Here is a 56220-nt window from a genome sequence, read left to right on the forward strand (position 1 = left end):
ACTCGATCTTTAAGGTCGATGGATAGCGTCAGACAGCTCGGGCGGTCCGAGGTTTCGGGAGGGCTGGGGTGAGGGTGTGGAAATGATGCGATCCAACCGTGTCATGCCGAATCCATAATCGACTCGATCTTTAAGGTCGATGGATAGCGTCAGACAGCTCGGGCGGTCCGAGGTTTCGGGAGGGCTGGGGTGAGGGTGAGGAAATGATGCGATCCAACCGTGTCATGCCGAATCCATAATCGACTCGATCCTTCAGGTCGACGTATAGCGCCAGACATCTCGGTCGGCCCCCTCTCCCCTTGGGAGAGGGCCGGGGTGAGGGTAGCCGTTAGACACTCAACCGCAACCGCGCCAGATCGCGCAAAGGCGGTGCCCCGAACAACCGGCTGTACTCCCGGCTGAATTGCGACGGGCTTTCATACCCGACCCGATACCCCGCCGCCGAGGCCTCCAACCCCTCCGCCAGCATCAAGCGCCGCGCCTCCTGCAAGCGCAGTTGCTTCTGATACTGCAGCGGGCTCATCGCCGTCATCGCCTTGAAGCGGTGATGCAGGGTCGACACGCTCAGGTTCACTTCTTTCGCCAGATCATCGATGCGCAACGGCTGTTCGTAGTTGCCGTTGAGCCATTTGATCGCCTGGCTGATGCGGTGGCTCTGACTGTTGGCGATGGCGATTTCGTACAGCCGATGTCCCTGTTGGCTGCGCAACAGCCGATAGAGAATTTCCCGACGGATCAACGGCGAGAGCATGGCGATGTCTTTCGGTGTGTCCAGCAACCGCGCCAGGCGCAGCACCGCATCGAGCATGGCGGAGTCGAGCGGTTCGACATACAGCCCGCGGCCGGTGGGCCGGGTGGGAACGCCAATGGGGCCGGCGTCGGCGATCAGCGCGCTGATCTGCGCCGGGTCAATGTCCAGGCGCAGCGCCAGGATCGGCTCCTCGGTCGAGACGTCCACCACCCGCCCGCTCAGCGGCATGGAAACCGAGACCACCAGGTAATTCAGCGGGTCGTAATTGAAGTATTCGTTGGCCAGCTGAACTTCCTTGCGCCCCTGGGCCATGATGCACAGCGCCGGTTGCGCGAGCACCGGGGCGAACTCATGGGATTGGCTGTGGCGGGACATGAACAGCGAGTCGACAGCGGTGGCGTAGCTGCCATCTTCGGCGGTGTTGCGACGGATGATTGCCGCCAGTTCCGCACGCTGCTTTTCCCTGTCTGCGTCCAGCGGGGGGTTAAGGTGTTCGAGTGACGACATGCGCGGCATCCTCGGCAAGGCACAGGTGTTGGGACAAGAGCATAAGTTTGTGCAAGCGGCAGTGGTAGACACATCCTGCCAAATGATTGCCTGATTCTGCATGGGGGTGTTTTTTGCCCCGGACATGAGCGCATGCCCACAGGGAAACTTGCTTGAAACTCGTATGACAGAATCGTGACCGGGTGCTTCCCGTTGCGCAGGTGGCCGAAGCAGTTTCGCAGGATTGTGCAACGCACCGGCAGGAATCGACTAACGGCACCTGTGCGGCGGCCCTTAACCTTTGATCCTGTCGCAGCTCGTCCCCAGGCTGCCACGCGACTCCCCGGGAGGGTTGAACATGTCAAAGCAGATCCCCGTCAGTCATATGGCCTTCGTTCGTGCGCACGCCGGGCGCTCGGTGGAGCTCGGTGTGCGCCTCAGTGCCCTGATCGAACCCTCCCGGGCAGCCCCGGGATGCCTTGGCTTTGCCTTGCAGCACTCGCAGTGCGATGCGGACCTGTGGCTGGTGTCCGGCTTCTGGAGCAATCAGCACGCCATGACCGCCTATTTCAGTACGCCGGCGATGGAAGTTTTTACCGAATTGGTGCAGGACCTGGTGGTCAACAGCCTGGATTTTCATACCTTCAAGGATGTGTCGGCGGCGCAGGCCCTGCACCCGTGCGCGGGGTCGGTACACAAACTGGCCGGTTGAAGGTTTAATGGCAGCATTCTCAACCAGGCAGGATCCGCGATATGGCACGCAAAGCCTTTGAACACTTCGAAGCCGTTTCCGCTGTAGTACCGGGCGAGGGTGGTTACCACGCCGCTATCGCCGTCAAAGCGCTGGGTGGTTCCGGCGCCCCGCGTTTTCACAAGGTTCTGCAAAGCCAGACCTTCAGGACCGCCCATGAGGCCGACGAAGCAGCCGCCAAAGAGCTGACCCGCCTCAAGGACGTCAAGGAAAACACCGACCTGCTCTGGTAGTTCTTACCGCGTCGGGCGATGCATCTTGAACAACGCCTCAGGCCCCAGCTGGAAGTAGTCGGCCGGCCCACCGCCGCGCAGAATCGGCTCTGCCGCGGCGGTGTCGTACACCCCATCCTTGAGCAGCCACTTGGCGATATGCACGGCGACCACTTCGCCAAGAATCAGCCAGCTCGGCACTACGTTCCCGTCCGCGCGCTGCAACTGAATGATCTGCGTGACCTTGCACTCGAACGACACCGGGCTTTCGGCGATCCGTGGCACCGAAATGACTTTCGAGGCGACGGTGGTCAGGCCGGCCAGCTCGAACTCATTGACCTCAGGTCCGACCGGAGCACAGCTCTGGTTCATCTGCTCGGCCAGTGGCCGGGTTGCCAGATTCCAGGCGAACTCTCCGGTCTGCTCGATGTTATTCAGGCTGTCTTTGCGCCCGACACTGGAAAAACCAATGATCGGCGGGATGTAGTTGAAGGCGTTGAAGAAGCTGTAAGGCGCCAGGTTCAAGTGGCCCTGGGCATCCTGGGATGAAATCCAGCCAATGGGGCGCGGTCCGACGATGGCGTTGAACGGGTCGTGGGGCAGGCCATGGCCGTTGGCGGGTTCGTAGAAATGGATGTCGTCAGGCATGGAATTCTCTGGAACGTGCGTTAGGTGTCCATGGTGCAAGGACTCACGACATATTTCCAGCCCGGTAGCACCGGGATCAACGATTGAATCGGCACAATGGAGTGCGCGTATAAAATCGTGATTGATCCATTTTTTTATTCATGTGACAGATTTTTCATAAAGTCCTTACCCATTTTTCACTGTCTGGCTTGCAGTGTGCCCATGGCAAAAGTTCAAGAACCGCCGACAGACTAATGGAGCTCCACCCTCGATGAATAAACTTCCTCAAATCACCCTGGCGTTCTGGGTGATGAAAATTTGCGCGACGACCTTGGGGGAAACAGCGGGGGATCTGCTGTCGATGACCCTCAACGTCGGTTATGCCCTCAGTTCGCTGATTTTGATCAGTGTGTTCGTGCTGACGTTGATCACGCAACTGATGTCGAAAACCTATAAACCAGCGCTGTACTGGCTGGTCATTCTGTCGACCAGTACGGCAGGTACCACGATGTCAGACTTCATGGACCGTACCCTTGAGCTCGGTTATGCCACCGGATCAATGATCCTGATTGCGATACTGCTGGGGATCTTCGCGGCCTGGCGCCTGAGCGGCGACTCATTGAACGTGACCAAGGTGCAGACGTTCCGTGGCGAGATGTTCTACTGGATGGCGATTCTGTTTTCCAACACCCTGGGCACTGCACTTGGCGATTACCTGGCCGACGATTCTGGACTTGGGTTTGCCGGTGGTGCGTTGTTGATCGGATCGACGATAGCGGTAGTGGTGTTGCTGAAGTATTTGACGAAAATTTCGCCGGTGGTGCTGTTTTGGGTGGCGTTCGTGTTGACTCGACCTTTCGGGGCCACGCTGGGTGATTTCTTGACCAAGCCCTACGAAAAGGGTGGCCTGGACTTCGGAACCATTGGTTCGTCGCTCGTATTGGCGGTGATTCTGGTAGTGATGATTGCCGGGGCTTCGTATGCGCAGAATAAATTTGGCAAGCGAGAGGCGGCCCAGTTGTCCTGATTCCAGTTTGATTCGAAAAGATCGCAACCTGCGGCAGCTCCAGCACAGGTATGCCGAACCTATGTAAGAGCATCAGCCTGCGATCCTTTCAGGGCTATCTGACAACTCGCGCGCAAAGGTCTTGCACCATTGCGCGCTTTTTATATTTGTCAGTCAGTGGTAATCCGCGAATGCTTGCGAGTGTCTTTCATGGTGATGTACACCAGCAACGACACGGCAATACATGCGGTGACATACCAGTAGTAACCGGTTTCCATGCCGATGCTCTTGAACCACAGCGCGATGTATTCAGCGGTGCCGCCGAAGATCGATACGGTCAATGCATACGGCAGGCCGACGCCCAGGGCGCGGATTTCGGTGGGGAACAGTTCGGCCTTGACCACCGCGTTGATCGAGGTGTAGCCACTGACGATGATCAGCGCTGCCATGATCAGGAAGAACGCACCCCACCAGGTCGTGATGGTGTGCAGGGTGGTGAGGATCGGCACGGTGAACAGCGTCCCCAGAACACCGAAGGCAATCAGGATCGGCCGGCGACCGATTTTATCCGACAGCCCGCCAATGATCGGTTGCAGGCACATGAACAGGAACAGCGTGGCGGCGGAAATTGTGGTGGAGTCGGAAATGCTCATGCCGACGGTGTTCACCAGGTATTTCTGCATGTAGGTGGTGTAGGTGTAGAACGCCAGGGTACCACCCATGGTCAGGCCGACCACGGTCATCAGTTCTTTCGGATGGCGCATCAAGGTGCGCATCGCGCTTTCCTTGGCCTTTTCCTTCTTGGTGAACGACTCGGTTTCTTCCATGCCGCGACGCAGGTACAACGCTACCACGGCACAAAGTGCACCGATGGCGAACGGAATGCGCCAACCCCAGGCGTACAGCTCCTCGGTGGTCAGCAGGTTCTGCAGGACGATCAGTACGCCCAGTGCTATGAGCTGGCCGGAAATCAGGGTCACGTACTGGAAGCTGGAGAAGAAGCCACGGCGTTCCTTGGTCGCCATCTCGCTGAGGTAAGTGGCGGAGGTGCCGTACTCGCCACCGACCGACAGGCCTTGCAGCAAGCGGGCGAACACCAGCAGGATCGGTGCGCCGATGCCGATGACTTCGTAGCCTGGGCTCAGGGCGATCAGCAGCGAGCCGAAGCACATCAGGTACACCGAGGCCATCAGGGCCTTTTTACGCCCGACTTTGTCGGCGTACAGGCCCATCAGCCAGCCCCCGATCGGGCGCATCAGGAAGCCAACCGCGAAGATCGCGGCGGTGTTCAGCAGTTGTGCGGTGGTATCGCCTTTGGGGAAGAAGGTCTTGGCGAAGTAGAGGGAGAAAGCGGCGTAGACGTACCAGTCATACCACTCGACCATGTTGCCGACGGAACCGCTGAAAATCGACTTGATGCGGCTGGAGGTGGTTCGTTCTTTTGTCGGCGCGGCAGCCGACCCACGGGGCAGGGTATTGGAGTTATCCATTGAAGGATCCTTCGTTTAATTATTTTTTGTGGAGCGCGCGTAAACGCAGCCTGCAGGGGCTATAGCAGGAGCTGTGCCAACAGAGAGAAGGCCGGTTTACAGGGGGGTTGTCGTGTAGGTGAGCGGAAATCCGCTTATTGGCAGTTGAGTGCGAGCGGAATATTGCTCATACGACTTCCGGATCTTTATTGTTTGTACCGGCTTCATCGCGGGCAAGCCCGCTCCCACAGTGTCCCGTGTGTCCACAAATGATGTGATCGCCCGCAAAACCTGTGGGAGCGGGCTTGCCCGCGAAGAGGTCGGTCCTGACGCTACAAGAACATCTCTCTAGTGAGTCCATGCCGCTGCATCTTTTCATTGAAAGTACGGCGAGGCAGTTGCAACTCTTCCAGTACCGCCTTGACGTCACCCTTGTGCCGGGTCAACGCCGCGCGCAGGCATTGCGCTTCAAACGCTTCCTGCTGCGCTGCCAGTGACTGACCGGGGTCGATACCGAGCGGCTCCGGTTCACCCAGCCCCAATACCTGTCGCTCGGCGGCGTTCGCCAGTTCGCGCACATTGCCCGGCCAGTCGTGGCTCAGCAAGTGGCTCAGTTGCGGGCCGCCCAGTGGCACGAATGTGCGCCCCAGGCGCTCGGCGGCGCTGCGGGCGAAGGATTCGTACAACAACGGAATGTCTTCGCGACGGTCGCGTAACGGCGGCAAGCGCAACTCGGCAACATTCAACCGATAGGCCAGGTCTTCGCGAAAACGCCCGGCACGTGCTTCGTCGAGCAGATCTGGTTTGGTCGCGGCGATAATGCGCAAATCCACGCGGATACTCTGGTTCGAACCCAGTCGCTCAAGCTTTTGCTCCTGAAGCACACGCAGCAGTTTCACCTGCTGCGCCAGGGGCATGCTTTCGATTTCATCGAGAAACAGCGTGCCGCCGTCCGCGTATTCGAGCTTGCCGATGCGTTTGCCTTGGGCGCCGGTGAACGCGCCACTTTCGTGGCCGAACAACTCGGCTTCAAACAGTTGCTCGGGGATGGCCGCGCAATTCAATGCAACAAAGGGTTTGCCCGCCCGCGGGCCGAAGTCGTGCAGGCAACGGGCGACCAGTTCCTTGCCGCTGCCGGTTTCGCCTCGGATCAGCACGTTGACCGGCAGCGCCGCCAGGTCCAGCACTTGCCGGCGCAAGGTCTGCAAGCTGCGGGACACCCCAAGTAACGTGGCGTCGAGTTTGGCGCGGTTGTCTGCCTGTTCATGCAAGGCTCGGTTTTCCAGTACCAGTCGGCGCTTGTCCAGAGCGCGGCGCAGGCTGCCGAGCAGGGTCTCGGGGCTGAAAGGTTTTTCAAGAAAATCGTAGGCGCCATCGCGCATCGCATCGACGGCCATTGGCACATCGCCATGGCCCGTGAGCAGGATCACCGGCAAGTCGGCATCGCGGCGCTGCACCTCGGCCAGCAGTTCCAGGCCGGTCATGCCGGGCATGCGCACATCGCTGAGAATGACCCCGGCGTAATGCCTGGGCAGTTGCGCCAGACATTCATCAGCGCGGCTGAACAGCTGCACTTCGAAACCCGACAGGCTCAGCCATTGTTCGACGGCGCTGCGGATGCTGCTTTCGTCGTCGACCACCATTACTGAGTTGAGCATGAGCCATGGGCCTCCAGGTCGATGGGCAAGGTCAGCGAAAACACGGCGCCGTTGGTGTGATTTTCTGCGCTGAGGCGGCCACCTGATTCGTGAACGATAGCGAAGGAAACGGCCAGCCCGATGCCCAGGCCATCACCCACCGGTTTGGTGGTGAAGAACGGGTCGAATACCTTGGACAGGTTTTCCTGCGCAATGCCATCGCCATTGTCGATGACGCTCAGGCGCCACAATTTTTCCTCGGCTTCGAGACGGATTTCCAGACGCTTGCAGGGTTTATCCTGCATCGCATCCAGCGCGTTTCGCAGCAGGTTGATCAGTACCTGTTCGAGGCGAATCGCATCGCCACGCACCCAGGCCGGACGCGTCAGGTGCAGAACGGTGCTGACCTGTTCGTCGCGTAGCCGGGTGTCGAGCAGTTGCAACGATTGGTCCACCACCGAGGCCAGGTCCAGGCGCTCGCGCAAGCCACTGGGGCTTTTGCGGGCAAAGGTTTTCAAGTGGCCGGTGAGGGCGGCCATGCGTGTCAGCATCTCGTCCAGTGGCTTGAGTGCCTTGTACGCTTCGTCGACCCGGCCATGGTCGAGCAGCAGGCGCAAGGTCGCCAGTTGCATACGCTGAGTAGTCAGGGGCTGGTTGATCTCGTGGGCCAGGGCGGCGGACATCTGGCCAAGTGCGGCAAGTTTGGCTGATTGCACCAGACCTTCCTGAGCCGTGCGCAGGTCGCGAGTGCGCTCCTGCACCAGTCGTTCGAGTTCTTCGCGACTGCGCTGGCGCAGTTTGGCCAGACGCCAGCGCTGATTGAGAAACAGCAACAGAAACACCAAAGTCAGCCACAGACCTGCCGCTGCGAGCGCGGCGTTGCGACTGTCCTCGAAGGCTATCTGCGGCCGACGCAGCAGGTGCAGCGTCCAGCCTTCGGCGCTCAGCGGCAGGGACTCCCACAGATAGTCCGCCTTGCCGTCCGGCCCATCGACCCGCACCAGCGCACTGTTGTCGTCGAAGCGTCGCAACGATTGATAGTCCAGCGGCGACAGCGGTTGCTTGTCGTATTGGCGGGTAGCCTTGAGTTCAGCGTGATCGCTGTCGCTCAGTGGTTTCAACAGGCGGTAGCGCCAGCCCGGCTGATTAGCGATGAAGACGATGCCGCGGGCGTCGCTGACCAATAGCGTGTCGCTGCCCTGGCGCCATTCCCTTTCGAGCTCGGGAAATTCCAGTTTCACCACCATCGCCCCGAGGAACTGGCCGTCGTCGTTGCTGACGGCGCTGGACAGGAAGTAGCCCGGTATGCCGCTGGTAACGCCCACGGCGTAAAAGCGTCCTGTGCCCTGGGTGCGGGTCTGGTTGAAGTAGGGGCGAAATCCGTAATTGTGACCGACGTAACTGCTGGGCAGGCGCCAGTTGCTGGCTGCCACGGCCAGGCCTGTGCGGTCGAGCAGTTCCAGCGTGGACGATTCGGCCGCACCGTTGATGCTTTCCAGTTTGCGATTGAGCAGGACCTGTTGTTCGGCACTTACCGGGCCTTTGAGCGCCTGGCGCAATTGCGGGTCGAGTGCCAGCACCGCTGGCAGGGCTCGGTAGCGTTCGATCAGGGTATGCAGGGACGTTGCGTACAGCCCCAGTTGCTGATTGGCCCGGGCTGCGTCATCGACCAGTGACTGGCGCACGGTTTGACGAACGGCCAGGGTGGCTGCGAGGGCAGCGCCCGCGATAATCAACACGGTATAGAGCGCCATGCGCAAAGGGCGAGATGACTCAAACATGTTGGGCATCAAATATGTGTACGGAGGGGGCGCACCATACCATGGGCCCGCGCCGTCATCCCACAAAAGCGGCTCATGCAAAATGAGGCAATAAAAAAGGCGACAGGGTAATCCCCCTGTCGCCTTTTCGGGTTGCTGGAAGCGCTTACTGCACTTCTACCGCCAGGCTTTCACTGATCTTTTTCTGCCAGATGGCAGGACCGGTGATGTGTACCGACTCGCCATTGCTGTCGACAGCAACAGTGACCGGCATGTCCTTGACGTCGAACTCGTAGATCGCTTCCATGCCCAGTTCGGCGAAAGCTACAACGCGGGATTTCTTGATGGCTTGCGCCACCAGGTAAGCCGCACCGCCGACTGCCATCAGGTAAACGGCTTTGTGGTCCTTGATCGCTTCGATTGCGGTCGGGCCGCGCTCGGATTTGCCGATCATGCCCAGCAAACCAGTCTGCTCGAGGATCTGACGGGTGAACTTGTCCATCCGCGTGGCAGTAGTCGGGCCAGCCGGGCCAACCACTTCTTCGCGTACCGGATCAACCGGGCCGACGTAGTAGATGAAGCGACCTTTCAGGTCCACCGGCAGGGTTTCGCCCTTGTTCAGCATCTCGACCATGCGCTTGTGCGCAGCGTCGCGACCGGTGAGCATCTTGCCGTTGAGCAGGACGGTTTCGCCCGGCTTCCAGCTCTGTACTTCTTCTGGCGTCAGGGTGTCGAGGTTGACGCGACGGGCCGACGGGCCTGCTTCCCAGACGATTTCCGGGTAGGCGTCCAGCGGTGGCGCTTCCAGCGAGGCCGGGCCGGAACCGTCGAGCACGAAGTGCGCGTGACGGGTAGCGGCGCAGTTCGGGATCATGCACACCGGCAACGAAGCGGCGTGGGTCGGGTAATCCATGATCTTCACGTCGAGCACGGTGGTCAGGCCACCGAGGCCCTGGGCGCCGATGCCCAGCTGGTTGACCTTCTCGAACAGCTCCAGACGCATCTCTTCGAGGCGGTTCTGTGGGCCGCGAGCCTTCAACTCGTGAATGTCGATGGATTCCATCAACACTTCCTTGGCCATGACGGCGGCTTTCTCGGCGGTGCCGCCGATGCCGATGCCGAGCATGCCCGGTGGGCACCAGCCGGCGCCCATGGTCGGAACGGTCTTGAGCACCCAGTCGACGATCGAGTCGGACGGGTTGAGCATGGCCATTTTCGACTTGTTCTCGGAACCGCCGCCCTTGGCCGCCACGTCCACTTCCACGGTGTTACCCGGAACGATGGAGTAGTGGATAACGGCAGGGGTGTTGTCCTTGGTGTTTTTACGAGCGCCCGCCGGGTCGGCGAGGATCGAAGCACGCAGGACGTTTTCCGGCAGGTTGTAGGCGCGACGCACGCCTTCGTTGATCATGTCGTCCAGGCCCATGGTGGCGCCATCCCAGCGCACGTCCATGCCCACGCGGACAAACACGGTCACGATGCCGGTGTCCTGGCAGATCGGGCGGTGGCCGGTGGCACACATGCGCGAGTTGATCAGGATCTGCGCGATCGAGTCGCGGGCTGCCGGCGATTCTTCGCGCAGGTAGGCCTCGTGCATCGCCTGGATGAAATCAACGGGGTGGTAATAGGAAATGAACTGCAGGGCGTCGGCAACGCTCTGAATCAGGTCGTCTTGCTTGATCACGGTCATGAGTCGCGCTCCTCTAAAAGACGGGAACATTCAATAAGGTGCTTGCAGCTTGGGTGTATCGGTCGGTTGCAAGCACCTTTCAAGGCACGCCGGGGCTGCTGGCGCGACGCTAAAAAGGCGCGGCAGTATAGCGCGCCTCGCAGGCCTGCACACGCGCCACCAGTCAATCGTTGGTCGCATAAGGGCGCAAGATGTTGGCAGGTAACAAGCGGCAGCAAAGGAGCCGTGAATGTGTGCTGTTTTCTGGGTCATGGTTTTGACGTCAGATTATCGGCCCTTAAATGAATGGTCATTTATCCGGAGCGCCACTAAAGTAATACCCGGCCTGTAGAGTAGGACACTCAAAACAGCATTCCTTCGCACGGTGAGTCAACGATTGACCCATAACGCCATTCAACGAGTTTTACTCAAACGCTTTGCCCTCGCCGCCGGTACCTATGCCCTGGCTTTACTATTGCTGTGGCTGGCATTTTTCACCGGCCACTACGATGCGCCATTGGCCAGCGTCGCCATCGGCAGCGCATTGGTAGTCTTCAGCCAGCTTGTACTGTTCGCGGTGTTTTACAGCGGGCGTAATCTGCAGCTTTCCGACCCTAGCCTGACCGAACTGCAAGTATTGCTGGGCCTGGGCTGGCAAACCTGGTTGATTGCCCATCTGGATGAGGCGCGCGGCGCCTTCCTGGTGTTTTACCTGCTGATTCTGATGTTCGGCCTGTTCCACCTCTCCCGCAAGGCCTTCATTCGCTGTGCATTGCTGGTGTTTTCAAGCTTCAGTGCGATCACGCTGTGGGAGGGCTACCACTTTGAACTGGCCGACCCGGCGCTGGCCGTATTGCAGGTGTGTGTGCTGTTCATTGTGCTGGTGTGGCTGGTGCTCTATGCCAGTCATGTCCAGGCCTCGCGGCAACGTATGCGTCAGCGGCGTTTTGCCCTGCAGGCGCATCAGGACACATTGCGCGGCATGATGCGTCAGCTCGAAGATCTGGTAGCCACCGATGAACTGACCGGGTTATTCAATCGCCGGCACTTCCTGCGTCTGGCTTCCCGCGAGCTGAACGCCATGGACGCCGGTGTCGCCCATGGCCTGGCGCTGATCGACCTCGACCATTTCAAGCGTATCAACGATGTGCATGGCCACGCCGCGGGTGATCAGGTGCTGCAAGCCTTCGCTGGAGTGGCTTCCGCCTGCCTGCGTGAGGGCGATGTGCTGGCCCGTTACGGTGGCGAAGAGTTCGTGGTGTTGCTGCCCGATTGTGATACTGATCGCCTGACCGCTTGTTGTGAGCGCCTGCGTATCGCCTTCACCGATGTCGAGATGGTGGGGTTGAATGTACAAAGCCTCAGTCTTAGCGCGGGCATGACTTTGCTGGAACTGGGCGATGACCTGGACGAGGCCTTGCAGCGCGCCGATCAGGCGCTCTATCGCGCCAAGCGTGACGGTCGTAACCGCTGCGCGGCGGCGTGGGAGAACGCCGATGCCTGAGCTGCGGGTCGGTGAGCGGCAATGGTCGGTGGAGGAGGGCAGCAATTTGCTCGACGCGCTGAATCGTAACGGCGTGACGGTGCCATACAGCTGTCGCGCCGGTAGCTGCCATGCGTGTCTGGTGCAATGCGTGCAGGGTTTGCCAGGCGATAATCGCCCCGATGCCTTGAGCACCGAGCAGCGTCAGCAGGGCTGGCGCCTGGCCTGCCAGTGCCAGGTGATCGAAGACCTGCAAGTACACACCTTTGACCCGCAACAGGATGGCCGCCCGGCCGAGGTCGCTGCGGTCGATTGGTTGAGCTCCAGCGTATTGCGCCTGCGCCTGTCGCCTCAACGCCCGTTGCGCTATAGCGCCGGCCAGCATCTGGTGTTGTGGGCCGGTCACGTTGCGCGGCCGTATTCCCTGGCTAGCCTGCCGGAAGAGGACCGTTTCCTGGAGTTCCACCTCGACTGCCGCCAACCCGGGGAATTCAGTGACGCTGCGCGTCAGTTGAAAATCGGCGACCCACTGCGACTTGGCGAGTTGCGCGGCGGGGCATTGCATTACGATCCCGACTGGCACTTGCGGCCGTTGTGGTTACTGGCATCCGGGACAGGCCTGGGGCCGTTGTTCGGCGTCTTGCGTGAGGCCCTGCGACAGGAGCACCAGGGCGCTATCCGTGTCATTCATCTGGCCCATGATGCCAACGAGCATTATCTGGCCAAACCCCTGCAAGCCATGGCTGCCAGTCGGCCGAACCTCAACATCGAACTGTGGACCCCGGCCGGGTTGCCCGCGGCTTTGGCGCAACTGCGCCTTGTTTCCCGACAAACCCAAGCCTTACTCTGCGGGTCCCCCGACAGTGTCGACGCCTTTGCCCGGCGCTTGTATCTGGCGGGACTGCCGCGCAATCAACTGCTGGCCGACGTATTCCTGCCTCGCGGTTGAGCGCTGAATTTTCAGACGCGAGACCTTCCATGACCGATGCCATCCAGATTGAACGCGAACGCGGCCTGCTGACCCTGCGCCTGAATCGCCCCGACAAGAAAAACGCCCTGACCCGCGCCATGTACAGCCACCTGGCCGAGGCTCTCAAACATGCCGATAACGACCCCGATGTCAGGGCCGTACTGATCACCGGCTCCACCGAGTGTTTCACCGCCGGCAACGACATCGCCGACTTCATCCAGCAACCACCGGGTAATCTCGACAGCCCCGTGTTTCATTTCATGCTCAACCTGCTTGAATGCCGCAAGCCGGTGGTCGCTGCCGTGGCCGGCGCGGCGGTGGGCATTGGCACGACGATGTTGCTGCATTGCGATCTGGTCTACGTCAGCCGTGATGCACGGTTGCGCATGCCATTCGTGAATCTGGGCCTCTGCCCGGAATTCGGCTCCAGCCTGATTCTGCCGCGCCTGCTCGGCCAGGCCAAGGCGGCGCAGTTGTTGCTGCTGGGTGAGGGTTTTAATGGTGAGCAGGCGGCCGCGTGGGGCATTGCGTCAGAAGCGTTGGGCAGTGGCGAGGAGGTGCTGGCCAAGGCGCGGGAGATGGCATTGCGCTTCGAGTCGCTGCCACCCGAGGCGGTGCGCATCAGCAAGCAACTGATGAAAGCTCCAGATCGGGAGTTGCTGCGCAAGGTGATAGAGGAAGAGGGCGCGTTGTTCACCCAGCGGCTGAAGTCCCCGGAAGCGTTGGCGGCGTTGACCGGTTTTATCAAACGGCATTGAGGACTTGATGCGATCATTCCCACGCAGTGGGAACGATCAGCAAAAAGCCCCGCCATTCACATGGCGGGGCTTTGTTTTTTCAGCAACCGGTCACTCAGACCTGAGGATCGCCAACGTGCAGGATTTTCATCCCGTTGGTGCCGCCGGTGGTGTGGTAGCTGTCGCCCTTGGTCAGGATGACCCAGTCGCCTTTTTCCACGACGCCGCGCTTGACCAGCTCGTCGATCGCCTTCTGGCTGACTTCATTAGGCGCCAGCGAAGCCGGATCGAACGGAATGGTGTACACGCCACGGAACATCGCCGCGCGAGCCTGGGCTTCGCGGTGTGGGGTGAAGGCGTAGATTGGCACCGAAGAGCGGATGCGCGACATGATCAATGGCGTGTAGCCACTTTCGGTCAAGGCAATGATCGCCTTCACGCCCGGGAAGTGGTTGGCGGTGTACATGGCCGCCAGGGCGATGCTCTGGTCGCAGCTTTCGAAGACCTTGCCGATGCGGTGGCTGGAGGTCTTGCTGGTCGGGTGCTTTTCAGCGCCTACGCAGATACGCGCCATGGCCTGGACGGCTTCCAGGGGATACAGACCGGCAGCACTTTCGGCCGACAGCATCACGGCGTCGGTGTAGTCGAGCACGGCGTTGGCCACGTCGGAGACTTCGGCGCGGGTCGGCATCGGGTTCTGGATCATCGACTCCATCATCTGGGTCGCGACGATCACTGCCTTGTTGTGGCGGCGTGCGTGCAGAATGATTTTCTTCTGGATGCCCACCAGCTCGGCGTCGCCGATTTCCACACCCAGGTCGCCACGGGCAACCATCACCGCGTCGGAGGCTTTGATCAGGCCGTCGAGGGTTTCGTCGTCGGCCACGGCTTCAGCGCGTTCGATCTTCGCCACCAGCCAGGCAGTACCGCCAGCTTCGTCGCGCAGTTGACGGGCGTATTCCATGTCGGCGGCGTCACGTGGGAAGGACACCGCGAGGTAGTCGACTTCCATTTGCGCAGCGAGCTTGATGTCGGCCTTGTCTTTCTCGGTCAGGGCCGGTGCTGTCAGGCCGCCACCGCGACGGTTGATGCCTTTGTGGTCCGACAGCGGGCCGCCGATGGTCACGGTGCAGTGCAGTTCGGTGGCGGTAGCGGTATCGACGCGCATCACGACGCGACCGTCGTCGAGCAGCAGTTCGTCGCCCACGCCGCAGTCCTTGACCAGATCCGGGTAGTCGATGCCGACCACTTGCTGGTTGCCTTCGGTCAGCGGATGGCTGGTGGAGAAGGTGAATTGATCACCGATCTTCAGCTCGATCTTCTTGTTGGCGAATTTGGCGATACGGATTTTCGGGCCTTGCAGGTCACCCAGCAGGGCGACGAAACGACCGTGCTTGGCGGCGAGGTCACGGACCAGCTTCGCGCGAGCCTTATGCTCGTCGGGGGTGCCGTGGGAGAAGTTCAGGCGGGCGACGTCCAGGCCAGCCAGAATCAGCTGTTCGAGAACTTCCGGTGAGTTACTGGCCGGGCCAAGGGTGGCGACGATTTTGGTACGACGGACGGACATGCAAAGACTCCTGAGTTCAAGCGCTGAGTGAGGCTACTATGCTCTCGAGGTGTAGTCATTGTTCGTTTGCACTACTTTTTTTGAGGCACCTGGTTTTTTGGAAGAACCTGGTTTTTGAGTAGAACCTGATGATTGCCTTCTTTATTGAACCCGGCAACTTTGCTCGCCTCAGCCTGAAGATTTCCGTGCGCAGGTCGATACAGCGTTCAAGACAGGAGATCCCCCATGCGATTCATGCTCATTGCTGCCCTTGCCCTCAGTGTGACGGGCTGCACCCGTTGGTCGATGAACCATCATCTCAATAATGCCTACAGCGCCTATGACCGGGGCAATTGCGAGCAGGTGACGCGGGAGCTGTCCAAGGTCGAGCGGGCCAGCCGGGCGCGGCCTTATGTGTGGCCGGAGGTATCGATGTTGCGCGGCCTGTGCCTGGAGCGAACGATGATGTTCATCGATGCGGCACAGACCTATCAATTCATCATCGCTACTTATCCACAAAGCGAATACGCCTACCGCGCCCGTGCCCGCCTGGAAACCTTGCAGAGCCTGGGCCACTACCCGCTGCGCAGTGCCGCCGCGGTACGTCCGACGCAGTTCTGATGGTGGTGAGCAGCCAATGGCTGGCTCCCCGGCGCTGGTGAGCTATAGTCGAAGAAACCGGTTTGAGAGCCCAGGCTCCAGACCGGGCATCACCTGTGACCGGCACAAGTAATCCACAGCATCGTAATGACTGATGCACCGGGAACGGGGAGAGCGGGCATCGATAATCCAGACCCGTTCCGAAGCAGTAGTGCGGCTCTGCTTAAGAGCCTTGCATGGCGAATCTCACATGTTCACCCATCGCCGGATTGAGCGGCATCAGCTGCCGTATTATCTCAAAGTGTTCAACAGCGTCACTGGCAAACCCATAGGTTTCCTGGGCAACGTTTCCAAAGACGGGCTGATGCTGATCAGCCAATTGCCGATGATGATCGGCGCCGATTTCGATTTGCGCCTCAAGCTTCCTGCCAGCAAGGACTGCACGCCAGTCATCGATCTGCGGGCGCGCTGCCTGTGGTGTCATGAAGACGCAACCCCTCAGCACTACGACGCCGGATTCAGCGTTCAACAGGCGCCGCCGGAGTATGGGCAACTGGTCGAGGCGCTGAGGCAATACTTCAGCTTTCAACCGTTACCGGCGTCTGTCTGAAGGCACTGTGAGCGCAGCGCCTGCGTATTGGCACGCCATGACAGGACCTGGTCGGGATATCCCTGTTCGATGCTGGCAGCCTCGCCGGGGAACACGACATAACTATGTATTGCATAAGAGTGCGTACAAGGTGCTCCAATGACAAGATTGCTGGCCGGGGCGGGATGTGAACGCCTAGACTTTGCCGATCTTCAGTTCAGGAAGCGCCCGTGACCTCCATCTTCTGGTACGACTACGAAACCACTGGCATCAATCCCCGTTGCGACCGACCTTTGCAAATGGCCGGGTTGCGCACGGATTTTGATTTAAATGAGGTAGACGAACCGGTCAATCTTTACTGTCGACCCAGTGACGACATCCTGCCGCATCCAGCGGCCTGCGCGATTACCGGGATTACCCCGGCAATACTGGCCGAACACGGTTTGAGCGAAGCGGATTTCATGACCCGGGTACATGCCCAGCTGGCTGCACCGGGCACCTGTGGCGCAGGGTACAACACCTTGCGTTTCGACGACGAGATGACTCGCTATAGCTTGTACCGAAACTTTTTTGATCCCTATGCGCGCGAATGGCAGGGCGGCAATAGTCGCTGGGACCTGATCGATGTAGTGCGCGCAGCCTATGGCTTGCGCCCTGATGGCATCCATTGGCCGACGGATGAAGAAGGGCGGGTAACGCTCAAGCTCGAACGTTTGACTGCTGCCAACGGTATTGACCATGGCAATGCCCACGAAGCGCTGTCCGACGTTCGCGCCACAATCGCCCTGGCTCGGCTGATCCGGGAAAAACAGCCAAAACTATACGACTGGTTGTTCCAGCTGCGCAGTAAGCACAAGGTGATGGAGCAGATTCGCCTGCTGCAGCCGATGGTGCATATTTCCGGGCGCTTCTCTGCGGCACGTCATTACGTCGGCGTGGTGCTGCCGCTGGCCTGGCACCCGCGCAACAAGAATGCCTTGATAGTCTGTGACTTGCACCTGGACCCCCAGGGCCTGTTCGATCTTGATGCCGAAACCTTGCGCCAGCGCCTTTACACCCGCCGTGAAGATCTGGCGGAAGGCGAATTGCCGGTACCGCTGAAACTTATCCACATCAACAAATGCCCGGTGGTGGCGCCATTGGCGGTGCTTCGCCCTGAGGATCAACATCGTCTCGGGCTGGATATGGCTTTGTATCAACAGCGTGTGCTGCGGCTAAACGACGCGCAGAAAGTTTGGCAGGATAAAGTTTCGGCGATTTATGCGCGGGAGGATTTTTCTCAAAGCCAGGACCCCGAGCAACAGTTATATGACGGTTTTATTGGCGATCGGGATCGGCGTTTATGTGAACAAGTCAGAACCGTGGACCCGGCACAATTAGGTCAGGATCAGTGGCCGTTCGATGATGAACGTTTGCCTGAATTATTGTTTCGATATCGCGCACGTAACTTTCCAGACTTATTGAGTAGCGAAGAGCTGGAACGCTGGAGAATGTTCTGTCAGAAGCGTCTGTCGGATCCTGAATGGGGAGCGCCAAATACCCTGGAAAGTTTTCTCGCGGCCCAAAGCCAGTTGAACCTTACTGCTACTGCGCCTCAGCGAGAGGTACTGAGCGAGTGGCAGGGGTATGTCCAGCAATTGCGCCAACGTTTGAATCTTTGAGATCGAACAGCCGCAGGTTGGATTTCGCGCATAAAAAAACGCCAGCATTTGCTGGCGTTCTTTTATCGTCACGGATCCGTCTGCGACAAGCTTTGCGGCTTAGCCCAGCAGGGTAGCCCAGCCTTCAACCACATCACCGCCCCACTTGGCTTTCCACTCTTTCAGAGTTTTGTGGTTGCCACCTTTGGTCTCGATGACTTCGCCATTGTGCGGGTTTTTGTATTGTTTAACTTTGCGAGCACGCTTGGTGCCAGTAGTTTTTACTGCGCCGCCGCGTGGTGCTTTGGTTTTGGACTCTGGATCCAGCAGCGCGATGATGTCGCGCAGGGACTTGGAGTATTCACCCATCAGGGTGCGCAGTTTGCCTTCGAATTCCAGCTCGGTTTGCAGTTTGTCGTCTTGGGACAGGTTCTTCAAACGGGCTTGCAGCTCTTTGATAGCTTCTTCGGTGGCGCGATATTCGTTGATCAAGGACATGGTGACTACCTTATGTAGGACGCTGGATGGCAGGTGACAGTGCGGCAATAATAGTCAGGGTGTTTCATCAAGTAAACAATTAACCCCGGTTTTATTTATTTTAGTTGCACTGCAAGCGAGCGCATTGCCTGAGCATTTTAAAAGTGTGACCCGATCCTTTACGAATGTTTACAAACAACAACCGCAATGGACAATCAAGAGCATCCGCGCGGGCAGGCGCGATGCCGATCACCGGAGCTTGCGTGCGTTCTGCCCGGCCTGGGCATCATCAATACTGCAGTTTTGCTGCGTAATCGCTAGAATGGCGGCCTTTGCGAAGTTCTGGAGTTTCCCCCTCATGCGCACTTTTCGCCTGGTGATTTCTTGCCCGGACCGCGTCGGCATCGTTGCCAAAGTCAGTAACTTTCTGGCGTCACATAATGGCTGGATCACCGAAGCGAGCCATCACTCGGACAATCTCAGTGGTTGGTTCTTCATGCGTCACGAAATTCGTGCCGACTCTCTGCCATTCGGTATTGAAGCGTTGCGCGAAGCTTTTGCCCCGATCGCCGAAGAATTTTCGATGGACTGGCGCATCACCGATACCGAACAAAAGAAACGTGTCGTACTGATGGCCAGTCGCGAGTCGCACTGCCTGGCAGACTTGCTGCACCGCTGGCATAGCGATGAACTGGACTGCGAAATTTCCTGCGTGATTTCCAACCATGATGACCTGCGCAGCATGGTCGAGTGGCACGGTATTCCGTATTACCACGTTCCGGTCAATCCACAGGACAAGCAACCGGCGTTCGCTGAAGTGTCGCGCCTGGTCAAGCAGCACGATGCCGAAGTGGTAGTGCTGGCCCGCTACATGCAGATCCTGCCGCCGGACTTGTGCAGCGAGTATGCGCACAAGGTCATCAACATCCACCACAGCTTCCTGCCATCATTCGTTGGCGCCAAGCCCTACCATCAGGCTTCCATGCGTGGTGTGAAACTGATCGGTGCTACCTGCCATTATGTGACCGAAGAGCTGGACGCCGGTCCGATCATCGAGCAGGACGTGGTACGCGTCAATCACGGCGACAGCATCGAAGACATGGTACGTTTCGGTCGTGACGTCGAGAAGATGGTTCTGGCCCGGGGCCTGCGTTATCACCTGGAAGACCGGGTGCTGGTGCACGGCAACAAGACCGTGGTGTTCTGACAGCCCAACGACAGGGTTGAAATTCGAAGGGCCTGGGCGTTCAATCGCTTCAGGCCCTTCGCCGTTTCTGCACTGAGGATATGAACATGGCTGATCCGTTGGACAAAGCCACTTCCAAAGCACCAGCCACATTGGGCGAAGGCTGTTTGAGTCGCTACGACCCTGATGATCTGAGTGCTGAAGACGGAACCGATTTTCCTGGGGCTGCCCAGTTGTGGGAGCAACTGCAACAAGAGTCTGAGGACAAACTTACGCCTCCTTGAACCTCATCAACTTCTTCAGCAATGGCCGCCCGACCATCAGCAAAAAAACCGGGCCACCCACCAGCAAGTAAAAGTAATACGTCACCGCGCGCCAAATCAGAATCGCCGCAGCCGCTGTCGATTTCCCCACCATGGGCGCCAGCAACGCCGCCGAGGTCAATTCCGCCGCCCCGGCACCACCGGGCAACAGGCTGAATTGCCCGGCGCTCAGCGAAAGCATCTGGATCAGAAAACTCCAGGCCCACTGCAAATCCGCTCCCAGGCCCCGTAGCGCCAGGTACAGCACGCTGTAGCGCAACCCCCAGTGCAGGCAGGTCAGGGCGAACACCATGATCAACGTCTGAAAAGGTAACCTGAGGGTGTCGGTAAAAGCCGCCAGAAAATGCAGGAGCTTTCGTGCCCAGCGCATTCGGGTGCTACTTTTAACCTTCAGACGCGCCAGCAAACGACCGCTATGACGAATCAGCAGCCGATGATAGCGGGCCAGCATCACGCAACTGAACAACCCGCCGAACATCGAAATGGCGCTCACCATCAGCAGCCACTCCATGCGTTCGCTGAGGTGCTGGAACAGTGCGTAAATCAGGATGCCGCTCAGTGCGCAGAGGAAAAACAACAGGTCACTGAGCTGGTCCATGGCAAACACCGCGCTGCTCCTGGCCGGGCGCACGCCGTGACGGGCGAGCAAGCCCATGATGGTCAGCGGTCCGCCGCTGCCGCCAGGAGTGGCGCAGTAGGCGAATTCGGCAGCCATCACCACGCCAAGGCTTTTCAATGGACCCAGCTTGTCGCGCTGGTCGGCGAGTAACAGGCGCAAACGCAGAGTATTGATAATCCAGCACAGCAGGATCATGGCGAACATGATCAGCAGCCAGTTCAGCGGGAAGCCCTGCAGTCTCGACCACGTCTCGTTACCGCCCAGCAACAACGGAATCAGCACCGCAGCGAGCAGGCCGACAACCAGCACAATCACCCGACTCATGCGGCGCGGCCTATACAGTGGCTGTGCTGCGCCAACCACTGCGCCTTGGTCAATGGCACACGTCCGTCCTCGAGCAGGCGCTTGAGAGTTTGCAGCCAGTAAGTGCGGGAGAACTCATGTCGCATGTCCACCGGGTGCAGACCAAGGCGAATCACGGGGGCATCCTGCCAGCGCTGCTCACGGCGATCGCTGACAATCTTCGATATTCCCCGCCGCCAGGCACTGCGGGCACTCCACACCAGCCCCGGGGCATCAATCGCCGTGAATTCTGGCAGGCGATATAAATGCTGCGCATCGCTGGTGTAACTCAACGGGAGCTGGCGCAGCGCGTCCCGAGTGCCTTCGCTCATCAGCCAGGCAGGCGCGACGAAACCCTGTAGCGGCCAGCCGTAGCGTTGGAACAGTTCGACACCGGCGTGGAGTCGGCTGAGGGCTGCTTCCCGGGACAAGCTGTAAAACTCGCCTTCGTGGGTGTAGATCCGGCGCATGAACCAGTCGCGGGGATTGCTTGCCCTTGGACCGTCATCACAATGGAAATAGCCATGCAGGGCCAACTCGTCGCCCCGCGCGATCCGTGTTCCGAGCAGGCGGCGCATTTGCGGATGGGTGTCCAGATCGCTGTGACGGTGGAAGTCCGGTACCACCAGCCAGGTCATCGGTATGTCGCCCAAGGCATCGACGGCTTCGACGAACGGCTGGTAATCACTCCAGGTCGGCGGCGCGACGTCATGCAGCACAAGTAACAGGCCGCGATTGTTCATGGGCTCAACCATTGGCCGTCAGCGGCCAGTGACTGCCCAGTACGGCGTGGTAGTGCCCCAACAGACTATCGACCACGGCGTCCCAGGCGTAATGCCGTTCGACATGGCTGCGAGCCTGTCGACCCAGTACCGCGCTGGCGCCATTGAATAATTCACGCACTGCATTGGCCATTGCTGCGGGATCGTTGGGCGCGCAGAGCAGGCCGCATTCTTCGGTGACAATCTCCTGAAAGGCACCGGCCGCCACCGCTACCACCGGAATGCCGCTGGCCATGGCTTCGAGGATCACCAAGCCAAAGGTTTCCTGATCTCCGGCATGCAACAGCGCATCGGCACTGGCCATCAGCCGCGCGACCTGGGCGGCTGGACGAAACCCATCGATTACCGTGACATTACCCGGCACCGCGGCGGGCGTCGACGAACCGACCAGCAGCAAGTGATAGCGCCGGCCCAGGCGTTTCATGCAGTCCAGCAGCACCGGCAGGTTTTTTTCCTTCGAGCCACGCCCCGCGAAGATCAGCAAATGAGTATTTTCATCAATGCCCAGTTCGGCCCGCAGTTCCGGGTCCCTGGCACTGGGATGGAAGGTTTGCAGGTCGACTCCCAGCGGTTGCACGAAAACGTTCTTCACCCCCAGCCCGACCAGCTTGTCGGCCATGATCCGGCTTGGCGCCAATACCCGGTCAAAGTTGCCATAGAGCTTGCTGACATAGGCTTCGACGTTGGTCGTCACCCAGTTGCCCATGCGATTGCTCACCAGCAGCGGCAGGTCTGAGTGATAAAAACCGATGACCGGGACATCAAGTTGCCGACGCGCATCAAGCGCCGCCCAGGCGGTGAGGTAGGGGTCACCGACTTCGATCAGGTCAGGTTGCAAATCCTGCAAGACATTACGCCAGGGCGCGAGGCGAAGAGGGAAGCGATAGCCTTTGCCGAAGGGCAGGGCGGGGGCCGGAACCTTGTAGATGCCATCCTGTTCACTCAAGGATGATCCGGGAATCAGCAAGCTGTGGCGAATGCCTGGCCTGATGCCGAGGCGACGGTGCTTGGCATCCAGATAAGTTCGCACGCCCCCACTGGCAGGGGCGTAGAACATGGTTATGTCAGCGATATGCACGGTGAACATCCCTCCGGTCCGGTCCTGGTACTCCCTTGGTTGACCTTTATGAAGAATAGATGTTCGGTTGGGGTTTTGCGGGTGGGGGGCAGCCGGGCTGTATATAGAGTTCTTGATGGCCTCTTCGCGAGCAAGCCCGCTCCCACAGATTATCTGCGTCGTACACAAAACCTGTGCCCGATGAGGATCCCTGTGGGAGCGGGCTTGCCCGCGAAGAGGCCCGCAAAAGCGCCTTAAATCCGGAAACTACCCACCAGTTGCTTCAACCGCGCGGCCTGCTGCTCCAGATCCGAGCACGCCCGCAACGTCGACTGCAGGTTTTCCACACCTTCCTGGTTCAGCGTATTGATCTCGGTGATATCGACGTTGATCGACTCGACCACCGCCGTCTGCTCCTCGGTCGCAGTGGCCACCGATTGGTTCATGCCGTCGATTTCACCGATGCGCAGTGTCACGCTGTTGAGGCGCTCGCCCGCCAGGTTGGCGATTTCTACGCTGTCCTGACTGTGGCGCTGGCTGTCGCTCATGGTGCTGACCGATTCCCGGGCGCCGACTTGCAGCTCCTCGATCATGGTCTGCACCTGTTGCGCCGATTCCTGGGTACGGTGCGCGAGGTTGCGAACTTCGTCCGCCACCACGGCGAAACCACGACCCGCCTCACCGGCACGGGCGGCTTCGATCGCGGCGTTGAGTGCCAGCAAGTTGGTTTGCTGGGAAATGCTGGTGATGACTTCGAGGATTTGCCCGATGTTCACGGTTTTGTTGTTCAGCGACTCGATGTTGGTACTTGAGGCACTGAGCATGCTCGACAGCTGATTCATCGCGACAATGCTGCGGTCCACGACTTGCTGGCCGTCTTCAGCCAGGCTGCGGGCGTCGCTGGCCTGTGTCGATGCCTGCGCGGCGTTGCGCGCGATTTCCTGGGTGGCGGCGCCGAGCTGGTTGATCGCTGCCGCCACGCTGCTGGTGCGCGAGGCTTGCTGGTCTGAGTTGAACATCGACGAGTTGGAAGCGGCCACTACGCGCAACGCCACTTCGTTCACTTGCCCGGTCGCCGAGGACACTTCGCGGATCGAGGTGTGGATACGCTCCACGAAACGGTTGAATGCGGTGGCGAGGCTGCCGAATTCATCGTTGTTCTCGATGGTCAGGCGTTTGGTCAGGTCGCCTTCGCCGTCGGCAATGTCGGCCATGGCGCGGGTCATCACGTGCAGCGGCTGGATCAGGATGCGGATCAACATGCCCAGCAGGGCAATGATGATGGCCACTGCGATAACGGTGGCAACGACCGCCGAAGTACGGAATTCGCTGAGCATCGAGAAGGCTTTTTCCTTGTCGACCGACAGACCGATGTACCAGTTGACCGAAGGCAGACCTTTGATCGGGGTGAAGGAGACAATGCGTGTCTTGCCGTCGACCTCTACCTCGGCAAAGCCGCTGCCGATGCGCGGGGTATCTTTCGGATAGGCCTCGCTCAGGGATTTCATGACCAGCGCTTTGTCCGGGTGAACCAGGATCTTGCCGTCGGCACTGACCAGAAACGCATAACCCATGCCGTCGAAGTCACGGGCGCTGAGGGTGTCGATCAAGGTTTGCAAGCTCAGGTCACCGCCCACCACTCCGACACTTTGTCCGGCTTTCCTCGAGGCCGTGGCCATGGAAATGATCAGCTGCCCGGTCGCCGCGTCGATGTAGGGTTCGGTCAGGGTAGGCGTGCTGCTGCTTTCTGCACCTTTGTACCAGGGGCGAACCCGCGGATCGAAGCCATCAGGCATCTTCGCATCCGGACGAATGGTGAAGTGCCCGGTGGCGTCACCCAGATAGGTCGCCATGAACGTCGACGTCAGGGCTTTCTGTTCCAGCAGCGCCGATACGTTGGCCTGCTCTGGATTGATCGCAATATTTTGCGAGAGGTTGTCGATCAGCAGAATGCGGCCGGTCAACCAGGTCTGGATATTGTTGGCGGTCACATCGCCCATCTCGTTGAGATAATTATCCAGGTCCTGGCGAATGGCATTGCGCTGCAAATAGTCGTTGTACAGCGTAAATGAGGCGAAGGCGGCAATCACGATAAGAGCCGCGGCTAGCAGGATCTTATGGCTGAAGCGCAGATTTTTGTTCATGGCTTGAGGTTCCGCTAAGGTCTTAATGTCCAGTGCGTGCTTTTTATAAAAGCGCGCGGATTGGGCAGTGTTGAAACAAGCTGATATTTCCGTCTTTCCTTAGGGGAAATGTCCTACTCGATTTTCAGACTGGTCTGTCGTTACCTCTATCGGCCGTGCAGGATTAAAGATTAACCATGGGTGACCAAATGCCTGATTCATTGCAACTCGTTATCGGTGCCGACCTCGCCGGTCAGCCGATTGCCCAGGCAATGCGCCTGGCGAACCGCCACGGTTTGATCGCGGGTGCCACCGGCACCGGCAAAACCGTCACGTTGCAACGCTTGGCCGAAGCCTTCAGCGATGCCGGAGTGGCGGTATTCGCCGCCGACATCAAGGGTGACCTTTGCGGTCTGGGCGCTGCCGGCACCCCCCAGGGCAAAATTGCCGAGCGCATCGCCGGGATGCCCTGGCTGAACCACAAGCCTCAGGCATACCCGGTGACCTTATGGGATGTTCACGGTCAGTCAGGTCATCCATTGCGCACCACCCTGAGTGAAATGGGGCCGCTACTGCTGGGAAGTCTGCTGGAGCTGACGGACAGCCAGCAGTCGGCGTTGTATGCCGCATTCAAAGTCGCCGACCGCGAAGGCTTGTTGCTGCTGGATCTCAAGGATCTGAAGGCGTTGCTCAATCACCTGCGCGACAACCCGCTGTTGCTGGGTGACGACGCCGCGCTGATGACAACAGGCTCCAGCCAGGCGCTGCTGCGGCGCCTGGCGACCCTGGAGCAACAGGGCGCCGAAGCCTTGTTTGGCGAACCGGCGTTGCAGCTCGAAGACATTCTGCAGCCAACCGCCGACGGTCGCGGGCGAATTCACCTGTTGGATGCCAGCCGCCTGGTGCACGAGGCGCCAAAGGTCTACGCGACCTTTCTGTTGTGGCTGCTGGCCGAACTGTTCGAGCAACTGCCGGAGCGCGGTGATGCCGACAAACCGTTGCTGGCGCTGTTTTTCGACGAAGCGCACCTGCTGTTCAACGGCACGCCCCAGGCGTTGCGTGATCGCCTGGAACAGGTCGTGCGCTTGATTCGTTCCAAAGGTGTGGGCGTGTATTTCGTGACCCAGTCCCCGGGTGACTTGCCGGATGATGTGCTGGCGCAGTTGGGCTTGCGTATCCAGCACGGGTTGCGCGCGTTCACCGCCAAGGAACAGAAATCCCTGCGCGCGGTGGCTGATGGTTTCCGGCCGAACCCGGCGTTCGACAGCCTGTCGGTCCTCACCGAGCTGGGGATTGGTGAAGCCCTGGTCGGCACTCTGCAGGAAAAAGGCACACCGGCAATGGTCCAGCAGGTGCTGGTGGCACCGCCGCAATCGCGCATCGGGCCGCTGAGCGCCGCAGAACGCACCGCGCTGATCGCCGGTTCGCCATTGCAGGGGCGTTATGACAAGCCGATCGATCGCGAGTCAGCCTATGAAGTGCTGATCGGGCGCAAGGGGCTGGCGCCTGAGGCCCAAGCCGCGCCCGAAAAACCGGCGGCTGCAGAGCCGAGCTTCACCGAACAGGCCGGGGAGTTTCTCGGTACGGCGGCAGGGAAGGCGCTGAAATCGGCGATGCAACAGGCGGCCAATTCGCTTGGCCGACAGCTGGTGCGAGGCTTGATGGGGTCGTTGCTAGGCAGCAAAAAACGCAGGTAGCGAGTGGAAAAAATCTAACTGTGGGAGCGGGCTTGCTCGCGAAGGCGGTGTGTCATTCAACATTGATGTCGGCTGACCCACTGCCTTCGCGAGCAAGCCCGCTCCCACATTGGATTTGTATCAGGTCCTGGGTCTGGCATGCGCCGCCAAGCGCTCCAGCGCCGCCCGTAGATTGGGGTCGCTGATGCCATCGGCCGTGGCCTGAATGGTCGCGGCCGCATCAACGGACAAATCCATCGTATGCCCGGTCGCGCCTCGCTGAACGGTAGGCGGCTGCACCTTGAACAGGATGCGCGTCAGATTGGCGAACTCGTCGAACATCTGCAGTTGCCGTTGCAGGCGTTTTTGCTGGTAACGCAGGCGGGTGGCCCAATGACCGTCGGTGACAATCAGCAACAAACTGCCTTCGCGCCAGGACGCGACATGACAATGCTCACGGGCAGCAGGCTGCAACTGGCTTTCCAGCAGGCGTTGTAAATGCCCCAGGCGTTGTGCGTGACCGAGAATGGCTTTGAGCGGCTTGGCTTCGCGAAGCAGAACGGCGGGTGCTCTGGCCGTAAGAGGGCGAAATGCCATGATCAGACACCTGAAGTAACAGAGGCGCCATGGTAGCAGAAAGCAGGGAATGCACCTGACCCATTGCTTTGCGCGCGCTTTACCCATTAAATCAACAAGTAACTTCTGCCATGAGTGGGTTGAAGTTCAGCAAAACGCCCCTATTTTAAGTGAGCCCCGTCACAGCGCTGTGCCAGCATCGTGGAATAACGCCACTTTCCTCACCACCGTTTCCGGGTAGAATGCTCGTTCGCATGCGGCCATGAGGGCTGCACGGGCGACTCACGGGGCCGCCCTCCATCCCTTTAGTGTGGAAGATCCTGCCGATATGTTTGCGCCTTTGTTAAAGAAACTTTTTGGAAGCAAGAACGAGCGTGAAGTCAAACGCATGCTCAAGACGGTGCAATTCGTCAATGCCTTCGAAGAGCAAATGGTGGCCCTTTCGGACGATCAATTGCGTGCCAAGACAGATGAGTTCAAGGCCCGCTTCGCCAAAGGGGAAACCCTCGACAAGCTGCTGCCAGAAGCCTTTGCGGTCGCCCGCGAAGCCGGCAAGCGCGTCATGGGCATGCGTCACTTCGACGTCCAGCTGATCGGCGGCATGACCTTGCATGAAGGCATGATCGCGGAAATGCGTACCGGTGAAGGCAAGACCCTGGTGGCAACACTGGGCGTTTACCTCAACGCGCTGTCCGGCAAGGGCGTGCACGTTGTGACGGTGAACGACTACCTGGCCCGTCGTGACGCCAACTGGATGCGCCCGCTCTACGAATTCCTCGGCCTGACGGTCGGCGTGGTCACGCCGTTCCAGCCGCCGGAAGAGAAGCGTGCTGCCTACGCTGCCGACATCACCTACGGCACCAACAACGAATTCGGTTTCGATTACCTGCGCGACAACATGGCGTTCAGCATGGAAGAAAAATTCCAGCGCGAACTCAATTTTGCCGTGATCGACGAAGTCGACTCCATCCTCATCGACGAAGCCCGTACCCCGCTGATCATTTCCGGTCAGGCAGAGGACAGTTCCAAGCTGTACATCGAGATCAACAAACTGATCCCGCGCCTGGAATTGCACGTCGAAGAAGTTGAAGGCGAAGTCACCAAGGCTGGCCACTACACTGTTGATGAGAAGACCCGTCAGGTCGAACTCAACGAAGCAGGCCATCAATTCGTAGAAGAATCGCTGACCTCCCTCGGCCTGCTGGCTGAAGGCGAAAGCCTGTACTCGGCACACAACCTGGGTCTGCTGACCCACGTTTATGCCGGTCTGCGCGCGCACAAACTGTTCCACCGCAACGTCGAATACATCGTGCAGGATGGCCAGGTTGTCCTGGTCGACGAGCACACCGGTCGCACCATGCCGGGCCGTCGCTTGTCCGAAGGCCTGCACCAGGCCATCGAAGCCAAGGAAAACCTGAACATCCAGGCCGAAAGCCAGACCCTGGCGTCGACCACCTTCCAGAACTACTTCCGTCTGTACAACAAGCTGTCCGGCATGACCGGTACCGCAGACACCGAAGCGTTCGAGTTCCATCAGATCTACGGCCTGCAGGTCATGGTCATTCCGCCGAACAAGCCGTTGGCCCGTAAGGACTACAACGACCTGGTGTTCCTGACCGCCGAAGAGAAATACGCGGCAATCGTCGCCGACATCAAGGAAAGCATGGCGGCCGGTCGTCCGGTGCTGGTGGGTACTGCGACCATCGAAACCTCCGAGCACATGTCCAGCCTGCTCGTGAAGGAAGGCATCGAACACAAGGTTCTGAACGCCAAGTTCCACGAAAAGGAAGCCGAGATCATCGCCCAGGCCGGTCGCCCGGGTGCACTGACCATCGCCACCAACATGGCCGGTCGTGGTACTGACATCCTGTTGGGCGGCAACTGGGAAGTGGAGGTTGCCTCCCTCGAAGATCCGACCCCTGAGCAGATCGCCCAGATCAAGGCCGACTGGCAGAAGCGTCACCAGCAAGTGCTCGAGTCGGGTGGTTTGCAGGTGATCGCCTCCGAACGTCACGAATCGCGTCGTATCGACAACCAGCTGCGTGGTCGTGCCGGCCGTCAGGGCGACGCCGGTTCCAGCCGCTTCTACCTGTCGCTGGAAGACAGCCTGATGCGCATCTTCGCCTCTGACCGGGTGAAGAACTTCATGAAGGCCCTGGGCATGCAGCCAGGCGAGGCGATCGAGCACCGCATGGTGACCAACGCCATCGAAAAGGCCCAGCGCAAGGTTGAAGGCCGCAACTTCGACATTCGTAAGCAACTGCTCGAGTTCGACGACGTCAACAACGAACAGCGTAAAGTGATCTATCACATGCGTAACACGTTGCTGGCCGCGGACAACATCGGTGAAACCATCGCTGACTTCCGTCAAGACGTGCTCAACGCTACCGTCAGCGCACACATTCCGCCGCAATCGCTGCCTGAGCAGTGGGACGTGGCCGGTCTGGAAGCTGCATTGCAGAGCGATTTCGGCGTGGCATTGCCGATCCAGCAGTGGCTTGACGAAGACGATCACCTGTACGAAGAAACCCTGCGCGAGAAGCTGATGCAGGAACTGATCGCCGCGTACAACGAGAAAGAAGACCAGGCGGGCGCCGAGGCGCTGCGCACCTTCGAGAAGCAAATCGTTCTGCGCGTACTGGACGACCTGTGGAAAGACCACCTGTCGACCATGGACCACCTGCGTCACGGCATCCACCTGCGTGGTTATGCCCAGAAGAACCCGAAGCAGGAATACAAGCGCGAGTCGTTCACGCTGTTCTCCGAGCTGCTGGATTCGATCAAGCGCGACTCGATTCGTGTGCTGTCGCACGTGCAGGTTCGTCGCGAAGATCCGGTCGAAGAAGAGGCGCGCCTGCGTCAGGAAGCCGAAGCACTGGCGGCACGCATGCAGTTCCTGCATGAAGAAGCGCCAGGCCTGGAGCAGCCGGAAGTGTTGGGCGAAGAGGTCGATGTGGCCCTCGCCGCCGCACCGGTACGCAACGAGCAGAAGCTGGGGCGTAACGAATTGTGCTACTGCGGTTCGGGCAAGAAATACAAGCATTGCCACGGGCAGATCCAGTAAACCCGTTTCAATCGCTGAAATACCCGCGCCGCGACCGGCTTATGCCGTCGCGGCGTTTTACCATTTCAATCACCGTTTTCCTGAAGCGGTGCTGACTTTACTCATTGAGGAGCGCATTCATGGCTGTTGGTCTTGGTCCTTTGCCAACGTTGCACCCGGTTGCCGGTTTTGAACTCGGTATTGCCTCGGCCGGCATCAAGCGTCCGGGACGCAAGGATGTTGTGGTCATGCGCTGTGCCGAAGGCTCGACCGTTGCCGGCGTGTTCACCCTGAACGCCTTTTGCGCAGCTCCGGTGATCCTGGCCAAGCAGCGTGTGCAAGGCCCTGTCCGTTATCTGCTGACCAACACCGGCAATGCCAACGCCGGTACCGGCGAGCCAGGCCTGGCGGCTGCCGAGCGCACTTGCGCGAAGCTGGCCGAGCTGACCGGTGTCGATGCCAGCCTGGTGCTGCCGTACTCCACGGGTGTGATCGGCGAGCCACTGCCGGTCGAGAAAATCGAAGGCGCGCTGCAGGCCGCCCTCGACGACCTGTCGATCAATAACTGGGAAGCTGCCGCCACCGGCATCATGACCACCGATACCCTGCCCAAGGGGGCCAGCCGCCAGTTCCAGCATGACGGCGTGACCATCACCGTCACCGGCATCAGCAAAGGCGCCGGGATGATTCGTCCGAACATGGCGACCATGCTTGGCTACATCGCCACCGACGCCAAAGTTTCGCGCGATGTGCTGCAAAACCTGATGCTGGACGGCGCCAACAAGTCGTTCAACCGCATCACCATCGATGGCGACACCTCGACCAACGACTGCTGCATGCTGATCGCCACCGGTCAGGCGGCGCTGCCGGAAATCACCCGCGCCGAAGGTGAGCTGTTCGCCAAGTTGAAGCAGGCGGTGTTCGAAGTGTGCATGGACGTGGCCCAGGCCATCGTTCGTGACGGCGAAGGCGCGACTAAATTTGTCACCGTTGAAGTCAACGGCGGCGGCAATCATCAGGAATGCCTGGACGTTGGTTACACCGTGGCCCACTCGCCGCTGATCAAGACTGCGTTGTTCGCCTCCGACCCGAACTGGGGCCGTATCCTCGCCGCCGTCGGCCGTGCCGGCGTACCGGACCTGGACGTGAGCAAGATCGATGTGTTCCTCGGTGAGGTGTGCATCGCCAGCCGTGGCGCGCGTGCTGCGACCTATACCGAAGCCCAGGGCGCGGCGGTGATGCAGCAGGAAGAGATCACCATCCGCATCGAGCTGGGTCGCGGGGACTGCAGCGAAACCATCTGGACCACCGACCTGTCCCATGAGTACGTGAAGATCAACGCCGAATACCGTACTTAATCCGGCTAGAGACCGAGTCGGCCCGTTCGCGAGCAAGCCCGCTCCCACATTGGACCCAGCCGTACACAAATACAGTGTTCAGTGAAAATCTACTGTGGGAGCGGGCTTGCTCGCGAAGGCGGACGGCCAGTCTCTACCTGGACTGAATCGTTCCTTTCATCAAAAGGTCCCGAACATGAGCCTGCACCTGATCATCGGCGACAAACTGCTTTCCTCCTGGTCCCTGCGCGGCGCCCTGGCCCTGGATCTGACTGGCGCCCCCTACACCGAAGAGCTGATCAAGCTGAACCAACCCGACACCCGTGAGCGCTTGCTCAAGCATTCGCCGACCGGCAAGGTACCGCTGCTGCAAACGGCTCGCGTCACCATCGCCGACTCATTGGCGATTGCCGAATACCTGGCGGAGCAGTTTCCTGGCGAACAACTCTGGCCGACCGACATCGTCGCCCGTGCTCAGGCCCGATCCGCCTGTGCGCAAATGCACAGCGGCTTTTTCGCCATGCGCAACCATATGCCGTTCGATCTGAGCCACGACGCACCGCTGAACCCGGTGCCGCCTGAAGTGAGCGCCGATATCGAGCGTATGTTGGCGTTATGGGCTGAATGCCGTGCCGTTGCCACCGAAGCCGGGCCGTACCTGTTTGGTCGCGTGAGCCTGGCCGATGCGTTCTTCGCCCCGATCGCCGTGCGCCTGCGTACCTATCAGGTATCGCTGCCGGCTGCCGACGAAGCTTATGTCGAAACCCTCTACCAATGGCCGGCCTTCAAGGCCTGGCAGAAGGCAGGACTGGAGGAGATGCAACAGTGAAACCTGTACACGTCGCCGCCGCCGTCATCCGTGACAGCAGTGGCCAGATCCTGATTGCCCGCCGTGCCGATACTCAGCACCAGGGTGGTCTGTGGGAGTTTCCGGGCGGCAAGGTCGAGGCCGATGAATCGGTAGAAACCGCGCTGGCCCGTGAGCTCCATGAAGAACTGGGAATTGTGGTCGGTGCGGCGCGTCCGCTGATCAAGGTCCGCCATGATTACCCGGACAAGCAGGTGTTGCTTGATGTCTGGGAAGTCTCGGCGTTCACCGGCGAACCCCACGGCGCCGAAGGGCAGCCGCTGGCCTGGGTTGCGCCTCGCGACCTGTCGAGCTATGAGTTCCCGGCAGCGAATCAGCCAATTGTCGCCGCAGCGCGGTTACCGGCACAGTACCTGATCACTCCCGAGGATCTGGAAACCCCGGCCTTGCTGCGCGGTATCCAGAAAGCCATTGCCAGCGGCATCAAGCTGATTCAGCTGCGGGCACCGAACGGCTACGACCCCAAGTATCGCGACCTGGCGGTGGATGCCGTGGGCCTGTGTGCCGGCAAGGCGCAGTTGATGATCAAGGGGCCGTTCGAATGGCTGGGGGACTTTCCGGCTGCCGGTTGGCACATTACTTCTGCTCAGCTGCGCAAGTACGCCGCTGCCGGCCGGCCGTTGCCCGCATCGCGCTGGCTGGCGGCTTCATGCCATGACGCCGAAGAGCTGGCACTGGCGGAGCAGATGGGCGTGGACTTCGTGACATTGTCGCCGGTACAGCCGACCTTGACTCATCCGGGGGCTGAGCCGTTGGGGTGGGAGCGGGCTTCGGGTTTGATCGATGGCTTCAGCAAGCCGGTGTTTCTGTTGGGCGGTGTTGGCCCGGCGGAGCAACAGAAGGCTTGGCAAGCAGGTGCACAAGGTGTGGCGGGGATTCGGGCGTTTTGGCCTGAAAGCTGATTCTGTGCCCATGCAGCCGGCCTCTTCGCGAGCAAGCCCGCTCCCACATTAGATCGAATTCTTATAGTAGAAACGCGATCCACTGTGGGAGCGGGCTTGCTCGCGAAGACGGCCTGACAGGCGCCGACTAAACTCCAGGCTTTGCCGCCGCTTGCCAGAGAATTTCGGCAATCCCCTGACGCTTGGCAATCAACCGCGCCACCACAAACAACAGATCCGACAACCGATTGATATACGCCAAGCCAACCCCGGTCAGCGGCTCGATCGTATTCAACTGCTGACACCGCCGCTCGGCACTGCGCGCCAGGCTACGGCAGACATGGGCCTGGGCAATCAGCGCAGAGCCTCCTGGCAGAATGAAATTCTCCAGCGGCCCCAACTCTTCGTTCCACACATCGATCGCCGCTTCCAGCCGTTCGATTTCCAGCCCATTGAGCGCCTGATACACCGGCATCGCCAGTTCACCACCGAGGTCGAACAATCGATGCTGACACGGTGCCAGCACCTCGATCACTTCATTCAAGCCTGGATACTCGGCACTTTGCGCCGCCAACCCGGCAAGCAGTACGCCAACCTGACTGTTCAGCGAATCGACTTCGCCAATGGCCTCGATCCGAGGGTGGTCCTTGGGCACGCGACGGCCGTCGCCCAGGCCGGTCTCGCCTTTGTCGCCGGTGCGGGTGTAAATCTTCGACAGGCGAAAGCCCATGGTTACCTCGAAAGCTGTTTGATTTCCTGGGAGACAAGCGCGGTGCCGCTCGCCAAGGGCAGGCGCAAGGTGAAACAAGTGCCCTGGCCCACGGACGATTGCACTTCCATCTGGCCCTTGTGGTTGTTGGTGATGATGAAGTATGACACCGACAGGCCAAGGCCAGTGCCCTGGCCGATTTCCTTGGTGGTGAAGAAAGGCTCGAAGGTGCGTTTACGTACGTTTTCGGTCATGCCGATGCCGTTGTCCTCGACCTGGATTTCCGCCCAGGGCGGGTTGAGCCGTGTGCGCAGAATGATCCGCCCCGGCTCACTGTCGTCTTCACGCTGGTGGATGGCCTGGGCTGCGTTTTTCAGTAGATTGAGCAGCACTTGCTCCAGTTCGTTGGCGGTGCCGGGCACCGGGCCCAGCGCGGGATCGAACTGACGAATGATTGCCTGGCCCTTGAAGTCAAAACCGATGGCCAGGTCGAAGTCGTTACCGGCGATTTCAACGGCCTGGTCGATCAGCGCCGGCAGATCACAGGGGGCCATTTGCCGGGTGCTGCGACGGCTGAAGCTGAGCATGTGGGTGACGATCTTTGCCGCCCGGGCCCCGGCCTGCTGGATGCCGTCGAGCAACTGTGGCACTTCGCGCACTTGCAGATACTGGTTGACCGTCGCCAGATCGATGCCTGCCTGCTCGGCCATTTCGAGATTCTTCGGCAGTTCCGGTGACAGGCGGCGACGGATGTTCTGTACGTTGTGCAGGATCGCCCCCAAGGGGTTGTTGATTTCGTGGGCCATGCCGGCGGCCAGGCCGCCCACCGATAGCATTTTCTCCGACTGCACCATCATTTCTTCCAGCGACAGGCGCTGGGTAATGTCGTCGATCCGGATGACCACGCCACGCCCGGCGCCGCCCATTAACGGGTAGAACGTCAGCGCGTAGTGGCGGGGCTCGTCGTCCTTGACCCAGGTAACACGTTCGATTTTCGCCACTGTATGTTGTTCGACGGTTTGCTTGAGCTGGGGTAAAAACGGCTTGAGCGGTTCGAAAGCGAGGTAGATCGGCTGATTCAAGGCTTCATCCAGGCGGGTCCCGGACAGGGCGCTGGCCTCCTGGTTCCATTGGGTCACGTAGAGCTGCTCGTCGAGGGCAATCAGCGCCGACGGCATGGAGTCGATGATGCTATTGAGGTAGTTCTGGAAACCGGTGAGCTTCTTCTCGATCTTGCTGCGCACCTGGACTTCGAGTTCCAGCTTGCGGTTGGTATGGCGGGTTTCCTCGGCGAGCCCCTGGGCCTGGTCATAGGCTTGCTGTGAGTCGTCCCGGGCCCGTTTGAGCTGCTGCTCCCTTGCCTCGATTCGCGAGAGCATGGTGTTGAAGGCTTCGGCGAGGCTGCCGATTTCGTCGTGGTTGCCACGGGACGCGCGCAGGGCGTAGTTCTCTTCGCGGGTCACCTGTCGGGACAACTCTTCGAGTTGATGGATCGGCCGGGTAATCAGACGCTTGATCTGGCGGGCAATCACCAGCCACAACAGCACACTGAAGATCAGGATGCCGAGGCTGGCGGTCAGGGTTCCGGTGTAGAACGCCATCGGCAGCTCACTGCTGGCCACCAGCAACAGGTGGCCGGGCGCGGCGCCGGGGCGGGGCAGGGTGATGACTTGATTGCTGCGAAACTCGGTGGTCTGCCAGGCTTCGATGTGCCGGAAATGTTTCGGCAGTTCGAGTTTGTCGCCGTGCTGCAGCTGCGCAAGGCGTTCACCTTTGCCGTCGTATATCGCTGCCGCGCGTAGCGGAGAATAGCTATTGAGTTCATTGAGCAGGCGTTCGGCGCTTTGCGGTGACTCTACAGCCTCTGATGCCAGGCTCGGGTTGGAAACCAGTCGGCCGATGGTCTGCAGGGCCTGGGGCGCCATGCTCTCCTGGGAGATGTAGTAGGCGGCGCTGATAAACGTCAGGTTGGCGACCAGCAGAACAGTGGTCAATAGCACCAGCAGGGCGGCCAGCAGTTTCTGACCGACAGGCAGGTTTTCGAGGCGCTGGCGCAATGGCATCAGGTTGATCGCTGCAAAGGAACAAGTGGCCAGCGTAGCCGCTGCTCAGTCGCTGGGCAATCCAAGGCGGTGCAGATGATCGATCAACCTTGCTTCAAGCCCATTGAGGTGGGGCAGATTCAACTGGTGACGGGTTGCAACTTTGCAGGCGTAGCCCAGCAGGTAGTTGATCTCGGTACGGCGCTGACTCGCCACGTCCTGGTGCATCGATGAGAAATTGGCGGCGGTTGCCTGTATCACCCGTTCAACTTCCTGTTGCAGATTCTCTGCCGCGGCCGGCTGGCCGCAACGCTCAAGCAACTCTGTCAGTTCGCCGCACAGGGTGGCGACCTCACAGTGATGATCTTGCAAACCGCCATTGCGACAATCGTGAAGCACTGTCAGTGGATTGATCGCGCAGTTGAGGGCGAGCTTTCTCCACAGTCGCGTGAGAATTTCGGTGCTCCACTCGTGCGGGATGCCGGCGGCGTTCAGATCGTCCAGCCAGATGGGCGCCACTGGATGGCTGACGTCTCCCAACCAGGTAAAGCCGTGCCCGGCGAACACCACTCGCCAATCGCCGTCGCGAAATGCGCCTTCGGTACTCGACGCGTAAACACAGCGCGCCTGTGGGACCTGCGCCGCCACGGCGTCCTGACTGCCAAGACCGTTTTGCAACAGGATCAACTCGGCGCCGGGTGCCAGGCGTTGAGCCAGACGGGCCACCGCGCTTTGCGCATCGTAGGCTTTACAGGCCACCAGCAGGCGGTGGATCGGTTCGCTGCTGTCGGGTGTCTCGGCGGGCACGGCGTAGCGTCGGGCTTCACCGTTTTCTACCAGCGTCAGCCCGCCGGCCGCCTCATAGGCCCGCAACCGCGCGGCGTCGCGCAGTATAAGGCGGACCGGGGCTGCGGCCCGGGCCAGACGAGTCGCCCATAAAGTGCCGAGGCTGCCGGCGCCCAGGACATGCCAGGTAGTGGACATCAGCTTTTTGCTCTGTTTAAGGCGCGCATCCGAGGCTCGCAGCGAATGATGGGAAAGACCCGTTATAATCAGCGCGGATTTTAACCGCAAGCCAGGCGTGTTCCACCGACGCGCCTTAATATTTGGAGAGATTACATGCCGTCGTTCGACGTGGTATCCGAACTGGACAAACACGAAGTCACCAACGCGGTCGAGAACGCCGTCAAGGAACTCGATCGTCGTTATGACCTGAAAGGCAAGGGCAGCTTCGAGTTCAAGGAAAAAGACCTGACCGTCAACCTCACCGCTGAAGCGGATTTCCAGCTTGAGGCGATGATTGAGATCCTCAAGCTGGCGCTGGTCAAGCGCAAGATCGATGTGCAGTGCCTTGAGGTCAAGGATGCTTTTGCCTCGGGCAAGCTGATGAAGCAGGAAGCCGTCCTCAAGGAAGGCATCGACAAGGAGATGGCGAAGAAAATCGTCGCTCACGTCAAAGACGCCAAGCTCAAGGTCCAGGCCGCCATTCAGGGTGAGCAAGTGCGCATTACCGGCAAGAAGCGTGACGATCTGCAGGAGGCCATTGCAGCGCTGCGTGCCAAGGAGTTTGGGATGCCGCTGCAGTTCAACAACTTCCGCGACTGATCTTCGGGGTGGGAACCTCTCGGCGTTTTTGGCGTCGGAGGCCCAAGCAATGGCAGAAACGATTGAGCCCGTAGCGGTTCGATCTTTCTGCCGCTTTATTTTTCGCGTGCCGGTTAGCCGCAAACAGTAGCCGGAAACAGGAGTAAGCAGATGGACTTAAATGCCGAAGTAGACAATCTGGTCAAGGTGTCCCAGACCTGGATCCCGATGATCATGGAGTACAGCAGTCGTGTGCTGCTGGCCGTGCTCACCCTGGCCATTGGCTGGTGGCTGATCAACAAGGTCACGCAAAAACTCGGTGGCCTGTTGGCGCTACGCAACGCCGATCTGGCGTTGCAGGGTTTTATCAGCAGCCTGGCCAACATCATTCTCAAGGTTTTGCTGATCGTCAGCGTGGCGTCGATGATCGGTGTGGAAACCACATCGTTCGTGGCGGCAATCGGTGCCGCGGGCCTGGCCATTGGTCTGGCGCTGCAGGGCAGCCTGGCGAACTTCGCCGGTGGCGTGCTGATTCTGTTGTTCCGTCCGTTTCGTATCGGTGACTGGATCGAGGCCCAAGGTGTTGCAGGCACCGTCGACAGCATCCAGATTTTCCACACGGTACTGCGCACCGGCGACAACAAGACCATCATCGTGCCCAACGGCAATCTGTCGAATGGCATCATTACCAACACTAATCGTCAACCGACCCGCAAAGTCGTATTTGATGTGGGTGTCGATTACGAAGCGGACCTGCAAAAGGCCCGTCAAGTGTTGCTGGATCTGGCCAAGGACCCACGTGTGCTGACTGATCCGGAACCTCAGGCGGTGATTTCGACCCTGGGTGACAGCTCGATCACTGTATCGCTGCGTGTTTGGGTCAAAACTGCCGATTACTGGGATGTGTTGTTCATGTTCAATGAGCAATCCCGTGATCGCCTCAGAGATGCTGGCATCGATATTCCATTTCCACAGCGCGTTATTCGTGTGGTTCAGGAATCTGCCGTGCAGTAATGCGGGTGGTCGTCACTGCCTGACTTTGTGGTCAGGCAAAGCAATAAAAAAAGGCCCATCCGAAGATGGGCCTTTTTGTTTGTTACCGCAAACTAACTGGATGCGATTACAAAACCGACAGCGGGTAGTCGACGATGAAACGGAACTCTTTCACGTCGCCTTCGCCTTCGTCGGCGTTAGCGAAGTGCCATGCCTGACGAATACGGAAGGACAGGTCTTTTGCCGGGCCAGTCTGAACAACGTACTTGGCTTCGAAGTTGGTTTCGTTGTGCTTGCCGTCAGCGCCATATATGCCTTCGTAAGCGCCGCCTACTGGGGCTTTGGTGCCGTCGATGTCCCAACCTTTCACGTAACGGGTCATGAAGCTCAGACCTGGAACGCCGTACTCAGCCATTTTCAGGTCGTAACGAACCTGGGCAGACTTCTCGTTTGGTGCGTTGAAGTCAGAGTACTGGATGGAGTTGGCGAGGAAGATCGAGTCGCCGCCGCGGTTGTTCTTGCCTACACCGATGTAGTCGAACGGAGTGTCGCCGTTGACCTTCTGGAAGCCCAGGGTAATGGTGTGTGCTTTCAGGAACGAGAAAGCAGCAGCCAGGGAGAACGTGGTGTTGCTGATTTCGCCGGCTTTGGCATCACCAGTGTCTTTGGTGTTGTAGATGTTACCGTCCAGGTTCAACGACTCACTGTCGGTGAATGGGATGGTGTAGTTCAGGTTGGCGTAGTACTGGTTCCAGATGTCTTCCAGCTTGGCGCCGTACAGCGATGCAGACAGGTTGTCGGTGAAACCGTACTTGCCACCGAAGTAGTCGATCTTGTTGGCGGCAACGCCGGCGTAAGTAGCCCACAGGTCGCCGTCACGGGCGTTTTTGTCCTGGCTGCTACCCGAGTAGAAGTGACCGGCTTCGAGGTCGAGGTCTTTGATCTCGCTGCTCTGCAGTTGGATACCAGTGGCAGTTTGCGGCAGGATACGGGAGCCGCCTACAGCGAACACTGGGGAAGTGCTTGGCTGCATGTCGCCGAATTTCAGCTCGGTTTTGGAGATGCGGGCTTTAATGGCGCCGCCGGCTTTGCCCTGGCTGTCGTTGACTTCGCCATCAGCGCCACGGCTCATGTTGCCGGTGCCACCGGTGCCGTCGCCACCGTCCAGTTTGATTGCCAGGTAACCGTAGGCATCAACGCCAACGCCGATCAGGCCTTGGGTGTAACCGGAGCTGTAGTTGCCCCAGATGCCCTGGGTCCAGTCTTTCTGGTCGTTGCCGCCATCTTTGTTATCACGGTTGAAGTAGTAGTTGCGAACCAGCAAGTTCAGCGTGCTGTCTTCAACAAAACCTTTGGCTTCAGCCTGGTCACTTACGAAAGGTGCGGCCGTAGCCAACTGAGTACTGGCTGCTGCTGCAACTGCCAGTGCGATCATGCTCCACTTCATCACGCGCATCGTGATTTGCTCCTTTGGTTTTAGAAGAGTACTGCCGTCCCACCTGTTTTATTATCTGGGCGGCTCTTTCTTTTTGTGTCGGCGCAAACTTATATCACGCCGACAATGTTGGCGATACTTGCGCATCCATCCTTTCGGCTTCTTTACGACCCTGTCGCAAAGAGCTTGGTAGATGTCGCAAATCTACAACCCCAACGCATCCGGGTTGACAACGTCAATACTTTTTTTCTGAATCTGAGTGCCAAAAAGAGTCCCTGGTGAAACGCTGAATCTCCCTTGGGCTACCCTGCCACTGTGTTATTTGCCTTCAATGAATCCACTTCCAGCGGATGCATCGCAGGCGATGTGGGTGTGAATGCAACAAACGTGCACAAATCATGAATCTGTTGCAAATTTTTTCTGATGCTCCGCCAAATGCCGTAAAGACCTCATGAAACCGGGGGGATCAAGGGGGCGTCGTTATGGCTTGACGTCGAACTTTGCATCATGTTGCGCAGTCGGGTCGGAACCTGGCACGCAAAAATGTTACCGGTTCACACCGCCAGTGGGTATTCGGCGGATGTCGAAGCATCCAGCGTAGACCGTCTGTGCGATTTTGGTGCAAAAAATTTCAACGCTCGTGGTGAATTTACCCAGAATTCCCATGGGTGTGAAGCGAACACTTCCTTATTGTTCAGTCATTTGCACACTTTTTTTCACAAGATGGTTCTGATGTGGTGCGTCCTGGCAAAAAGTGTTTCAAGTCGGGGCGCGGTTGTGGGTTCCGGTTAGACCTTTGCAGGGTTCGTCGTGAAGCCGGCTGCGTTCGCAGGTATGCTGCCGTCCAGTCGCTTGGTGCGCGATCCTTCGGGAGGGGCGCTAAGCTGAAAATGATGATCCGACCGGAGTGCGCACAGTGTTCGCCCTAGATCCACGACTTCAACAAGACACATTGCCGATCGGGGATTTCCCCTTGTGCCGGCTGCTGCTGTCCAATGACTCGAACTATCCCTGGTTCATCCTGGTGCCTCGTCGTGAGGCTATCAGCGAAATATTTCAGTTGGATGTCGCAGACCAGCAGCTGCTTTGGCAGGAAACCAGCGCTCTGGCGCAAATACTCAAAGGCTTGTTCGACGCGGACAAGATGAACGTTGCGACCCTGGGCAATATGGTCAGTCAGTTACACATGCACGTCATCGTACGCACTCAAGGGGATGCAGCCTGGCCGGCTCCGGTTTGGGGCAAACACCCGGCCAAGCCCTACGCTGGCGAGCAAATTGCGGCTATTCGCGAACGTCTGCGTCTGGTGTTGACCAATGACTTTACGTTTCTGGAGGTTTGAACCATGAGCCTGGAAGAACGCGTTACCGATCTGGAAAGCCGCCTGGCTTTTCAGGATGACACCATCCAGGCATTGAATGATGTACTGGTGGCGCAACAACGGGTGGTCGAGCGCCTGCAACTGCAGATGGCCGCGCTGCTCAAGCGGCAAGAGGAAATGGTCGGGCAGTTCGACTCGTTCGAGCAAGAGGCGCCTCCACCGCATTACTGAAACCCGGGTAATAAAAAACCGCGAACAGCCTGGCTGTTCGCGGTTTTTTTCAGCCCTGGATCAGCGTCGCGGCAGAGCGGCGATCACGTCCTCGGCTTGCAGGCCCTTGTCTCGATTCATGACCGAGAACTCCACGCGCTGGCCTTCGACCAGGACGCGGTGGCCTTCACCACGAATGGCCCGGAAGTGCACGAAGATATCGTCGCCGGAATCGCGGGAAATAAAGCCGAAGCCTTTGGAGGTGTTGAACCACTTGACGGTGCCGGTATCACGGTTGCTCATGTCGTAGCTGGATGACGCGGCTGCCGGTGACGATTTGTAGAAACTGATGGCCAGGTGCAGGGTTACGGCGATCAGGGCTGCGACCAGACTGAACAGGACGGCAGGTTGACCGGCGATTTCTGGCATTGGCGCGATCAATGTCAGGGTTTGCAGGACCACGGCGAGAATCAGCAGGGCGCTGACCAGATTTTGCAGTTGATGGCGCGGACCTTTGTTCCAGTAAGGGATAACCGGAGCAAGAGTGAGGTTGAGCAAGCCAAAAAAGGCCAGGTACAGAGCATCGGGTTGTTGCAGGTAAGGCAAGCCTTCGGATTGCAGGCTCGGGATAAAGGACAGCAGCAAGGCCGCTGCACCTATCAGCAGGTGGACGATTTTCAACATTTTGATTAACTCACGTTAAGACAGCTCACAAGGAAGAGCTGATGGCGCACGGTTCGCTTCAGAACAATAAGAGGCGTTGGACACGTACCCGGTATCAGCCTATGCGCCACGCCCGAAAAAATAGGCACTGACGACACGCTGCCTATTTAACAGCAAAGCTGCAAGCTACTCAAATCAAGGCGTCCGGCGGTGTATGGGGGGCGATTTGTCGCAGCTTGCCGGTCATCTTTGGTGTTCGAAGAGCAATACAACGAATTGGCCTTGGCGGTCGATTCGATTGCCGAGCGCATTCGCGCCCTCGGGTTTCCTGCTCCCGGTGCCTACTCTGTTTATGCGCGGCTCTGCTCTATAAAGGAAGAAGTGGGCGTGTCCGCCGCCGAGGACATGATCCGGCAACTGGTCGAGGGCCAGTAGGCTGTAACTCGTACGGCGGGGGACTCTTTCCGTTGCTCGACAAGGTCAGTGACGAACCCACGGCTGAACTGCCTTCCTACCCTGCCAATACCTTGCTAGTTGAAGGAATGAGCGCCGCGTTGTGTGGGAAATGTCCGGGAGTAGGACGTGCTCCATGATCGCTCTCTTGTTGTCGGCTTCTCCTACGTGGAGGGTCATAAAGTCATCTGGATATACCTTTGTCCCTGCGTTTTTATAGGTCGACAGACAGTTGCTCTTGTAAAGATGCAGTGATGGCAAAGGAGTGTCAGCGATATGGTTTATGGCAGAAAGGACGAGGATATAAGGATTGATCCGTTTGTCCGTGAGTTCGATATGGGGCTGGTCCGGCCCCTGTCCCGATCGGTACGTTTGAATGGCTTCGCGACCTGTTTGCGTCTTGAGCAGGTTTACTGGGATATTCTGGCGGAAATGGCCCGGCTCAATCGTTGCACCATCAGTACCCTGTTGTCCCACGTGGACCGCGAAGTTCACTTGCGTCATGGCGGGGTGAAGAACTTCAGCGGTCTGGTGCGGGTTGTCTGTGTTGTACACAGCCTCAGGGAAGGGCGATGCATGGCAATGGCCTAGCGGCGTAGTTAAAGCGGCAGAGTGTCGGTCTGTGCAGTCTTACGGCTGCACAGGCAGCATTTAATGGATATAATCCCGCTCTTTGCCGCGAAACCCTGCGTGTGCGGTAGCAATCTGATCGCCGAGACAACCTCCATGCCGATGTACGATTATCAATGTGCTTCCTGTGGTCATCAGTTGGAAGCCATTCAAAAGATCAGCGACGCACCGCTGGTCGACTGCCCTGCCTGCCAGGCGCCAGAGCTGAAAAAGATGCTGTCCATGCCGGGCTTTCGCCTGAGCGGCAGCGGCTGGTACGAAACCGATTTCAAGACCGGTTCCAAGAAGAACCTGGCCGGCGGCGATAAAGCTGACTAAGGTCTGGAACCTGAGTTGAACGACACGTGAGCTTTTGCATCACCCGGCGTCTTGATCAAAGGCGAGGCTGCTGCAGGATCTCCACCGAATTTCGAATTACGAGAAGTGAAACCACTACCATGATGCGCAGCCATTATTGCGGCCAACTGAACGAAAGCCTGGACGGCCAGGAAATTACCCTTTGCGGATGGGTCCACCGTCGCCGTGACCACGGTGGGGTGATTTTCCTCGATATCCGTGATCGTGATGGTCTGGCGCAGGTAGTGTTCGATCCGGACCGCGCTGAAACCTTCGCCGCCGCCGACCGCGTGCGCAGCGAGTACGTCGTGAAGATCACCGGCAAGGTCCGCCTGCGTCCGGCGGGTGCCACCAACGCCAACATGGCGTCGGGCATGATCGAAGTGCTCGGCTACGAGCTGGAAGTGTTGAACGAGTCGGAAACCCCGCCGTTCCCGCTGAACGAGTTCTCCGACGTCGGCGAAGAAACCCGCCTGCGCTATCGCTTCCTCGACCTGCGTCGTCCGGAAATGGCCGAGAAGCTGCGTCTGCGTTCGCGCATGACCACCAGCATCCGTCGTTTCCTTGACGAGAACGGCTTCCTGGACGTCGAAACGCCAATCCTGACCCGCGCCACCCCTGAAGGTGCGCGTGACTATCTGGTACCGAGCCGTACCCACGCCGGTAGCTTCTTCGCCTTGCCGCAATCGCCGCAGCTGTTCAAGCAACTGCTGATGGTCGCCGGCTTCGATCGTTACTACCAGATCGCCAAGTGCTTCCGTGACGAAGACCTGCGTGCCGACCGCCAGCCGGAATTCACCCAGATCGACATCGAGACCAGCTTCCTCGATGAAAAAGAGATCATGGGCCTGACCGAAGAAATGATCCGCAACCTGTTCAAGGAAGTGCTGGGTCTGGAATTCGGCGAATTCCCGCACATGACCTTCGAAGAGGCCATGCGTCGTTATGGTTCCGACAAGCCGGACCTGCGTAACCCGCTGGAACTGGTGGACGTTGCCGATCAACTGAAAGAAGTTGATTTCAAAGTGTTCAGCGGCCCGGCCAACGACCCTAAATGCCGTATCGCCGCCTTGCGCGTTCCAGGCGGGGCGAGCATGCCACGCAAGCAGATCGACGATTACACCAAGTTCGTCGGCATCTACGGTGCCAAGGGCCTGGCTTACATCAAGGTCAACGAGCGCGCCGCCGGTGTTGAAGGCCTGCAATCGCCAATCGTGAAGAACATCCCTGAGGCCAACCTGAATGTGATCCTCGATCGCGTCGGTGCGGTCGATGGCGACATCGTGTTCTTCGGTGCCGACAAAGCCAAGATCGTCAGCGAAGCCCTGGGCGCGCTGCGCATCAAGCTCGGCCATGACCTCGACCTGCTGACCTGCAAGTGGGCGCCAATGTGGGTCGTCGACTTCCCGATGTTCGAAGAAAACGACGACGGCAGCTTCAGCGCCTTGCACCACCCGTTCACCGCGCCCAAGTGCACCCCGCAAGAGCTCGAAGCCAACCCGGCTGGCGCTCTGTCCCGTGCCTACGACATGGTTCTGAACGGCACCGAGCTGGGTGGCGGTTCGATCCGTATCCACCGCAAGGAAATGCAACAGTCGGTGTTCCGTCTGCTGGGTATCAATGAAGACGAACAGGAAGAGAAATTCGGCTTCCTGCTTGACGCCCTCAAGTACGGCGCGCCGCCACACGGTGGTCTGGCCTTCGGTCTGGACCGCCTGGTGATGCTGATGACCGGCGCCCAGTCGATCCGTGAAGTGATCGCCTTCCCGAAAACCCAGAGTGCTGCGGACGTAATGACGCAAGCACCGGGTGTGGTGGATGCCAAGGCACTGCGCGAGCTGCACATTCGTCTGCGCGAAACGCCTAAGGCTGAGTAAGGCTGACCTGAAGGCGCATCTTCGGATGCGCCTTTTTTCTATCTGTAATGGTCGAAAACAGACCGGGATTTTTGTTTGCCGGCTGGCGCGTCATGGCGCGGCGGGCAATGTTTCAAAGAGAATACGGAGCGAGTTATGGCAGGTCATTCCAAGTGGGCGAACATCAAGCACCGCAAAGAACGTCAGGATGCCAAGAAGGGCAAGATTTTCACCAAGTGGATTCGTGAGCTGACCGTCGCTGCCCGTCAGGGCGGTGGTGATCCAGGTTCCAACCCACGTTTGCGCCTGGCCCTGGACAAGGCCCTGGGTGCGAACATGAGTCGCGATATCATCGATCGCGCGGTGGCCCGCGGTGCCGGCGCAGCCGATACCGATGATATGGTCGAACTGACCTACGAAGGTTACGGCCCGGGCGGCGTGGCGGTAATGGTCGAGTGCATGACTGACAACCGCAACCGTACAGCGGCAGCCGTTCGCCACGCATTCAGCAAATGCGGCGGCAACCTCGGTACCGATGGCTCGGTGGCCTACCTGTTCGAGCGCAAGGGGCAGATTTCCTTCGCCGCCGGCGTGGATGAAGATGCGCTGATGGAAGCGGCCATGGAAGCCGATGCCGATGACGTGGTCACCAACGAAGACGGCTCGATTGACGTGTTCACCTCGTTTGCCGGGTTCTATTCCGTGCGTAACGCGCTGGAAGCGGCCGGGTTCAAAGGTGATGACGCCGAAATCGTCATGCTGCCGACCACCAGTGCCGAACTGGATCTGGAAGGTGCCGAGAAAGTCCTCAAGCTGATCGACATGCTCGAGGATCTGGATGACGTGCAAAACGTCTACTCCAATGCGGATATCCCGGAATCGGTAGCCGCACAGCTCGGCTAATGCTAACGAAGTCCGGCGAGGAAGCGAACCTGCGGGGTGAGGTAGCTCATGAGGTGAGGGGCCCCTTAAAGTGAGGGGACTCATGAGGTGAGGTAGCTCATGAGGTGAGGGGGCTTTTGTGGCGAGGGGGCTTGCCCCCGTTGGACTGCGTAGCAGGCCCAGGTTTTTGGGGCCGCTGCGCGACCCAACGGGGGCAAGCCCCCTCGCCACACAAGCCCCTCACCACAGCCCCTATCTACAGCCTCTCACTACACAAAGCCCCTCAATAATCAGGCTCGCTCCCACATCTATTATTCGTGTATTAAGTATCGTGGTTTTACTTAACCCGCAGGCGTTATGACTTTAATTCTTGGTATCGACCCCGGTTCGCGCATCACCGGGTATGGTGTGGTGCGTGACACCGGCCGTGGCTGCGAATACGTGGCTTCGGGCTGCATCCGCACTGGCGCCGGCGAACTGCACGAGCGTCTGCAAATTGTCTATCGCGGAGTGCGCGAGATCATTCAGACATACCACCCCGTGACCATGGGCATCGAAAAGGTGTTCATGGCGCGCAATGCCGATTCCGCCCTGAAGCTGGGGCAGGCCCGTGGCGCGGCCATCGTGGCGGGTGCGGAGGAAAGCCTGGAGATCGCCGAGTACACTGCAACCCAGGTCAAACAGGCGGTCGTTGGTACTGGTGCGGCCAACAAGGAGCAGGTGCAGATGATGGTCATGCACATGCTGAAGCTCACCAGCAAGCCGCAAATCGATGCTTCCGACGCCCTGGCCATTGCCATTTGCCACGCTCACACCCGCTCCAGCCTGCTACCTCATGGCCTGGGAGCTGCACGCAGTCGTGGCGGGCGCCTGCGTCTCTGATAGCATCAGCAATCATTTTTATCGAGCGAGGGATTTGCGCCTGATCTGTCGGCGTCATTTCCTCGCTCTTTCAGTCGCTGGCCCAGAGCTGGCCAACGCTCAAGGATTTGTAACGTGATTGGACGTTTGCGCGGCACCCTGGCTGAAAAGCAGCCTCCGCATCTGATTCTGGATGTGAACGGTCTGGGCTATGAACTTGAAGTGCCCATGACGACGCTATATCGACTGCCGTCGGTCGGTGAACCGCTGACCCTGCACACCCACTTGGTCGTACGCGAAGATGCGCAATTACTCTATGGTTTTGTCGGCAAGCGTGAGCGAGACTTCTTTCGCGAGTTGATCCGCCTCAATGGCGTAGGGCCGAAACTGGCCCTGGCCTTGATGTCCAGTCTGGAGGTCGATGAACTGGTGCGCTGCGTGCAGTCCCAGGACACTTCGGCGCTGACCAAGGTACCGGGTGTGGGCAAGAAAACCGCCGAACGCCTGTTGGTTGAGCTCAAGGATCGCTTCAAGGCCTGGGAAACCGTGCCGGCCATGTTCGCCCTGGTGCCGAACCAGCCGGATGGTCCTGCCCCGGTGAACACCGCGGAAAACGATGCAGTCAGCGCGCTGATCTCCCTGGGTTACAAGCCGCAGGAAGCCAGCAAGGCGGTTTCTGCGATCAAGGAGAAAGGTTTGAGCAGTGAAGACATGATTCGCCGAGCCTTGAAGGGAATGATCTAAGTGATTGAAGCAGATCGTCTGATCGCCGCCACACCGGGCCCGCGTGATCGCGAGGAAGTCCAGGACCGGGCGATTCGTCCTGTCAGCCTGGCCGAATACATTGGCCAGCCGACCGTTCGCGAGCAGATGGAGTTGTTCATCCAGGCTGCACGTGGGCGTAACGAGTCCCTGGACCACACGCTGATTTTCGGCCCGCCGGGTCTGGGCAAGACCACCCTGGCCAACATCATCGCCCAGGAAATGGGCGTGTCGATCAAGAGTACCTCAGGGCCGGTGCTGGAGCGCCCGGGCGATCTGGCGGCGCTGCTGACCAATCTCGAGCCTCATGACGTGCTGTTCATCGACGAAATCCATCGGCTGTCGCCGATTGTCGAAGAAGTGCTATACCCGGCCATGGAAGATTTCCAGCTCGACATCATGATCGGTGAAGGCCCGGCGGCGCGTTCCATCAAGCTTGATCTGCCGCCATTCACCCTGGTCGGCGCGACCACGCGTGCGGGCATGCTGACCAATCCGTTGCGGGACCGATTCGGCATTGTTCAGCGTCTGGAGTTCTACAGCAACGCCGATCTGTCGACCATTGTCAGCCGTTCGGCAAGCATCCTCGGTTTGCCGCTGGATCCTGAGGGCGCCTTCGAAATCGCCCGGCGGGCCCGTGGTACGCCGCGGATCGCCAACCGTTTGTTGCGCCGGGTCCGCGATTTTGCCGAGGTTCGTGCCAAGGGCCACATCACCAAGCCGATTGCCGATCTGGCGCTGAACCTGCTGGATGTCGACGAGCGTGGTTTCGATCACCAGGACCGGCGTCTGTTGTTGACCATGATCGAGAAGTTCGACGGTGGTCCTGTCGGAGTCGATAGCCTGGCTGCCGCCATCAGTGAAGAGCGTCACACCATCGAAGACGTGCTGGAGCCTTACCTGATTCAGCAGGGCTACATCATGCGCACGCCTCGGGGTCGAGTAGTGACGCGGCATGCCTATCTGCATTTCGGCTTAAATATTCCGTCACGATTGGGCGAAATGCCCGTGGTAGACGAGTTTCTTGATGCCGCGGATGATTAATTAACTTTGCGCGCTGATTTTTTCGGGCAATGTAGGGTCCCAGGACCGTACTTTCGCGAGAAAGCCGCAGAACATTGAAAAACAGTTGCCTGTCCGGATTGGCAACCTGAGGAGTAAGCACTAGAGTATGCGCGCGCAAAACGGGCTTGACCTTTTCGCACATCGTTGTCGCGTTTATTACGAGGACACCGATGCGGGCGGCATCGTGTATTACGTCAATTACCTCAAGTTTATGGAACGGGCTCGAACCGAGCGGCTACGAGAACTGGGCTTTGCCCAATCGCAGCTTGCCGGGGAGGACCTGTTGTTCGTCGTGCACTCCAGCGAAGCGCGCTACCACGCGCCGGCGCGACTGGATGACGAACTGCTGGTAAGCGCTGAAGTAATCGAATTGAACCGTGCCAGCCTGCGCTTCAAGCAGCAGGTCAGGCGGGCTACGGATAATGTGCTGCTCTGTGAAGGGCAGTTTCTGGTGGCCTGTGTGCGCACTGAAAGTTTAAAACCCCGGGCCATTCCCGAAGCTCTACGAGCGGCCTTTGCCGACGTGAGCGGCGCGGGTACACACTCAAAGCAGGAGATAAAGCGTGGAAGCTAACGTCGTCGACCATTCCTCCATGTGGAGCCTGGTCAGCAATGCCAGTATTGTGGTGCAACTGGTAATGCTGACCCTGGTAGCCGCATCGGTGACCTCATGGATCATGATCTTTCAGCGCAGCAATCTGATACGCGCCGGTCGACGTGCCCTGGAAAGCTTTGAAGAGCGTTTCTGGTCGGGTATCGACCTGTCCAAACTGTACCGCCAGGCCGGCAGCAACCCGGACCCTGATTCGGGTGTCGAGCAGATCTTCCGCGCCGGCTTCAAGGAGTTCTCCCGTCTGCGTCAGCAGCCAGGCGTCGATCCGGAAGCTGTCATGGAAGGCGTGGCTCGTGCCATGCGCGTAGCCATTTCCCGCGAAGAAGAAAAGCTCGAGCAGAGCCTGCCATTTCTGGCCACCGTCGGTTCCGTCAGCCCGTACATCGGTCTGTTCGGCACCGTGTGGGGCATCATGAACTCCTTCCGTGGTCTGGCGACCGCCCAGCAAGCGACCCTGGCCACTGTGGCCCCGGGTATCGCCGAAGCCCTGATTGCCACCGCGATCGGTCTGTTCGCCGCGATTCCTGCCGTTATCGCTTACAACCGCTTCTCTGCTCGCAGCGAAACCCTGCTGAGCCGTTACTACACCTTCGCCGATGAATTCCAGGCGATCCTGCACCGCAAAGTGCACACCAGCGAAGAATAAGCAGGTAATTTCCAATGGCTTTAATCGCTCGAGCTCGACACAAGCGCAAGCCGGTTGCCGAGATGAACGTGGTGCCTTACATCGACGTGATGCTGGTGCTGCTGGTCATCTTCATGGTGACCGCGCCGATGCTCAATCAGGGCGTGAAAGTTGATCTGCCCAAGGTTTCCAGCGAAGCCTTGCCGCAGGACAACAACACCCAGGTCCTGACCATTTCGATCAAGTCTGACAAGACCTACTACTGGAACCTTGGCAGCGAAGTCGACACCGAAAAGCAGCAGGATCGTGCCATGACCCTGCCGCAGATGACTGACGCCGTGACCAAGATCATTCGCGTCGGCAACGAAGGCGGCAAGCGTACCCAGGTCTTCATTCGCGGCGACAAGAGTGTCGATTATGGCTCTGTCATGGGCGCCATGGGCGGATTGCAGAAAGCCGGTGTCGGTAATGTCGGCTTGATTACCGAGGCGCCCTGATGCAGCAACAGCGAGAGCCCTCCGCCTCGGAAAGCTACTTCTGGCCTAGTGTCTGGGCGATTGGCTTGCACGTGCTGGTGTTCGGCATGCTGTTCGTCAGTTTTGCCTTTACCCCTGAGCTGCCGCCGGCCAAACCGATTGTCCAGGCGACCTTGTACCAGCTGAAATCGAAAAGTCAGGCAACCACCCAGACCAATCAGAAGATTGCGGGTGAGGCGAAGAAATCCGCCGCGCGCCAGACCGAAGTCGAGCAGCTGGAGCAGAAAAAGGTTGAGCAGGAAGCGGTGAAGGCTGCGGAACAAAAGAAAGAAGAGGCGGCTCAAAAGGCCGAGGAAGCCAAGAAGGCCGACGAGTCGAAGAAAGCGGACGAGGCGAAAAAGGCTGATGAAGCCAAGAAAGCCGACGAAGCGAAGAAGACCGCCGAAGCCAAGAAGGCAGAAGAGAAACAATTGGCTGATATAGCCAAGAAGAAATCGGAAGAAGAAGCCAAGAAGGCTGCGGAAGAAGAGGCCAAGAAAGCGGCCGCTGAAGAAGCGAAGAAAAAGATCGTCGAAGACGCGAAGAAGAAAGCCGCGGAAGACGCCAAGAAGAAAGCTGAAGCTGAAGAGGCGAAGAAGAAAGTCGCCGAAGACGCGAAGAAGAAAGCTGCTGCCGATGCTGCGAAGAAGAAATCGCAGGAAGCGGCACGTAAATCCGCCGAAGACAAAAAGGCCCAGGCCCTGGCAGATTTGCTTTCCGACACGCCGCAGCGTCAGCAGGCCCTGGCCGATGAGCGGGGTGACGAAGTCGCCGGTGATTTCGACGACCTGATTCGTATGCGTGCAGCGGAAGGCTGGGCTCGTCCACCTTCGGCCCGCAAAGGCATGACGGTCGTATTGCAGATTGGCATGTTGCCTGATGGTACGGTGACGTCGGTCAGCGTGGCCAAGTCCAGTGGCGACGGTCCGTTTGACGCTTCGGCTGTAGCAGCGGTGAAGAATATTGGACGTTTGACAGAAATGCAGGGAATGAAGCCGAGTGATTTCGCTCAGTATCGTTCATTCAAGATGACATTCACGCCTGAGGATTTAGCTCCGTGAGAAACCTTCTACGAGGAATGCTAGTCGCTATCTGCTGCATGGCAGGGATGGCGATGGCAGATGAGAAAAACATTCTGGTCACCAGCGGCAGTGATCGGGCTACCCCGATCGCGGTCGTGCCGTTCGGTTTCCAGGGCGGCAGCGTGCTGCCGGACGACATGGCGGAAATCATCGGTAACGACCTGCGCAACTCGGGTTATTACTCGCCGATTCCAAAACAGAACATGATCAGCCAGCCGAGCCAGGCCAGCGAAATCATCTTCCGTGACTTCAAGGCACTGGGTGCCCAGTACGTCATGGTCGGCAGCATTGTTCCAGCCGGCGGTCGCCTGCAGGTGCAATACGCGCTGTTCAACGTCGCGACCGAGCAGCAAGTGCTGACCGGTAGCGTCTCGGGCGGTGTCGATCAACTGCGCGACATGTCGCACTACATCTCCGACCAGTCGTTCGAAAAGCTCACCGGTATCAAGGGGGCGTTCTCGACTCGTCTGCTGTACGTGACGGCCGAGCGTTTTTCCGAGAAAAACACTCGCTACACCTTGCAGCGCTCGGACTATGACGGTGCCCGCGCCGTGACCCTGCTGCAATCGCGCGAGCCAATTCTCTCGCCGCGTTTCGCTCCCGATGGCAAGCGCATCGCCTATGTCTCGTTCGAGCAGAAACGCCCGCGTATCTTCATGCAGAACATCGATACCGGTCGCCGCGAGCAGATCACCAACTTCGAAGGCCTCAATGGTGCACCTGCCTGGTCGCCGGATGGCAATCGCCTGGCGTTCGTGCTGTCCAAGGACGGCAACCCGGACATCTACGTGATGAACCTGGGTTCGCGCCAGATCACTCGTGTCACCAACGGCCCGGGCATCAACACCGAACCGTTCTGGGGCAAGGATGGTTCGACCATCTACTTCACCTCAGACCGTGGCGGCAAGCCACAGATCTACAAAACCAGCGCCGGTGGTGGCGGTGCCGAGCGTGTGACTTTCGTCGGCAACTACAACGCCAACCCGAAGCTTTCGGCTGACGAAAAAACTCTTGTAATGATTCACCGGCAAGATGGTTTCACCAATTTCAAGGTGGCGGCCCAGGATTTGCAGCGCGGTAGTGTAAAAATCCTCACTGATAGCACTCTGGACGAGTCGCCTACTGTCGCGCCCAACGGCACCATGGTAATCTACGCCACCCGCCAGCAGGGCCGGGGAGTCTTGATGCTCGTGTCCATAAATGGACGCGTGAGGCTCCCGCTTCCTACCGCACAAGGCGAAGTCAGAGAACCGTCCTGGTCCCCTTACCTGAACTGACGCGGCGCTATACGTTTTACTTAACACACTGGGGTTCATTAGGAGTTTCACGATGGAAATGCTGAAGTTTGGTAAATTTGCTGCGCTGGCTCTCGCCATGGCTGTAGCTGTAGGTTGCTCGTCCAAAGGCGGCGACAATGCCGGTGAAGGCGCAGTAGATCCAAACGCTGGTTACGGCGCAAACACTGGTGCAGTTGACGGCTCCCTGAGCGAAGAAGCTGCTCTGCGCGCTATCACCACTTTCTACTTCGAATACGACAGTTCGGACCTGAAGCCAGAAGCCATGCGCGCTCTGGACGTTCACGCCAAAGACCTGAAAGCAAACGGCGCTCGCGTTGTTCTGGAAGGCAACACCGACGAACGTGGTACTCGTGAGTACAACATGGCACTGGGCGAGCGTCGTGCGAAAGCCGTTCAGCGCTACCTGGTACTGCAAGGCGTTTCCCCAGCTCAGCTGGAACTGGTTTCCTACGGCGAAGAGCGTCCAGTTGCTACCGGCAACGACGAGCAGTCCTGGGCTCAAAACCGTCGCGTCGAACTGCGTAAGTAATTCGATATGCGAACGTGCCGTCGTGCTGTAACTGTTCTGGCTCTCAGCCTCGCACCGCTTGCGGTGTGGGCTGCGGTTCCTGTAGTCGAGGACAACTCCGGCTATAACAATAGCGGGAGCAGTTATCCGCCTGCAGGTTACGGTACGAACGGCGCCTATGCCGGGGGAGGGGTTTCGACCCCTGTCTCGGCACAGGGCCAGCTGTTCAACCAACTGCAACAAATGCAGGATCAGATTTCGCGCCAGCAGGGTGTGATTGAAGAACTGCAAAATGATGTATCGCGCATGAAGCAAGAAAGCCTGGAGCGATATCAGGATCTTGATCGGCGCATAGGAACCGGCGTTGCACCAGCCGCGACTCCTGAAAATTCTTCCACCGGTGGCGATTTGAACGCACCCGGTGCAGCAGCTGGTGCAGGGGCAGGCGCAGCTGCCGCTCAAGCACCTGCCGCGGGTGGCGAACCGGCGGATCCGGCGAAGGAAAAGCTCTATTACGATGCTGCCTTCGACCTGATCAAGGCCAAGGATTTCGACAAGGCCAGCCAGGCTTTTGCCGCTTTCCTGCGCAAATACCCGAACAGCCAATACGCGGGCAATGCCCAGTACTGGTTGGGCGAAGTGAACCTGGCCAAAGGCGATCTGCAAGGTGCAGGTCAGGCGTTTGCCAAGGTTTCGCAGCTGTATCCAAAACACGCCAAAGTGCCTGATTCGCTGTACAAGCTCGCTGATGTAGAGCGCCGCCTGGGTCATACCGACAAGGTCAAAGGCATTCTGCAGCAGGTCGTGTCCCAGTATCCGGGCACTTCGGCCGCTCAGTTGGCCCAGCGTGATCTGCAGAAAATGTAAGGGCTGCTTGAGCCGTTTTGAAGAAACCCGCGCTTGTCGCGGGTTTTTTCGTTAGAATTCACGCCCTTTTTATGAAACACGCTTTTTGCGGCCTGCGCGTTGGCGGGGTCTCTTGAAGTGCCTGACGGAGGCGGACAGCCTGTTTAGCTGTTACGCCCGTGGCGACTATGCAAGACACATTGAGAATCACCGAAGTTTTCTACTCGTTGCAGGGTGAAACGCGGACTGCCGGCCTGCCCACGGTTTTTGTGCGCCTGACCGGTTGCCCATTGCGTTGCCAATACTGCGACAGCGCCTATGCCTTTACAGGTGGGACTCTGCGCACCCTCGACGATATCCTCGAGCAGGTTGCCGGTTTCCGCCCGCGTTATGTCTGCGTCACCGGTGGCGAGCCACTGGCGCAACCCAATGCCATCCCATTGCTCAAGCGTTTGTGCGACGCCGGTTACGAAGTGTCACTGGAAACCAGTGGCTCTATCGATATCTCGGCGGTAGATTCCCGGGTCAGTCGCGTTGTCGACCTGAAAACCCCGGGTTCGAAGGAAGCACACCGCAACCGTTACGAGAACATCGAACTGCTCACGCCTAACGATCAGGTGAAGTTTGTCATCTGCTCGCGTGAAGACTACGACTGGTCGGTGTCCAAGCTGATCCAGTACGGTCTCGACCAGCGTGCCGGCGAAGTCCTGTTCTCGCCAAGCCATCATGACCTGAATGCTCGGGACCTGGCGGACTGGGTGGTAGCGGACAACCTGCCAGTGCGTCTGCAATTGCAGTTGCATAAATATCTTTGGAATGACGAGCCGGGGCGCTGATATGACTGAGCAACTGAACACTACTGAAAAGCGTGCGGTCATCTTGCTGTCCGGTGGCCTGGACTCGGCAACGGTCGTCGCGATGGCGCGTGCCGAAGGCTATAGCTGCTACACCATGAGCTTCGACTACGGTCAGCGCTCTCACGCTGAGTTGTACGCCGCCGAGCGCGTTGCGCGGGATCTCGGTGTGGTCGAGCACAAGGTGATCGGTCTCAACCTGAACGGCATGGGTGGCTCAGCGCTGACTGACAGCAGCATCGACATTCCGGAAGAGTTGGGCGAGGGCATTCCGGTGACTTACGTGCCAGCGCGTAACACGGTGTTCCTGTCCCTGGCCCTGGGCTGGGCTGAAGTGCTCGGCGCACGGGACATCTTCATTGGTGTCAATGCGGTGGATTACTCCGGTTACCCGGACTGTCGTCCCGAGTTCATCGAGTCGTTCGAGCGAATGGCCAATCTGGCGACCAAGGCCGGTGTAGAAGGCAATGGCTTCCGCATTCAGGCACCGCTGCAAAACCTCAGCAAGGCGCAAATTGTTCAGGCTGGCGTGAAGCTGGGTGTGGATTACAGCCTCACCGTTTCCTGCTATCAGGCTGACGACAATGGCCGCGCTTGCGGCAAATGCGACAGCTGCCGCCTGCGCGCTGAAGGCTTCGTAGCGGCCGGAATCAGCGATCCAACCCCTTATTTTTGAATTATTTTAAAATAGGTGTTGAATAGTCCTTAAAAATCAGTATTATACGCGCCACCACACAGCGGGTCGTTAGCTCAGTTGGTAGAGCAGTTGGCTTTTAACCAATTGGTCGTAGGTTCGAATCCCACACGACCCACCATATTTGGCGGTTTAGAAAATCCGGAAGGCCCACGAAAGT

General features: G+C 58.9%; 54 protein-coding genes, 1 tRNA gene and 1 pseudogene. 38 read left to right on the forward strand and 18 right to left on the reverse strand.

Translation table 11 applies throughout. The features are described from left to right. Window positions 1–328: 328 nt before the first annotated feature. A complete protein-coding gene (locus AC07OG_RS06080; RefSeq protein ID WP_495066467.1) occupies window positions 329–1258 on the reverse strand; it encodes an AraC family transcriptional regulator in 930 nt (309 codons plus the stop codon). Window positions 1259–1595: 337 nt separating this feature from the next. Between AC07OG_RS06080 and AC07OG_RS06085 the strand changes: the two genes are divergently transcribed. Both AC07OG_RS06085 and AC07OG_RS06090 read left to right on the forward strand, forming a co-directional pair. Further along, window positions 1596–1949: an antibiotic biosynthesis monooxygenase family protein gene (locus AC07OG_RS06085; RefSeq protein WP_495066468.1), complete on the forward strand. Its 354-nt coding sequence runs from the start codon at window positions 1596–1598 to the stop codon at window positions 1947–1949. A 41-nt stretch (window positions 1950–1990) separates the two neighbouring features. Then, window positions 1991–2221, forward strand: a complete 231-nt coding sequence (locus AC07OG_RS06090) for a hypothetical protein (RefSeq protein WP_060539612.1) — start codon at window positions 1991–1993, stop codon at window positions 2219–2221. Between the two features lie 3 nt (window positions 2222–2224). Here AC07OG_RS06090 and AC07OG_RS06095 read toward each other — a convergent pair whose 3' ends face one another. Continuing rightward, window positions 2225–2848 (reverse strand): flavin reductase family protein, encoded by a 624-nt coding sequence (locus AC07OG_RS06095; protein WP_495066469.1) that lies wholly within the window; start codon window positions 2846–2848, stop codon window positions 2225–2227. 250 nt (window positions 2849–3098) lie between these two features. On the opposite strand from AC07OG_RS06095, the gene AC07OG_RS06100 reads away from it, so the two are divergent. After that, entirely contained in the window at window positions 3099–3854 is a 756-nt protein-coding gene (locus AC07OG_RS06100; RefSeq protein WP_495066470.1) for a COG4705 family protein, read from the forward strand. Between the two features lie 149 nt (window positions 3855–4003). Here the strand turns inward: AC07OG_RS06100 and AC07OG_RS06105 are convergent, their stop codons facing one another. From AC07OG_RS06105 to AC07OG_RS06120, 4 genes are all read right to left on the reverse strand, one after another. Further along, window positions 4004–5323 (reverse strand): MFS transporter, encoded by a 1320-nt coding sequence (locus AC07OG_RS06105; protein WP_495066471.1) that lies wholly within the window; start codon window positions 5321–5323, stop codon window positions 4004–4006. A gap of 311 nt (window positions 5324–5634) precedes the next feature. Continuing rightward, complete coding sequence (locus AC07OG_RS06110; protein ID WP_060539615.1) at window positions 5635–6960, reverse strand: sigma-54-dependent transcriptional regulator; 1326 nt, start codon at window positions 6958–6960, stop codon at window positions 5635–5637. Then, entirely contained in the window at window positions 6945–8720 is a 1776-nt protein-coding gene (locus tag AC07OG_RS06115) for a sensor histidine kinase (RefSeq protein WP_495066472.1), read from the reverse strand. The genes AC07OG_RS06110 and AC07OG_RS06115 overlap by 16 nt, the downstream gene beginning before the upstream one ends. A gap of 145 nt (window positions 8721–8865) precedes the next feature. Next, window positions 8866–10389: a fumarate hydratase gene (locus tag AC07OG_RS06120; RefSeq protein WP_034149075.1), complete on the reverse strand. Its 1524-nt coding sequence runs from the start codon at window positions 10387–10389 to the stop codon at window positions 8866–8868. A gap of 376 nt (window positions 10390–10765) precedes the next feature. On the opposite strand from AC07OG_RS06120, the gene AC07OG_RS06125 reads away from it, so the two are divergent. The 3 genes from AC07OG_RS06125 to AC07OG_RS06135 are packed head-to-tail and all read left to right on the forward strand — an operon-like array spanning window position 10766 to window position 13579. Beyond that, window positions 10766–11872: a GGDEF domain-containing protein gene (locus AC07OG_RS06125; RefSeq protein ID WP_495066473.1), complete on the forward strand. Its 1107-nt coding sequence runs from the start codon at window positions 10766–10768 to the stop codon at window positions 11870–11872. Next, window positions 11865–12800 carry an iron-sulfur-binding ferredoxin reductase gene (locus AC07OG_RS06130; protein ID WP_060539618.1) on the forward strand — a complete coding sequence of 312 codons (936 nt, stop codon included), beginning with the start codon at window positions 11865–11867 and terminating at the stop codon, window positions 12798–12800. The genes AC07OG_RS06125 and AC07OG_RS06130 overlap by 8 nt, the downstream gene beginning before the upstream one ends. 29 nt (window positions 12801–12829) lie before the next feature. Further along, the gene (locus AC07OG_RS06135; protein ID WP_495066474.1) at window positions 12830–13579 is read left to right on the forward strand and encodes an enoyl-CoA hydratase-related protein; all 750 of its coding nucleotides are present in this window, start codon (window positions 12830–12832) and stop codon (window positions 13577–13579) included. 94 nt (window positions 13580–13673) lie between these two features. Here the strand turns inward: AC07OG_RS06135 and pyk are convergent, their stop codons facing one another. Then, entirely contained in the window at window positions 13674–15125 is a 1452-nt protein-coding gene (gene pyk / locus AC07OG_RS06140; protein ID WP_060539620.1) for a pyruvate kinase, read from the reverse strand. Window positions 15126–15350: 225 nt separating this feature from the next. Between pyk and AC07OG_RS06145 the strand changes: the two genes are divergently transcribed. From AC07OG_RS06145 to sbcB, 3 genes are all read left to right on the forward strand, one after another. Next, window positions 15351–15725: a tetratricopeptide repeat protein gene (locus AC07OG_RS06145; protein ID WP_060539621.1), complete on the forward strand. Its 375-nt coding sequence runs from the start codon at window positions 15351–15353 to the stop codon at window positions 15723–15725. A gap of 229 nt (window positions 15726–15954) precedes the next feature. Then, complete coding sequence (locus AC07OG_RS06150) at window positions 15955–16314, forward strand: PilZ domain-containing protein (RefSeq protein ID WP_060539622.1); 360 nt, start codon at window positions 15955–15957, stop codon at window positions 16312–16314. A gap of 209 nt (window positions 16315–16523) precedes the next feature. Further along, window positions 16524–17954: an exodeoxyribonuclease I gene (gene sbcB / locus AC07OG_RS06155; RefSeq protein ID WP_495066475.1), complete on the forward strand. Its 1431-nt coding sequence runs from the start codon at window positions 16524–16526 to the stop codon at window positions 17952–17954. Window positions 17955–18053: 99 nt separating this feature from the next. Here the strand turns inward: sbcB and mvaT are convergent, their stop codons facing one another. Further along, complete coding sequence (gene mvaT / locus AC07OG_RS06160; RefSeq protein ID WP_007933316.1) at window positions 18054–18431, reverse strand: histone-like nucleoid-structuring protein MvaT; 378 nt, start codon at window positions 18429–18431, stop codon at window positions 18054–18056. Window positions 18432–18768: 337 nt separating this feature from the next. Between mvaT and purU the strand changes: the two genes are divergently transcribed. After that, window positions 18769–19617: a formyltetrahydrofolate deformylase gene (gene purU, locus AC07OG_RS06165; protein WP_218424619.1), complete on the forward strand. Its 849-nt coding sequence runs from the start codon at window positions 18769–18771 to the stop codon at window positions 19615–19617. 86 nt (window positions 19618–19703) lie between these two features. Then, on the forward strand, window positions 19704–19880 hold the full coding sequence (locus tag AC07OG_RS06170; RefSeq protein ID WP_177336932.1) for a hypothetical protein: 177 nt from the start codon (window positions 19704–19706) through the stop codon (window positions 19878–19880). On the opposite strand, the gene gpgF is transcribed toward AC07OG_RS06170, so the two are convergent. From gpgF to AC07OG_RS06190, 4 genes are all read right to left on the reverse strand, one after another. Beyond that, window positions 19867–20862, reverse strand: coding sequence for a glucosaminyl phosphatidylglycerol flippase (gpgF, locus tag AC07OG_RS06175; RefSeq protein WP_218424618.1), 996 nt, complete (start codon window positions 20860–20862; stop codon window positions 19867–19869). The genes AC07OG_RS06170 and gpgF overlap by 14 nt on opposite strands. Then, entirely contained in the window at window positions 20859–21635 is a 777-nt protein-coding gene (gpgD, locus tag AC07OG_RS06180) for an N-acetylglucosaminyl phosphatidylglycerol deacetylase (RefSeq protein WP_495066476.1), read from the reverse strand. Before gpgD ends, gpgF begins: the two co-directional genes overlap by 4 nt. After that, window positions 21628–22749 (reverse strand): N-acetylglucosaminyl phosphatidylglycerol synthase, encoded by a 1122-nt coding sequence (gpgS, locus tag AC07OG_RS06185; protein ID WP_495066477.1) that lies wholly within the window; start codon window positions 22747–22749, stop codon window positions 21628–21630. Before gpgS ends, gpgD begins: the two co-directional genes overlap by 8 nt. Window positions 22750–22973: 224 nt before the next feature. Continuing rightward, window positions 22974–24863 carry a methyl-accepting chemotaxis protein gene (locus tag AC07OG_RS06190; RefSeq protein WP_060539628.1) on the reverse strand — a complete coding sequence of 630 codons (1890 nt, stop codon included), beginning with the start codon at window positions 24861–24863 and terminating at the stop codon, window positions 22974–22976. Window positions 24864–25051: 188 nt separating this feature from the next. Here AC07OG_RS06190 and AC07OG_RS06195 point away from each other — a divergent pair, with 188 nt between their 5' ends. Next, window positions 25052–26539, forward strand: a complete 1488-nt coding sequence (locus AC07OG_RS06195) for a helicase HerA-like domain-containing protein (RefSeq protein WP_495066478.1) — start codon at window positions 25052–25054, stop codon at window positions 26537–26539. 120 nt (window positions 26540–26659) lie between these two features. Here AC07OG_RS06195 and AC07OG_RS06200 read toward each other — a convergent pair whose 3' ends face one another. Further along, on the reverse strand, window positions 26660–27115 hold the full coding sequence (locus AC07OG_RS06200; protein ID WP_060539629.1) for a DUF721 domain-containing protein: 456 nt from the start codon (window positions 27113–27115) through the stop codon (window positions 26660–26662). Between the two features lie 307 nt (window positions 27116–27422). On the opposite strand from AC07OG_RS06200, the gene secA reads away from it, so the two are divergent. The 4 genes from secA to AC07OG_RS06220 all read left to right on the forward strand — a co-directional run bounded on the left by secA (window position 27423) and on the right by AC07OG_RS06220 (window position 33244). Then, on the forward strand, window positions 27423–30158 hold the full coding sequence (gene secA, locus AC07OG_RS06205; protein WP_495066479.1) for a preprotein translocase subunit SecA: 2736 nt from the start codon (window positions 27423–27425) through the stop codon (window positions 30156–30158). A gap of 119 nt (window positions 30159–30277) precedes the next feature. Continuing rightward, the gene (gene argJ, locus AC07OG_RS06210) at window positions 30278–31495 is read left to right on the forward strand and encodes a bifunctional glutamate N-acetyltransferase/amino-acid acetyltransferase ArgJ (RefSeq protein ID WP_060539631.1); all 1218 of its coding nucleotides are present in this window, start codon (window positions 30278–30280) and stop codon (window positions 31493–31495) included. Window positions 31496–31670: 175 nt separating this feature from the next. Then, window positions 31671–32303 carry a glutathione S-transferase family protein gene (locus tag AC07OG_RS06215; RefSeq protein ID WP_060539632.1) on the forward strand — a complete coding sequence of 211 codons (633 nt, stop codon included), beginning with the start codon at window positions 31671–31673 and terminating at the stop codon, window positions 32301–32303. After that, window positions 32300–33244: a Nudix family hydrolase gene (locus tag AC07OG_RS06220; protein WP_060539633.1), complete on the forward strand. Its 945-nt coding sequence runs from the start codon at window positions 32300–32302 to the stop codon at window positions 33242–33244. The genes AC07OG_RS06215 and AC07OG_RS06220 overlap by 4 nt, the downstream gene beginning before the upstream one ends. Before the next feature lie 127 nt (window positions 33245–33371). Here the strand turns inward: AC07OG_RS06220 and AC07OG_RS06225 are convergent, their stop codons facing one another. The 3 genes from AC07OG_RS06225 to AC07OG_RS06235 are packed head-to-tail and all read right to left on the reverse strand — an operon-like array spanning window position 33372 to window position 36958. Beyond that, entirely contained in the window at window positions 33372–33953 is a 582-nt protein-coding gene (locus AC07OG_RS06225; protein ID WP_495066480.1) for a cob(I)yrinic acid a,c-diamide adenosyltransferase, read from the reverse strand. A 2-nt stretch (window positions 33954–33955) separates the two neighbouring features. Beyond that, complete coding sequence (locus tag AC07OG_RS06230; protein ID WP_495066481.1) at window positions 33956–35995, reverse strand: sensor histidine kinase; 2040 nt, start codon at window positions 35993–35995, stop codon at window positions 33956–33958. A 45-nt stretch (window positions 35996–36040) separates the two neighbouring features. Then, window positions 36041–36958, reverse strand: a complete 918-nt coding sequence (locus tag AC07OG_RS06235) for a putative 2-dehydropantoate 2-reductase (RefSeq protein ID WP_495066482.1) — start codon at window positions 36956–36958, stop codon at window positions 36041–36043. Window positions 36959–37093: 135 nt separating this feature from the next. Here AC07OG_RS06235 and AC07OG_RS06240 point away from each other — a divergent pair, with 135 nt between their 5' ends. Next, window positions 37094–37579, forward strand: coding sequence for a YajQ family cyclic di-GMP-binding protein (locus tag AC07OG_RS06240; RefSeq protein WP_060539637.1), 486 nt, complete (start codon window positions 37094–37096; stop codon window positions 37577–37579). Between the two features lie 150 nt (window positions 37580–37729). After that, a complete protein-coding gene (locus AC07OG_RS06245; RefSeq protein ID WP_060539638.1) occupies window positions 37730–38572 on the forward strand; it encodes a mechanosensitive ion channel family protein in 843 nt (280 codons plus the stop codon). 106 nt (window positions 38573–38678) lie between these two features. Here the strand turns inward: AC07OG_RS06245 and AC07OG_RS06250 are convergent, their stop codons facing one another. After that, a complete protein-coding gene (locus AC07OG_RS06250) occupies window positions 38679–40007 on the reverse strand; it encodes an OprD family porin (RefSeq protein ID WP_495066483.1) in 1329 nt (442 codons plus the stop codon). An 895-nt stretch (window positions 40008–40902) separates the two neighbouring features. Between AC07OG_RS06250 and AC07OG_RS06255 the strand changes: the two genes are divergently transcribed. Together AC07OG_RS06255 and AC07OG_RS06260 are read left to right on the forward strand one after the other, a co-directional pair. Then, window positions 40903–41328, forward strand: coding sequence for an HIT domain-containing protein (locus AC07OG_RS06255; RefSeq protein ID WP_495066484.1), 426 nt, complete (start codon window positions 40903–40905; stop codon window positions 41326–41328). Window positions 41329–41331: 3 nt separating this feature from the next. Continuing rightward, window positions 41332–41538 carry a SlyX family protein gene (locus tag AC07OG_RS06260; RefSeq protein ID WP_060539641.1) on the forward strand — a complete coding sequence of 69 codons (207 nt, stop codon included), beginning with the start codon at window positions 41332–41334 and terminating at the stop codon, window positions 41536–41538. A gap of 60 nt (window positions 41539–41598) precedes the next feature. Here AC07OG_RS06260 and AC07OG_RS06265 read toward each other — a convergent pair whose 3' ends face one another. After that, entirely contained in the window at window positions 41599–42201 is a 603-nt protein-coding gene (locus AC07OG_RS06265; RefSeq protein WP_060539642.1) for a cold-shock protein, read from the reverse strand. Window positions 42202–42429: 228 nt separating this feature from the next. Here AC07OG_RS06265 and AC07OG_RS06270 point away from each other — a divergent pair. The 18 genes and pseudogenes from AC07OG_RS06270 to AC07OG_RS06355 all read left to right on the forward strand — a co-directional run. After that, window positions 42430–42686 (forward strand): annotated as a pseudogene (locus AC07OG_RS06270) (Dps family protein); the annotation flags it as partial. 223 nt (window positions 42687–42909) lie between these two features. Further along, window positions 42910–43224, forward strand: a complete 315-nt coding sequence (locus tag AC07OG_RS06275) for a ribbon-helix-helix domain-containing protein (RefSeq protein ID WP_060539643.1) — start codon at window positions 42910–42912, stop codon at window positions 43222–43224. Between the two features lie 135 nt (window positions 43225–43359). Then, window positions 43360–43581: an FmdB family zinc ribbon protein gene (locus tag AC07OG_RS06280; RefSeq protein WP_060539757.1), complete on the forward strand. Its 222-nt coding sequence runs from the start codon at window positions 43360–43362 to the stop codon at window positions 43579–43581. Window positions 43582–43700: 119 nt separating this feature from the next. Then, on the forward strand, window positions 43701–45476 hold the full coding sequence (gene aspS / locus AC07OG_RS06285; RefSeq protein WP_060539644.1) for an aspartate--tRNA ligase: 1776 nt from the start codon (window positions 43701–43703) through the stop codon (window positions 45474–45476). A gap of 135 nt (window positions 45477–45611) precedes the next feature. Further along, window positions 45612–46358, forward strand: coding sequence for a YebC/PmpR family DNA-binding transcriptional regulator (locus AC07OG_RS06290; RefSeq protein ID WP_046042206.1), 747 nt, complete (start codon window positions 45612–45614; stop codon window positions 46356–46358). Between the two features lie 336 nt (window positions 46359–46694). Then, complete coding sequence (gene ruvC, locus AC07OG_RS06295) at window positions 46695–47219, forward strand: crossover junction endodeoxyribonuclease RuvC (protein ID WP_008015799.1); 525 nt, start codon at window positions 46695–46697, stop codon at window positions 47217–47219. A 114-nt stretch (window positions 47220–47333) separates the two neighbouring features. Further along, window positions 47334–47942, forward strand: a complete 609-nt coding sequence (gene ruvA / locus AC07OG_RS06300) for a Holliday junction branch migration protein RuvA (protein ID WP_007995640.1) — start codon at window positions 47334–47336, stop codon at window positions 47940–47942. Continuing rightward, a complete protein-coding gene (gene ruvB, locus AC07OG_RS06305) occupies window positions 47943–49004 on the forward strand; it encodes a Holliday junction branch migration DNA helicase RuvB (protein WP_060539645.1) in 1062 nt (353 codons plus the stop codon). Window positions 49005–49131: 127 nt separating this feature from the next. Then, on the forward strand, window positions 49132–49599 hold the full coding sequence (ybgC, locus tag AC07OG_RS06310; RefSeq protein WP_060539646.1) for a tol-pal system-associated acyl-CoA thioesterase: 468 nt from the start codon (window positions 49132–49134) through the stop codon (window positions 49597–49599). Further along, window positions 49589–50284 carry a protein TolQ gene (gene tolQ, locus AC07OG_RS06315; RefSeq protein WP_060539647.1) on the forward strand — a complete coding sequence of 232 codons (696 nt, stop codon included), beginning with the start codon at window positions 49589–49591 and terminating at the stop codon, window positions 50282–50284. Before ybgC ends, tolQ begins: the two co-directional genes overlap by 11 nt. A 23-nt stretch (window positions 50285–50307) precedes the next feature. Beyond that, window positions 50308–50760 carry a protein TolR gene (tolR, locus tag AC07OG_RS06320; protein ID WP_162237374.1) on the forward strand — a complete coding sequence of 151 codons (453 nt, stop codon included), beginning with the start codon at window positions 50308–50310 and terminating at the stop codon, window positions 50758–50760. Continuing rightward, window positions 50760–51839 (forward strand): cell envelope integrity protein TolA, encoded by a 1080-nt coding sequence (tolA, locus tag AC07OG_RS06325; RefSeq protein WP_495066485.1) that lies wholly within the window; start codon window positions 50760–50762, stop codon window positions 51837–51839. Before tolR ends, tolA begins: the two co-directional genes overlap by 1 nt. 17 nt (window positions 51840–51856) lie before the next feature. Beyond that, on the forward strand, window positions 51857–53137 hold the full coding sequence (gene tolB / locus AC07OG_RS06330) for a Tol-Pal system beta propeller repeat protein TolB (protein ID WP_256352653.1): 1281 nt from the start codon (window positions 51857–51859) through the stop codon (window positions 53135–53137). Between the two features lie 52 nt (window positions 53138–53189). Beyond that, window positions 53190–53687: a peptidoglycan-associated lipoprotein Pal gene (gene pal / locus AC07OG_RS06335; RefSeq protein WP_003178634.1), complete on the forward strand. Its 498-nt coding sequence runs from the start codon at window positions 53190–53192 to the stop codon at window positions 53685–53687. Between the two features lie 6 nt (window positions 53688–53693). Further along, on the forward strand, window positions 53694–54533 hold the full coding sequence (ybgF, locus tag AC07OG_RS06340; protein WP_218424607.1) for a tol-pal system protein YbgF: 840 nt from the start codon (window positions 53694–53696) through the stop codon (window positions 54531–54533). A 167-nt stretch (window positions 54534–54700) separates the two neighbouring features. Beyond that, window positions 54701–55348, forward strand: coding sequence for a 7-carboxy-7-deazaguanine synthase QueE (gene queE, locus AC07OG_RS06345; protein ID WP_020798452.1), 648 nt, complete (start codon window positions 54701–54703; stop codon window positions 55346–55348). A gap of 1 nt (window position 55349) precedes the next feature. Next, a complete protein-coding gene (gene queC / locus AC07OG_RS06350) occupies window positions 55350–56042 on the forward strand; it encodes a 7-cyano-7-deazaguanine synthase QueC (RefSeq protein ID WP_218424606.1) in 693 nt (230 codons plus the stop codon). Window positions 56043–56105: 63 nt separating this feature from the next. Then, window positions 56106–56181 (forward strand) — tRNA-Lys (locus AC07OG_RS06355). Window positions 56182–56220 lie beyond the last annotated feature (39 nt).

Source organism: Pseudomonas sp. GW821-FHT09H03 (assembly GCF_059415945.1).

Coding starts and splice junctions, on each gene's coding strand:
- aspS (WP_060539644.1), top strand. CDS start 43,701: ATGATGCGCAGCCATTATTGCGGCCAACTGAACGAAAGCCTGGACGGC.
- AC07OG_RS06230 (WP_495066481.1), bottom strand. CDS start 35,995: ATGCCATTGCGCCAGCGCCTCGAAAACCTGCCTGTCGGTCAGAAACTG.
- ybgF (WP_218424607.1), top strand. CDS start 53,694: ATGCGAACGTGCCGTCGTGCTGTAACTGTTCTGGCTCTCAGCCTCGCA.
- AC07OG_RS06200 (WP_060539629.1), bottom strand. CDS start 27,115: ATGGCATTTCGCCCTCTTACGGCCAGAGCACCCGCCGTTCTGCTTCGC.
- AC07OG_RS06090 (WP_060539612.1), top strand. CDS start 1,991: ATGGCACGCAAAGCCTTTGAACACTTCGAAGCCGTTTCCGCTGTAGTA.
- AC07OG_RS06085 (WP_495066468.1), top strand. CDS start 1,596: ATGTCAAAGCAGATCCCCGTCAGTCATATGGCCTTCGTTCGTGCGCAC.
- argJ (WP_060539631.1), top strand. CDS start 30,278: ATGGCTGTTGGTCTTGGTCCTTTGCCAACGTTGCACCCGGTTGCCGGT.
- AC07OG_RS06095 (WP_495066469.1), bottom strand. CDS start 2,848: ATGCCTGACGACATCCATTTCTACGAACCCGCCAACGGCCATGGCCTG.
- AC07OG_RS06130 (WP_060539618.1), top strand. CDS start 11,865: ATGCCTGAGCTGCGGGTCGGTGAGCGGCAATGGTCGGTGGAGGAGGGC.
- AC07OG_RS06135 (WP_495066474.1), top strand. CDS start 12,830: ATGACCGATGCCATCCAGATTGAACGCGAACGCGGCCTGCTGACCCTG.
- AC07OG_RS06170 (WP_177336932.1), top strand. CDS start 19,704: ATGGCTGATCCGTTGGACAAAGCCACTTCCAAAGCACCAGCCACATTG.
- AC07OG_RS06280 (WP_060539757.1), top strand. CDS start 43,360: ATGCCGATGTACGATTATCAATGTGCTTCCTGTGGTCATCAGTTGGAA.
- AC07OG_RS06215 (WP_060539632.1), top strand. CDS start 31,671: ATGAGCCTGCACCTGATCATCGGCGACAAACTGCTTTCCTCCTGGTCC.
- AC07OG_RS06150 (WP_060539622.1), top strand. CDS start 15,955: ATGTTCACCCATCGCCGGATTGAGCGGCATCAGCTGCCGTATTATCTC.
- AC07OG_RS06265 (WP_060539642.1), bottom strand. CDS start 42,201: ATGTTGAAAATCGTCCACCTGCTGATAGGTGCAGCGGCCTTGCTGCTG.
- gpgS (WP_495066477.1), bottom strand. CDS start 22,749: ATGTTCACCGTGCATATCGCTGACATAACCATGTTCTACGCCCCTGCC.
- AC07OG_RS06190 (WP_060539628.1), bottom strand. CDS start 24,863: ATGAACAAAAATCTGCGCTTCAGCCATAAGATCCTGCTAGCCGCGGCT.
- AC07OG_RS06260 (WP_060539641.1), top strand. CDS start 41,332: ATGAGCCTGGAAGAACGCGTTACCGATCTGGAAAGCCGCCTGGCTTTT.
- ruvC (WP_008015799.1), top strand. CDS start 46,695: ATGACTTTAATTCTTGGTATCGACCCCGGTTCGCGCATCACCGGGTAT.
- queE (WP_020798452.1), top strand. CDS start 54,701: ATGCAAGACACATTGAGAATCACCGAAGTTTTCTACTCGTTGCAGGGT.
- AC07OG_RS06240 (WP_060539637.1), top strand. CDS start 37,094: ATGCCGTCGTTCGACGTGGTATCCGAACTGGACAAACACGAAGTCACC.
- pal (WP_003178634.1), top strand. CDS start 53,190: ATGGAAATGCTGAAGTTTGGTAAATTTGCTGCGCTGGCTCTCGCCATG.
- AC07OG_RS06290 (WP_046042206.1), top strand. CDS start 45,612: ATGGCAGGTCATTCCAAGTGGGCGAACATCAAGCACCGCAAAGAACGT.
- AC07OG_RS06115 (WP_495066472.1), bottom strand. CDS start 8,720: ATGTTTGAGTCATCTCGCCCTTTGCGCATGGCGCTCTATACCGTGTTG.
- AC07OG_RS06245 (WP_060539638.1), top strand. CDS start 37,730: ATGGACTTAAATGCCGAAGTAGACAATCTGGTCAAGGTGTCCCAGACC.
- AC07OG_RS06195 (WP_495066478.1), top strand. CDS start 25,052: ATGCCTGATTCATTGCAACTCGTTATCGGTGCCGACCTCGCCGGTCAG.
- secA (WP_495066479.1), top strand. CDS start 27,423: ATGTTTGCGCCTTTGTTAAAGAAACTTTTTGGAAGCAAGAACGAGCGT.
- queC (WP_218424606.1), top strand. CDS start 55,350: ATGACTGAGCAACTGAACACTACTGAAAAGCGTGCGGTCATCTTGCTG.
- AC07OG_RS06250 (WP_495066483.1), bottom strand. CDS start 40,007: ATGCGCGTGATGAAGTGGAGCATGATCGCACTGGCAGTTGCAGCAGCA.
- AC07OG_RS06275 (WP_060539643.1), top strand. CDS start 42,910: ATGGTTTATGGCAGAAAGGACGAGGATATAAGGATTGATCCGTTTGTC.
- AC07OG_RS06080 (WP_495066467.1), bottom strand. CDS start 1,258: ATGTCGTCACTCGAACACCTTAACCCCCCGCTGGACGCAGACAGGGAA.
- purU (WP_218424619.1), top strand. CDS start 18,769: ATGCGCACTTTTCGCCTGGTGATTTCTTGCCCGGACCGCGTCGGCATC.
- AC07OG_RS06225 (WP_495066480.1), bottom strand. CDS start 33,953: ATGGGCTTTCGCCTGTCGAAGATTTACACCCGCACCGGCGACAAAGGC.
- AC07OG_RS06235 (WP_495066482.1), bottom strand. CDS start 36,958: ATGTCCACTACCTGGCATGTCCTGGGCGCCGGCAGCCTCGGCACTTTA.
- gpgF (WP_218424618.1), bottom strand. CDS start 20,862: ATGAGTCGGGTGATTGTGCTGGTTGTCGGCCTGCTCGCTGCGGTGCTG.
- AC07OG_RS06145 (WP_060539621.1), top strand. CDS start 15,351: ATGCGATTCATGCTCATTGCTGCCCTTGCCCTCAGTGTGACGGGCTGC.
- mvaT (WP_007933316.1), bottom strand. CDS start 18,431: ATGTCCTTGATCAACGAATATCGCGCCACCGAAGAAGCTATCAAAGAG.
- pyk (WP_060539620.1), bottom strand. CDS start 15,125: ATGTCCGTCCGTCGTACCAAAATCGTCGCCACCCTTGGCCCGGCCAGT.
- AC07OG_RS06105 (WP_495066471.1), bottom strand. CDS start 5,323: ATGGATAACTCCAATACCCTGCCCCGTGGGTCGGCTGCCGCGCCGACA.
- gpgD (WP_495066476.1), bottom strand. CDS start 21,635: ATGGTTGAGCCCATGAACAATCGCGGCCTGTTACTTGTGCTGCATGAC.
- ybgC (WP_060539646.1), top strand. CDS start 49,132: ATGCGCGCGCAAAACGGGCTTGACCTTTTCGCACATCGTTGTCGCGTT.
- AC07OG_RS06100 (WP_495066470.1), top strand. CDS start 3,099: ATGAATAAACTTCCTCAAATCACCCTGGCGTTCTGGGTGATGAAAATT.
- AC07OG_RS06120 (WP_034149075.1), bottom strand. CDS start 10,389: ATGACCGTGATCAAGCAAGACGACCTGATTCAGAGCGTTGCCGACGCC.
- tolB (WP_256352653.1), top strand. CDS start 51,857: ATGCTAGTCGCTATCTGCTGCATGGCAGGGATGGCGATGGCAGATGAG.
- tolA (WP_495066485.1), top strand. CDS start 50,760: ATGCAGCAACAGCGAGAGCCCTCCGCCTCGGAAAGCTACTTCTGGCCT.
- AC07OG_RS06110 (WP_060539615.1), bottom strand. CDS start 6,960: ATGCTCAACTCAGTAATGGTGGTCGACGACGAAAGCAGCATCCGCAGC.